47 protein-coding genes and 4 pseudogenes are annotated in these 56,719 nt (G+C 59.0%); 32 read left to right on the top strand and 19 right to left on the bottom strand.

The window, feature by feature from the left end; genetic code table 11:
- The 9 genes from DH10_RS17320 to DH10_RS17280 form a co-directional block, all read left to right on the top strand.
- On the top strand, positions 1–561 hold a 561-nt coding region (locus DH10_RS17320), incomplete at its 5' end, for a DUF1403 family protein (protein ID WP_192385080.1).
- A gap of 5 nt (positions 562–566) precedes the next feature.
- Complete coding sequence (scpB, locus tag DH10_RS17315) at positions 567–1,286, top strand: SMC-Scp complex subunit ScpB (protein WP_192385079.1); 720 nt, start codon at positions 567–569, stop codon at positions 1,284–1,286.
- 402 nt (positions 1,287–1,688) lie between these two features.
- Entirely contained in the window at positions 1,689–2,270 is a 582-nt protein-coding gene (locus DH10_RS17310; protein ID WP_192385078.1) for a hypothetical protein, read from the top strand.
- Between the two features lie 482 nt (positions 2,271–2,752).
- Positions 2,753–3,343, top strand: a complete 591-nt coding sequence (locus DH10_RS17305) for an RNA polymerase sigma factor (RefSeq protein WP_192385077.1) — start codon at positions 2,753–2,755, stop codon at positions 3,341–3,343.
- A 17-nt stretch (positions 3,344–3,360) separates the two neighbouring features.
- Positions 3,361–3,729: a hypothetical protein gene (locus DH10_RS17300; RefSeq protein ID WP_192385076.1), complete on the top strand. Its 369-nt coding sequence runs from the start codon at positions 3,361–3,363 to the stop codon at positions 3,727–3,729.
- Positions 3,729–4,493 carry a hypothetical protein gene (locus DH10_RS17295; protein WP_192385075.1) on the top strand — a complete coding sequence of 255 codons (765 nt, stop codon included), beginning with the start codon at positions 3,729–3,731 and terminating at the stop codon, positions 4,491–4,493. Before DH10_RS17300 ends, DH10_RS17295 begins: the two co-directional genes overlap by 1 nt.
- Before the next feature lie 17 nt (positions 4,494–4,510).
- Positions 4,511–5,689, top strand: a complete 1,179-nt coding sequence (locus DH10_RS17290) for a hypothetical protein (protein WP_192385074.1) — start codon at positions 4,511–4,513, stop codon at positions 5,687–5,689.
- A 27-nt stretch (positions 5,690–5,716) separates the two neighbouring features.
- Entirely contained in the window at positions 5,717–7,585 is a 1,869-nt protein-coding gene (locus DH10_RS17285; protein ID WP_192385073.1) for an ATP-binding protein, read from the top strand.
- 202 nt (positions 7,586–7,787) lie between these two features.
- Positions 7,788–9,629 carry a Z1 domain-containing protein gene (locus tag DH10_RS17280; RefSeq protein ID WP_192385072.1) on the top strand — a complete coding sequence of 614 codons (1,842 nt, stop codon included), beginning with the start codon at positions 7,788–7,790 and terminating at the stop codon, positions 9,627–9,629.
- A 3-nt stretch (positions 9,630–9,632) separates the two neighbouring features.
- Here DH10_RS17280 and DH10_RS17275 read toward each other — a convergent pair whose 3' ends face one another.
- Entirely contained in the window at positions 9,633–10,823 is a 1,191-nt protein-coding gene (locus tag DH10_RS17275; RefSeq protein ID WP_192385071.1) for a hypothetical protein, read from the bottom strand.
- 113 nt (positions 10,824–10,936) lie between these two features.
- On the opposite strand from DH10_RS17275, the gene DH10_RS17270 reads away from it, so the two are divergent.
- Both DH10_RS17270 and DH10_RS17265 read left to right on the top strand, forming a co-directional pair.
- Positions 10,937–11,743, top strand: coding sequence for a DUF6088 family protein (locus DH10_RS17270; RefSeq protein ID WP_192385070.1), 807 nt, complete (start codon positions 10,937–10,939; stop codon positions 11,741–11,743).
- The gene (locus DH10_RS17265; RefSeq protein ID WP_192385069.1) at positions 11,740–11,955 is read left to right on the top strand and encodes a hypothetical protein; all 216 of its coding nucleotides are present in this window, start codon (positions 11,740–11,742) and stop codon (positions 11,953–11,955) included. The genes DH10_RS17270 and DH10_RS17265 overlap by 4 nt, the downstream gene beginning before the upstream one ends.
- 10 nt (positions 11,956–11,965) lie before the next feature.
- Here the strand turns inward: DH10_RS17265 and DH10_RS17260 are convergent, their stop codons facing one another.
- Positions 11,966–12,580 (bottom strand): hypothetical protein, encoded by a 615-nt coding sequence (locus DH10_RS17260; protein ID WP_192385068.1) that lies wholly within the window; start codon positions 12,578–12,580, stop codon positions 11,966–11,968.
- A gap of 686 nt (positions 12,581–13,266) precedes the next feature.
- Entirely contained in the window at positions 13,267–13,704 is a 438-nt protein-coding gene (locus tag DH10_RS17255) for a hypothetical protein (RefSeq protein ID WP_192385067.1), read from the bottom strand.
- 208 nt (positions 13,705–13,912) lie between these two features.
- Here DH10_RS17255 and DH10_RS17250 point away from each other — a divergent pair, with 208 nt between their 5' ends.
- The 3 genes and pseudogenes from DH10_RS17250 to DH10_RS17240 all read left to right on the top strand — a co-directional run bounded on the left by DH10_RS17250 (position 13,913) and on the right by DH10_RS17240 (position 16,399).
- A complete protein-coding gene (locus DH10_RS17250) occupies positions 13,913–14,596 on the top strand; it encodes a hypothetical protein (RefSeq protein ID WP_192385066.1) in 684 nt (227 codons plus the stop codon).
- Between the two features lie 29 nt (positions 14,597–14,625).
- Positions 14,626–15,123: pseudogene (locus DH10_RS17245) on the top strand (IS6 family transposase).
- Between the two features lie 181 nt (positions 15,124–15,304).
- On the top strand, positions 15,305–16,399 hold the full coding sequence (locus DH10_RS17240) for an IS1595 family transposase (RefSeq protein WP_192385065.1): 1,095 nt from the start codon (positions 15,305–15,307) through the stop codon (positions 16,397–16,399).
- Between the two features lie 269 nt (positions 16,400–16,668).
- On the opposite strand, the pseudogene DH10_RS38225 reads toward DH10_RS17240, so the two are convergent.
- From DH10_RS38225 to DH10_RS17225, 4 genes and pseudogenes are all read right to left on the bottom strand, one after another.
- Positions 16,669–17,178 (bottom strand): annotated as a pseudogene (locus DH10_RS38225) (transposase); the annotation flags it as partial.
- 12 nt (positions 17,179–17,190) lie between these two features.
- The gene (locus DH10_RS38220; protein WP_425515341.1) at positions 17,191–17,451 is read right to left on the bottom strand and encodes a hypothetical protein; all 261 of its coding nucleotides are present in this window, start codon (positions 17,449–17,451) and stop codon (positions 17,191–17,193) included.
- 199 nt (positions 17,452–17,650) lie between these two features.
- Entirely contained in the window at positions 17,651–20,260 is a 2,610-nt protein-coding gene (locus tag DH10_RS17230) for an HAD family hydrolase (RefSeq protein WP_192385064.1), read from the bottom strand.
- Positions 20,261–20,893: 633 nt separating this feature from the next.
- Positions 20,894–21,195, bottom strand: a pseudogene (locus tag DH10_RS17225) (DDE-type integrase/transposase/recombinase); the annotation flags it as partial.
- Positions 21,196–22,667: 1,472 nt separating this feature from the next.
- Between DH10_RS17225 and DH10_RS17220 the strand changes: the two are divergent.
- The 7 genes from DH10_RS17220 (at position 22,668) to DH10_RS17190 (ending at position 30,774) form a co-directional block, all read left to right on the top strand.
- Entirely contained in the window at positions 22,668–24,755 is a 2,088-nt protein-coding gene (locus DH10_RS17220; protein WP_192385063.1) for a hydantoinase/oxoprolinase family protein, read from the top strand.
- Positions 24,752–26,482, top strand: coding sequence for a hydantoinase B/oxoprolinase family protein (locus DH10_RS17215; RefSeq protein ID WP_192385062.1), 1,731 nt, complete (start codon positions 24,752–24,754; stop codon positions 26,480–26,482). The genes DH10_RS17220 and DH10_RS17215 overlap by 4 nt, the downstream gene beginning before the upstream one ends.
- Positions 26,479–27,801 (top strand): MmgE/PrpD family protein, encoded by a 1,323-nt coding sequence (locus DH10_RS17210; protein WP_192385061.1) that lies wholly within the window; start codon positions 26,479–26,481, stop codon positions 27,799–27,801. The genes DH10_RS17215 and DH10_RS17210 overlap by 4 nt, the downstream gene beginning before the upstream one ends.
- Before the next feature lie 47 nt (positions 27,802–27,848).
- A complete protein-coding gene (locus tag DH10_RS17205; protein WP_192385060.1) occupies positions 27,849–28,586 on the top strand; it encodes a GntR family transcriptional regulator in 738 nt (245 codons plus the stop codon).
- A 246-nt stretch (positions 28,587–28,832) separates the two neighbouring features.
- Positions 28,833–28,922 carry a hypothetical protein gene (locus tag DH10_RS38215; protein WP_425515345.1) on the top strand — a complete coding sequence of 30 codons (90 nt, stop codon included), beginning with the start codon at positions 28,833–28,835 and terminating at the stop codon, positions 28,920–28,922.
- Positions 28,923–29,377: 455 nt separating this feature from the next.
- Positions 29,378–29,659, top strand: a complete 282-nt coding sequence (locus DH10_RS17195) for a helix-turn-helix domain-containing protein (protein ID WP_210327805.1) — start codon at positions 29,378–29,380, stop codon at positions 29,657–29,659.
- A gap of 197 nt (positions 29,660–29,856) precedes the next feature.
- Positions 29,857–30,774: a GlxA family transcriptional regulator gene (locus tag DH10_RS17190; protein ID WP_281423842.1), complete on the top strand. Its 918-nt coding sequence runs from the start codon at positions 29,857–29,859 to the stop codon at positions 30,772–30,774.
- A 67-nt stretch (positions 30,775–30,841) separates the two neighbouring features.
- Here the strand turns inward: DH10_RS17190 and DH10_RS17185 are convergent, their stop codons facing one another.
- The gene (locus DH10_RS17185; protein ID WP_192385057.1) at positions 30,842–31,816 is read right to left on the bottom strand and encodes a GlxA family transcriptional regulator; all 975 of its coding nucleotides are present in this window, start codon (positions 31,814–31,816) and stop codon (positions 30,842–30,844) included.
- Positions 31,817–31,976: 160 nt separating this feature from the next.
- Between DH10_RS17185 and DH10_RS17180 the strand changes: the two genes are divergently transcribed.
- The 5 genes from DH10_RS17180 to DH10_RS17160 all read left to right on the top strand — a co-directional run bounded on the left by DH10_RS17180 (position 31,977) and on the right by DH10_RS17160 (position 37,376).
- Positions 31,977–33,338, top strand: coding sequence for an MmgE/PrpD family protein (locus DH10_RS17180; RefSeq protein WP_192385056.1), 1,362 nt, complete (start codon positions 31,977–31,979; stop codon positions 33,336–33,338).
- Positions 33,335–33,709 (top strand): CocE/NonD family hydrolase, encoded by a 375-nt coding sequence (locus tag DH10_RS17175; protein ID WP_192385055.1) that lies wholly within the window; start codon positions 33,335–33,337, stop codon positions 33,707–33,709. Before DH10_RS17180 ends, DH10_RS17175 begins: the two co-directional genes overlap by 4 nt.
- A gap of 229 nt (positions 33,710–33,938) precedes the next feature.
- A complete protein-coding gene (locus DH10_RS17170; RefSeq protein WP_192385054.1) occupies positions 33,939–34,895 on the top strand; it encodes an ABC transporter permease in 957 nt (318 codons plus the stop codon).
- Positions 34,892–35,746, top strand: coding sequence for an ABC transporter permease (locus DH10_RS17165; protein WP_192385053.1), 855 nt, complete (start codon positions 34,892–34,894; stop codon positions 35,744–35,746). The genes DH10_RS17170 and DH10_RS17165 overlap by 4 nt, the downstream gene beginning before the upstream one ends.
- Positions 35,739–37,376: an ABC transporter ATP-binding protein gene (locus tag DH10_RS17160; RefSeq protein WP_192385052.1), complete on the top strand. Its 1,638-nt coding sequence runs from the start codon at positions 35,739–35,741 to the stop codon at positions 37,374–37,376. Before DH10_RS17165 ends, DH10_RS17160 begins: the two co-directional genes overlap by 8 nt.
- A 256-nt stretch (positions 37,377–37,632) precedes the next feature.
- Here DH10_RS17160 and purU read toward each other — a convergent pair whose 3' ends face one another.
- From purU to DH10_RS17130, 6 genes are all read right to left on the bottom strand, one after another.
- The gene (gene purU, locus DH10_RS17155; protein ID WP_192385051.1) at positions 37,633–38,517 is read right to left on the bottom strand and encodes a formyltetrahydrofolate deformylase; all 885 of its coding nucleotides are present in this window, start codon (positions 38,515–38,517) and stop codon (positions 37,633–37,635) included.
- Positions 38,518–38,597: 80 nt separating this feature from the next.
- Positions 38,598–39,488, bottom strand: a complete 891-nt coding sequence (folD, locus tag DH10_RS17150; RefSeq protein ID WP_192385050.1) for a bifunctional methylenetetrahydrofolate dehydrogenase/methenyltetrahydrofolate cyclohydrolase FolD — start codon at positions 39,486–39,488, stop codon at positions 38,598–38,600.
- Positions 39,485–40,051, bottom strand: coding sequence for a sarcosine oxidase subunit gamma (locus DH10_RS17145; RefSeq protein ID WP_192385049.1), 567 nt, complete (start codon positions 40,049–40,051; stop codon positions 39,485–39,487). The genes folD and DH10_RS17145 overlap by 4 nt, the downstream gene beginning before the upstream one ends.
- Complete coding sequence (locus tag DH10_RS17140) at positions 40,044–42,974, bottom strand: sarcosine oxidase subunit alpha family protein (protein ID WP_192385048.1); 2,931 nt, start codon at positions 42,972–42,974, stop codon at positions 40,044–40,046. Before DH10_RS17140 ends, DH10_RS17145 begins: the two co-directional genes overlap by 8 nt.
- Positions 42,971–43,276, bottom strand: coding sequence for a sarcosine oxidase subunit delta (locus tag DH10_RS17135; RefSeq protein ID WP_192385047.1), 306 nt, complete (start codon positions 43,274–43,276; stop codon positions 42,971–42,973). Before DH10_RS17135 ends, DH10_RS17140 begins: the two co-directional genes overlap by 4 nt.
- An 8-nt stretch (positions 43,277–43,284) precedes the next feature.
- Positions 43,285–44,538: a sarcosine oxidase subunit beta family protein gene (locus tag DH10_RS17130; RefSeq protein ID WP_192385046.1), complete on the bottom strand. Its 1,254-nt coding sequence runs from the start codon at positions 44,536–44,538 to the stop codon at positions 43,285–43,287.
- A gap of 156 nt (positions 44,539–44,694) precedes the next feature.
- Between DH10_RS17130 and DH10_RS17125 the strand changes: the two genes are divergently transcribed.
- Positions 44,695–45,630 (top strand): GlxA family transcriptional regulator, encoded by a 936-nt coding sequence (locus DH10_RS17125; protein WP_192385045.1) that lies wholly within the window; start codon positions 44,695–44,697, stop codon positions 45,628–45,630.
- Between the two features lie 121 nt (positions 45,631–45,751).
- Here DH10_RS17125 and DH10_RS17120 read toward each other — a convergent pair whose 3' ends face one another.
- The 3 genes from DH10_RS17120 to DH10_RS17110 all read right to left on the bottom strand — a co-directional run bounded on the left by DH10_RS17120 (position 45,752) and on the right by DH10_RS17110 (position 49,903).
- Positions 45,752–47,293, bottom strand: a complete 1,542-nt coding sequence (locus tag DH10_RS17120; RefSeq protein WP_192385044.1) for a trimethylamine methyltransferase family protein — start codon at positions 47,291–47,293, stop codon at positions 45,752–45,754.
- A 167-nt stretch (positions 47,294–47,460) separates the two neighbouring features.
- Complete coding sequence (locus DH10_RS17115; protein ID WP_192385043.1) at positions 47,461–48,492, bottom strand: GlxA family transcriptional regulator; 1,032 nt, start codon at positions 48,490–48,492, stop codon at positions 47,461–47,463.
- Between the two features lie 64 nt (positions 48,493–48,556).
- The gene (locus DH10_RS17110; protein ID WP_192385042.1) at positions 48,557–49,903 is read right to left on the bottom strand and encodes an NAD(P)/FAD-dependent oxidoreductase; all 1,347 of its coding nucleotides are present in this window, start codon (positions 49,901–49,903) and stop codon (positions 48,557–48,559) included.
- On the opposite strand from DH10_RS17110, the gene DH10_RS17105 reads away from it, so the two are divergent.
- Complete coding sequence (locus tag DH10_RS17105; RefSeq protein WP_192385041.1) at positions 49,902–50,042, top strand: hypothetical protein; 141 nt, start codon at positions 49,902–49,904, stop codon at positions 50,040–50,042. The genes DH10_RS17110 and DH10_RS17105 overlap by 2 nt on opposite strands.
- 1,733 nt (positions 50,043–51,775) lie before the next feature.
- The gene (locus DH10_RS17100; protein WP_192385040.1) at positions 51,776–52,381 is read left to right on the top strand and encodes a hypothetical protein; all 606 of its coding nucleotides are present in this window, start codon (positions 51,776–51,778) and stop codon (positions 52,379–52,381) included.
- Between the two features lie 347 nt (positions 52,382–52,728).
- On the opposite strand, the gene DH10_RS17095 is transcribed toward DH10_RS17100, so the two are convergent.
- Positions 52,729–52,920, bottom strand: coding sequence for a hypothetical protein (locus DH10_RS17095; RefSeq protein WP_192385039.1), 192 nt, complete (start codon positions 52,918–52,920; stop codon positions 52,729–52,731).
- 158 nt (positions 52,921–53,078) lie between these two features.
- On the opposite strand from DH10_RS17095, the gene DH10_RS17090 reads away from it, so the two are divergent.
- Genes DH10_RS17090 through DH10_RS17080 form a run of 3 tightly spaced genes read left to right on the top strand, consistent with a single transcriptional unit; the run spans position 53,079 to position 56,182 of the window.
- Positions 53,079–54,335, top strand: a complete 1,257-nt coding sequence (locus DH10_RS17090) for an aromatic ring-hydroxylating oxygenase subunit alpha (protein ID WP_210327803.1) — start codon at positions 53,079–53,081, stop codon at positions 54,333–54,335.
- A gap of 7 nt (positions 54,336–54,342) precedes the next feature.
- Entirely contained in the window at positions 54,343–55,617 is a 1,275-nt protein-coding gene (locus tag DH10_RS17085; protein WP_192385037.1) for a flavin reductase family protein, read from the top strand.
- Positions 55,556–56,182: an autoinducer binding domain-containing protein gene (locus DH10_RS17080; protein ID WP_192385036.1), complete on the top strand. Its 627-nt coding sequence runs from the start codon at positions 55,556–55,558 to the stop codon at positions 56,180–56,182. The genes DH10_RS17085 and DH10_RS17080 overlap by 62 nt, the downstream gene beginning before the upstream one ends.
- Here the strand turns inward: DH10_RS17080 and DH10_RS37015 are convergent.
- Positions 56,122–56,521, bottom strand: a pseudogene (locus DH10_RS37015) (transposase); the annotation flags it as partial. The gene DH10_RS17080 and the pseudogene DH10_RS37015 sit on opposite strands and share 61 nt — an antisense overlap.
- Positions 56,522–56,719 lie beyond the last annotated feature (198 nt).

Genomic DNA, 56,719 nt, shown 5'->3' with positions numbered 1-56,719 from the left:
GAGGTGGTCAGCGATCTGGCGGATGATCTTCGGCAACTCGCGGCCGGCTCTGGTATGGTCGCAACGCTGACCGGCACATTCATGGCCGCTGAACGCCACGGCTTTGGGCGCGCCGTCGGGGCATGGCTCGCCGACGCCCTGCTGGCGCAGCGGCTGGGTTGGGCATACGCCATGCCGCTGCTGGGCGCCGAGGCAGCCTTGGGGACAGGCGCCCGCACGCGTCGATTGGCAGCCAGCTCTGCGGCGACAAGCATTGAGACAGATCCTGAGCGTGCCAAAAGCCTGCTGGCCGCGACGGCGCGCGCCGCGCTGCGCGCCATTGATCTGTCCGTCGAGCTCGAGCGCCGCGCGGATCGGCTGCTTGCCGTTGCGCCGAAACTCAGGGCCAAGGCAGCAGATGCTGTTGTCGAAAAGCTCCTATCCGACGATGCGATCGTTGCCTCGGAAAACATCGTAGGCATGAGTGACCGTGGGCTGCGCCGCCTGTTCGACCGTCTGGTCGAACTCGGCGCCGTGCGTGAACTATCCGGCCGCCCGACCTTCCGCATCTACGGGATCTGAAAGCGATGGCGGAAGCAGCGCGCAGACGAGGGAAGGGGCGGCCAGATGACGGTCGATCAGGCGACCGCCTGTTTGATCGGGAGCTGGATCAGCTGCCGCCGGAGGCGCGCTGGCGGGAATGGATGCATCGCGTTGAGGCGACTATTTTTGCCGCCAGCGAACCGGTCGGCCGCGAGACGCTCGCGCGGATCGTCGGAAAAAACTGCAGCATCGACCTGCTGATCGACGACATCCGCGAAGAACTGCGCGGCCGGCCCTATGACCTCGTCGCCGTCGCTGGTGGCTGGAAGCATCTGACCCGGCCGGCCTATGCCGATGCCATCCGCAGTGCATTTGGCACGGCCGTCGGCGGGAACGGGCGTGCCGCAGACCTGACGCAGTCGGACGTGCTGGTGCTGATGTGCATCGCCTATTTCCAGCCGATTACGCGTGGAGAACTGTCCAGCTTTTTTGGGAAAGAGATTTCTCGCGACCTGATCGGGCATCTGCGCGGCGCGAAGCTGATTGCGTCCGGTCCGCGCAGTCCGACACCCGGCGCGCCCTACACATATGTGACGACGAAAGAATTCCTGCTGGAGTTCGGGCTCGACACGCTGCGCGACCTGCCGGATTTCGAGGCGCTCGAGGATGCCGGACTGCTGTCGAAGGAGAAGTTGCTGGGCGGCGACATCATGCCCGACTTTGCGGCCGGCAATGAGGACTTCGGAGGCGAGACGAGCGAATAGCGGGGCGTTGACGACGCAACTGGCCGACAGTTGGCGCTCGTGTAGGCATTGTCCGAAATTTGTCGGCTTATTTCGGACATGGATCGAAATCAGCCAGCCCTCGTTTGGTCTGGCCTGATCCAGGACAGGCTGAAAGTGAGAAAACGGGAGACGCTCGACCTCGTTGAAACGAGCTTGACTGCGCGAGATGACGGGCAGGGGATGTCTCGCACAAAATTCGACCAACTAAAAATCCCCCTTTGTTGAAAGCTGTCAGAAACGGGCTATTTTTCTGACACAAGCGATGGCATTGGAAAGACTTGACCGGCACCATTTTTGAAGCGATTGGCGGGATGCAGATTTCTGCGAAAAATTGCTTCATCGCGGGTGGTGTGCGGTCTCCACGGTGCCCACGAGCGGAACATGAACGAAATCGATGCAGACGATCACACTGATGATCTCTTTTCAACTCCGTCGGACGTCGAACTTTTCCAACTACTACTGGCCGAGCTGCACGATGACCTAGCAGGCCGACTCGGCCGGTATCACTATTTGATCGATCACGGACGCTCGTTGGGGATTGGCGGAACGCTTCTCTTTGGAGGAACCGTAGCTCATACGGCGTTGATCGAGGCCCGGTCGTCATTCGTCCACGGCAATTTCGCCGCGACCATTTTACTTTGCCAATCGCTTGCGGAAAATACTCTGGCCGGGTTTCTGCATGTAGCAGGAGAGGATCTTCCGCCGAAGGTGGGTTTTCATGAAACCCTTAGGCGAAGCTCAGCCAACGGCTTTCTCTCCTCGGGAGAGGTCACTGATCTCAAACGATTGGCGGACCTCCGCAACCCGCTCTCTCATTTCCGGAACGTAAACGACCCGGACAATTTGGTGAGGCGTTCCGTCACCGGCGGAGAGCTCGCCGAAGATGTTCTTGCCCACGATGCACATTTTGCGATCGCAACCGCCATTCGGCTCATGTCGAAGGCACCGTTTCGAGTCGGATAAACGGCGAAACGCAAAAAGAGCGCAGCGCCAGGAGGACTATCTTCTCCAGCAAACATATCGCGCGACGCCCTTCGATCTCCACTCCCTTGGCAGGCGCAGGTCCTTGGCTCGGGTTTTGGCAGAGGAGCTTTCATGGTGGGCTGATCAAGACGAAAAGGTGCTCGGCTTTGTCTTTCGTGACATCACGGATGACGATTTTGGTTGGCAATTGCTGGGTCGTGATCAAGTCGAGCGCTTCACTCTAGGGCGAAAACGGCCGTCACCTTGCCCTGAATCCAACAGCTTTCGCGGTGCCGCGGTATCGTTCACGCGTCGCTTCCCAAGCCATCGGTTCTTGAGCTGACTTTCGTGCATAATCTGTAACGGCCAAAAATTCCTATTTCGCGCGTCCAGATTCGCCGTTGAGCGGCAGATATATGACGTCGAACAAAGATCGGCACCGAATCAGCCGGTGACGTCGACCGGACGGTGAGAGGACTAGAATGTCGAAACAGAAAGAACTCCTGACGCTACATGGTCAGCTTCTGGCGGGTGATACGCGTGCCGCCTCGAAGATCGTTGAGTTGGTCATTGCGTCGCTGGTTGCCATCGTTAAGCGCGACGTAGCTGGTCTCCATGACCATCAGGATGTCGAAGAGGCCTGCTTCGACGCCTTGTTCAAATATCTGGCTGCCCCGACGAATTACAATCCTCAGCTCGCTGAGCTGACAACGTACCTCGCCGCTATCGCCAAAGGCAAAGCTATGACCCTTCGGCGCTCGCAGGCTCGCCGCACAAAACATGAGGGTACGTATTCGGCGATCGAAAATACTTCTGATGATCCGTTAGCGACAGTCGACGACGAGGATTCAATGATCCAGCAGATCGACTGGGAGCGATTTGGCGACCATTTGGTGAAGGATCCTGGCGACGCAGTCATCGTCAACCTCATAAAGGTGGGTGCGAGTTCGGTGCCCGTAGTCGCTCAAGCTCTCGGCTTGACCGCCGATGAAGCTGGGCTAGAGGAAGCGGGAAGACGGTTGGAGCGTATCCGCGGCAGAGCTCGCCGCTTTGGGGAGGGGACGAAGGCATGATTAATACGGAGATTACAATGGACCGAAATTCAGCAGAGACCGAACGTCTGGGGCGCGCGATGGCCCAGGCGGCGCGTGATCGATCCGATTTCGTCGGTAGTGCTCTGGCGATTTGGGAACGTGCAAATCCAGGGCGCTCGGCCACCGTCGAGCTGCGTTGTGATGAGAACCAGCTGTGGCGGCTCGCGGTAACACCGCGGCCGGAAGGCGCTGCAATACCCGGGGCGGCAATGGAGTTGGCAACCGCGTTGGGCGTGAATCCACTGGCCCTCGTCAATATGCTACGTTTCGCTGAAAGCGCAAAGGCCTTCGCGAATGCCAATGACGACGGCGAAATGCTGATCGCCGCGCTCGACGTGGACGAGGAGAAACAGGATACCGATTGATGGCGTTTGACGCCGCCGCAGTTGCAGCGCGAATTACAGCCGGAACCGACTTTGTCGGCTCCGGCTTTCCGCGTGATCTCGCCGAATGCGCACCGCTGACCTTGCCCGTTTCGATCATTGTCCGCGCTGGCCTTACCACCGCGGACGTCGTCCAGACGCTGGCTGTCGCGACCGGTCGCGCAGCCGCGTCCCTACGAAAACGACGCCTGCGCGGCTGCTTGGTTGCCCACCGAGGCTTCGGTATGATTTTTCTCGACGAAGATGATTCAGCGCTCGTGAGGTTCGCTCTCGCGCATGAACTGGCCCATTTTGCAGGTCATTACTTAACGCGGCGCGAACTCGCGATCGCTCGCCTTGGCCCGGCGATCATTGACGTACTCGATGGCCTTCGAGCGCCGACGGCACCGGAACAACTTGCGGGCATTTTGTCGGGATGCCCGCTCGGCGCGTTTGCGGACGTGATGGAACGGGACGACGGTGTACCACTGACAGCCGCCGCGGAAGTCATGGAATATGAAGCCGATGAGGCTGCGTTCCTTGCCCTCGCCCCTATAGGCATTGTCATTGCCCGCACGCTTGGTCGAAGTGGGCGCATCGATCGGGCAGCGGCCACCGCCTGCTTGATAGAAACCTTTGGGCTGTCACCGGGCGATGCCGATCGTCACGCGCCGCGTATCGTGAACGCTGCGGGCCGCAATCGCCCTTCCTTAGTGGAGCAACTTCGCAAGGCGGCGTCCAAGATAGAGCGCGAGCGGCATATGTAGGATAAAAGGACCGGCGCATGGCTAATTCTGCTGTCGACCAAGATGAAGCTAAATCGGCGCCACGCGAAGCGGGATCGGCAGCTGGGCGGAGCTACGAGGACGCTACCGGCGAGCGCATTGAGGACACGCTCGACATCGACAATTGGGACCCCGCCCACCGGATGGCGGAGCAGTTTGATCGTCTGCAGAGGGAGATTATTGCGGCGCAAGTCCGGGAAATGGAAGCCCGCCGCGACATTCGCGAGCAGGCCTTCCCTTTGATCGCCCGCCGCGTAGGTGCTCCCCGTGATGCTGGAGTTCACGAAGTCGAACTTGGCGAGTTGCGGACAGTTCAGCAGCACTTGCTATTCAGCGGGCATGTCCAAGCCGTTGATGGGGCGTCGGTCGTTCATCAGACGCTTCCGATGACGATCTTTCAGACGGCCATAGCACTTGCGACCTATCTGGGCGACCATGGGACCTGGGGCCACCGAGTGTTTCAGAAGGACGTCAAGGTCTCAGGACGCACCGCGCTTGATCGAACGCTCGCCTTGCTTGCCCAACGCAAAGCAGCCGAGGATGCCGAGGAAGCGGGCGTATCGGACATGCTGCGACGCGGATTGATGGCCAATGCCGAGTTGGCGGTCATGGCGCGCAAGGCAGAAGCGCCATGGCGGATGGGCCATGGCCATCCCCTGCCGAAGGAATTGCTCACGGGGGCTGGGATGCCCGAACTGATCGAGTTGTCCGTTCCGCTTTTTCGTGAGTTGCTGCTCGACCACAAGCGCTTCGTCTATGTTCCGCACGGATCGAACGACCGCCTGCTGCGGACCATCGGCGATGCGTTACTCCCCCTTGAATATGCGATCGTCGACGATCTGAACTCCTACATGCACGGCGTCATCACTCAAGGTCACTATGGAACGGGCCGATTCCAGAAAGCGCTGCGGATGCTTGAGGGCTTTCAGGCGGACGCCAGCGGGAAGCTTGTCGCCGGCGTCTTTCGCGTCTCGCCGCACTCGTCAAGTCAGGTGTTCTATGCCCATGCCGAACACGCCAGCGAAGCCGCTATCGTCGCGATGGCGGATGCCGTGCTTGTTGAAGCGCGAGGCTACCCGATGCTGCTCGATCTCGCCGGCGGTATCTGCCGCGAGATGTTCCCATCAGATGCGATCTTCAAGCCGGCAGCGGCGGTCATGACTCAATATGGCGCGTGAAGCGCCTCGCCCATTCAGGAGAGTGAAATGCCCAAAGCGAACCGAGACCACGAACCGGCTAGCGATGCATCGGAGGTGGCTGACCGTGCGTCAACGAGCCGCGCGGCCGTGAAGAATTTGATCGAGACGTCAGAAAAGGCCGGCGGTCAGAAGAAGCTGCCGGCTGTTTACGATGGATCTTTCGGGCGAACCCTGTACGACACCTCCGGCTCGTCCGATGGATCGGTGACGGTTGTGATGCCGCCGGACAAAATTCTGAACGTAACGTCGCAGGCGCTTCTTCGCATCGAAAGCCATCCCGACGGTCGCCGCTATGTCGGAACTGTGTCGGCCGGACCGTTCTATGATCCGGATGGTATTAGCGCTGATTCGACCGCCATGGTGATCTCGGCGGTCAATGGCGCAATCGGCATGCCCGGGCACCACGGCCGTCTTCAGCTTCAGCTGCTCGGCGAGGAAAGAGGGGGTCGCATCGGGCCTGCCAATCGGCGACCAATTCCGAATTCGCCCGTCTTCCTGGTTGATGATGCAGAGATGTCTTCGATTCTGGGCTTGGAGGGCGATTTCGCCATCGGCCGCGTAATGGGCCACGAAACAGTCGACGTACCGGTGCCGGTTCACAAGAAGTCTGTACTCTATCGGCATACGGGGGTTCTGGGCACAACGGGCGGCGGCAAATCTACGACGATCACCAACTACGCCGCCGGCATCGCGGCAGAGGGGGCGGCGGTCATTCTGCTCGATACCGAAGGCGAGTACACCACCATGCACGAGGTGACCGCGGATGCCGATATGCTGGCGCTTGCCAGGGCGCAGGGTCTCCCCGTTAAAGGCGTACCCAACACACATGTTCTGACGCTCGTCGGCCGTGAGCCCAGCAATCCTGACCACCCGTCACATACCGAGTTCACGCTCGAATTCAGCGTGCTATCACCATGGACCGCGATAGAAATACTCGGGATGAACGATGCACAACAAGGTCGTTTCCTCGCCGCCTATGATATCGGTCGACGCCTGCTGGGCGACATCAACATTTTTCCGGTCAAGAAGGACGTCGAGTCGGAACGCCAGGCCCTGGATTGGGATGAAATGGAGTCAGGCTATCCACACCTGACCCTGGCGCTGCTAATCGACGTCGTTTCTGCATGCATCGCGCACCTCAAGAAAGGTGAAGTCACATTTTGGGCCAGCGACCTGATGCGCAAACGGTCGGACGCGCAGGCCAAGCTCAAAGAAATCATTGATCAGACTGAACTTGAGAAAGTCCCGTCGAGCTGGATGAAGGTTTCCGGCCTCCTCTGGCGCATGCACCGGTTGAAAATCTTCGATCGTGCCGATGCCGCGCACCTAGATGTCCCGGCGATGCTCAAACCAGGTCGGGTCAACATCATCGACCTTTCAGATCTCGACAGCCCGGTGCTGCGAAACTTGGCGATCGCGCAGGTTTTGCGGCAGCTGCAGACGGAGCAGGAGCGTGCGTACGAGTTGGCAAGCGTCAAGGGGCAGACGCCGACGCCAGTTAATCTCATTATCGAGGAGGCACACGAATTTCTGTCGACGGCGCGAATCCGACAGATGCCGACGTTGTATGAGCAGGTTGCCCGCATTGCTAAGCGCGGGCGTAAGCGTTGGCTGGGCCTAACCTTCGTCACGCAGTTGCCGCAGAATTTGCCCGATGAGGTGTTGGCGCTGATCAACAACTGGATCCTGCACAAGATTCAGGACGAAAGCGTCGTCGGCCGGTTGCGGCGGACTATTCCTGCCATTGATCAGAGCATGTGGCGCTCGCTTGCGTCGCTGCAGCCGGGACAGGCCGTCGTTAGCCTTGCTCACATGCGTCGCCCGATCATGACACAGATCCGTCCCTCGACCGCGAAGCTGAGACTGGAAAGCTGACATATATGCTTCGTCTTTCAGACCGATGTCGATTCGCGTGCTCTAGATGTTGGCGTTAGGAGGCATAGTATGGGAAAGGGGTCTGACTGCTGTAAAAGCTGGACATGCATTTTTCCTGACCTGAGCAATTGCGGGAAGAAGTATAGTAAATCGATTCGCTATTCTATCTATAAACTCAGCCGACCAATTGGGGTGATTTTCAGTGACAACAGTAATCGATCTCGCGAAATTCAAGGCAAAAGCAAAACTCAATGATCGGTATGCCAAACAACTAAAGCGATTGCAGACTGCCGACATTCCTACGACGAGCATCGAGGTGGCTGTCAACGGCGCGGTCTCCAACCTGGCAAAGGCCAGCACATCGGCGCTCGTGATCTATGGTGAGCCTCAGAGCGGCAAGACCGAGATGATGATCTGTCTAACGGCGAAGCTCCTCGATCAGGGGCACAAGATCATCGTTCATCTCATGAACGACAGTGTCGATTTGCTCACGCAGAATTTGCGTCGCTTCAAGACCTCCGGCCTAGCGCCAGCTCCTCGTAACTCCTCCGAGTTGCTTCAGACGTCGAACGGCCAGAAGCCCGCCGAGCTGGTTGTTTTCTGCAAAAAGAACGCGCGAGATCTCGAGAAGCTGATCGATCGACTCAAGGGCGTAGGAAAGATCGTCGTGATCGATGACGAAGCAGATTATGCCACGCCAAACTCCAAGGTGAACAAGGGTACGAAGACGACCATTAACGACCTCGTTGGGCAGCTGATTGGCAGCGATGGCTTCTATATTGGCGTCACCGCGACACCCGCACGGCTCGATCTCAACAACACCTTTAAGAATGACACTGAAAAGTGGGTGAGCTTCCCACCACACGCCAAATATACAGGCCAGGATGTGTTCTTTCCTCTCGACAAGAAAGTGTCTTATCGCCTGACCTATCTTCAGCAGGGCGGCAATCCGCAGGAAGCGCGGGACGCGCTCGTTCGGTTTCTTGTTACGGTCGCCTACCTCAACAAGGTTGTGAACGACGAAGAGAAAAACTACACGATGCTGGTGCACACGAGCGGCAAGAAGCTCGACCATGAGGCCGACCGCATCACGATCGAAGAGGCCGTGCATGCATTGACGGAGGCCGACAGCACGGAGTTCGATACGCTTGTCACCAGCGTCTATGCGACGGCGCAGCAGCTATATCTAGCGGCTGATCCCGATGCACTCACCAGCTATGTCGTGGAAAACGCTTCGCGCACGAGCCTCGTGGTGCTGAACAGCGAACGAGACCGAATAGCAGCAGGGGATAGCGCCACCGAGCCCTCCTCTCCGTTCACCATTATCATCGGCGGGAATATAGTTTCACGCGGCGTCACCTTCCCAAACCTTCTGTCGATGTTTTTCACGCGTAACGTGCAGCACAAGTTGCAGCAGGATACTTACATCCAGCGGGCACGCATGTTCGGCGCGCGCGGCGCATATCTTGAACATTTCGAACTGACAATCCCAACCCAACTCTATGCCGATTGGCATCGTTGCTTCGTGTTTCATCGGCTGGCGCTCGCGACAGTTCGGAGCGAGCTGGGGTCGCCGGTCTGGATTGGAGATAGTCGCGTGTCTGTGGCGTCGGACCCCAGTATTGATAAGGCAACAGTCGCGCTCGACAAGGGCGAGATGTCGTTCGGCATGTTCGATTACACGGTAGAGCTCGATCAGATCGTGCTTGGTGACCCATCGAGCATCGTCACGCTAGATGCGCTTCGCGCCAAACTCGGCAACGACGCGCTGCCGCAATTTCTGATCGACTACATCAAGGCAGTGATGGCCGGAGGTGGCGGCACGCTCGCCATTCACGCAGCCTCGACGATCGCTAATTACGGCAGTACCGCCAATCAGGCAGCGATCTCACGCGACAAGGGATTCATGGGCAAAAGTCAGCTTGAGCCCAAGAAATTTCCGACAGCCGTCCATCATGTGAAGATTTTCTACAATGCGAACGGACGAGCAAAGCTGTTCTACAAGTACAAGGGTAGCTTGCAGTTCATCCAGAATCTCGCATGACAGTCAGGTGCGAGCGAATGTGAGGATCGTCTCGGTGCGCATGCGCTTGCCGAGCGGTTCGCTCGTCATTGGCAGATAGCGGCTGTGCAATGGTAAAGGTCGCTCGGTTTCGCTAACCAATGTCAGCCCAGCGAGGCGGGCAGCGGTAGCGACCGCTTCAGAATTCCTGATGAACACGTCGCGCAGACAGGAATTGCCTACGACGAATGTCGCGCGTGCTCCAGCCTTTAGCACGCGCGCGATTTCGCTGACCATAAGACGGATGTCCTGGACATAGCGGGCGATCATCGACGCGAATTTCGTGGGAAGCTGATCGATCTCGCCCATGGCAGCTTGCATCGTTGCCAGCTCGATGGCCTCATCAATCTTATCGGGCGCCCGCTCAGCACCGATGCTGTTGGAGCGGATCGCACGAAGGTCTCTAAGACGATGGCCAAGCCAAATAAGAGACAGACGATGTCCGCGCATGTAGTCAATAGCATTGAGATAGGGTGGCGACGTCAGAACCATGTCGACGCTGGCGTCCGCGACGGACGTCAGGGTTCGCGCATCGCCGAGCGTAATGGCGGCGGCGCCGGCAGGTGGGGCTTCGCTCAGGCGCTTCCTTACAGCGTTAATTGAGCGATCGAACATTGGTCTGACCTCGAAGTCGTTGGCATCCGCGACCTTATGCGGTCGACTGTGCGAGACGTCGCGGGCCAGCGAAGCTCCTTTGTCCTTGGTGATGATGAGGCGGCTGAGCGCGATCTTCAACAGGTCGATCGCCAAGTGCTCATCCGGGCTGGAGAGTTCCCCGCTAAGCTGATCCAACGCACAAGCGATTCGGCGCAACTCGGCTTTCTGCGGATCAGCGAACCAGAAGTCGGCAAACGCCGCTGTCTCGGGATCATTGTCCATCCAAGGCAGGATGGCTTCTTCAACAGATATCGCATCGATTCGTTTATTTACGCGCTCAGCGAGATCGAGGACCAACGCATCGTTGACTGCGGCCGTCAACACGCGGGTCATGAGAACTGCGAGAGGGTCCATATCGAAGCCAATCGCCTGGTGACCGAGATCGGTCGCCTGACGAAGAACGGTTCCAGAACCTGCCATCGGGTCGAGCACTAGGCCTGCGGAGGATAGCTCGTTTAGTTTTTCGAGAGCTAGTTCCGGTGCCATGCGTGCCGGGAAGGGATGAATGGAGCGGATCACGTTCGACCTCCCGGTACGTCTTTGTCCGAAATTTACCGCATCCTTCGGACAACGTAAAGCTCGGAGTTGCTTTTGTCCGAAAAATACCGCATTTTTCGGACAAAGAGGTGAGCATGCGCGGCCCTTCGCTCGATCTAAAGCCACAGATCCTCGACCGCATTGCAGCGGCTCCGAGTGCTGTCTGGACACCTGTGGACTTTCTCGACATTGGACCTCGCGCTGCGATAGACAAGGCACTCCAACGCCTCGTGAAAACCCAAAAGCTGCAGCGTCTTGATAGGGGTCTGTATTACATGCCGCGCAAAGACAGCCTGACGGGCCGTTCGGGCGCCCCGGAGACACGCGCCGTAATTGACGCTGTAAGTCGACGCGACCAAGCCCGTCTTGTCGTCGACGGTCTAACTGCGGCGAATGATCTAGGTCTCACCACCGCCATTCCCTCACAAGTAGTTGTACTCAGTGATGCGCGTCTGCGTCCAATAAAACTGGGCAACCAAACTATCAAATTTAAGCAGGCTGCGCCAAGCCGGCTTTTCTGGGCCGGACGACCTGCGATGCGGGTCGTCCAAGCCTTATACTGGCTTCAAGACATTATAACGTCAGGGAACGAAGCGGACAGCACGGCACGACTTCGGAACTTGCTCAGTGATCCGGCAAGAGGACAAGTGATCCGCGACGATCTCCGCGACGGCCTACCAACCTTGCCAATATGGATGCAATCTTATCTCCGGGAGGTGTTGCAGGATGCCGATCCATCTCCTGAATTGCCTCTTGGAAGGGCGACCAGACACACCGTCTCGTCCAAGTCTCCTCAGGTCAAGCGCGAAAGGTTGCGGTCGATCGAAAAGACCGCAGGGTCCGACAATTTGGCAGAAGCCCGGGGAAAACCGAATAACAGAGCATCGACGAAGACCTCATGATGAACCCCGCATTCGCACGTGTATTATCGGCCCCAGATCTGGACGCAGCGGTAGCAGGGGACTTCTCATTGACGCCCGCAGCCGGAATGATGGACGCGCTCAAGCGAGACTACGACAGTATGGGCGGAATGATCTTCGGCTCGCTCCCTTCATTCGAGGACATCATCGCCGCTATAAGGGCGATCGACGACACGCTAAAACCACTTCGGTGACGAATCCCGACTATTCGTCATCGTCGAAATAATGTACCGGGTGCTCATTCGCGATTTCTGCAATACCGCCTCGGAGTGCCGCGTTGAGCGTGAGCATTGCGCGCTGAAGGTGGGGGACACTTACGTACACAGCCTCAGGTACCGGCGGCACTGCCTGCTTCGAGGCAACGTCAAATTTTTCCCCATAGCGAAACGCAGTGGAAGTGGGGTCTATTGCTGCAATCTCTTTAAGCCGCTTGATGATCCAAGTCGGAGCCGAAAATCCCGACGAGGCAATGACCGTTGCCTCAAGTTCGCCGGCGAGTTCCGAGAGATCGTGCGTCCTACGCGACGATCGTGTGATATCCTTCACCAACAATTCGAGTGAATGCCGATAGAGGTAAAGGGCCGGATTGACCAGTTTGTAGTCCTCCCAATCGCCACGCTTTATCGTTTCCAAAAGCATGTGTGCGGCGTCAAAGTACTGTTGCGCCATCTCAATGCGCGTCGGGATGAACTCATCCCCCACCATGAATCCTTGCGGACCGGAGAATGGATCTTCGCGAAGGATGTGCTCACCTGGTTCTTCGAACAACGGTCGATTCATTGCCTCATGGGTGAATATACGCTCCGTTTGCCTCCTCATTTAAGCTTCTCCGAGTTCGATGCCCATTTCGATGTCAACACGGCCTGCGCACGAAGGGCGTCAAGGGTTGCTCGCAGCCATCAGGACCTAGAACGTCCGAAGGCGGAATCATATCGATATTTTATCCTGAACCGGCAATTCGAAGTTGGGTGAAACCCTCGTGAACAGGCTGCGACGCAGCATCATTGTCCGCGCCATGGCGGCCGCTCCTTGAAGAGATTTTCTGGCGCTCTACGCCATGACGGATGAGCCTCACGCGAGGGGATACCACTTCGAGCGGCTGGTTACCGCGTTGTTCAATGCCAGGAATATGGACGCAAGGGGAGGGTTTCGGCTGGCAGGTGAGCAAATCGATGGCTCGTTCCAGCATGGTGCAATCACATATCTGCTCGAGGCGAAATGGCATCGCGCAAGGATTGAAGCTGACGAGCTACATGCAGGGGAATGCTGAGCGAACGGCTGGAAGGGACGAGGGGGCTGTTCGTCAGCTTCGAAAGTTTCGCTGACGGTGCCCTCGAGGCGTTAACCGCGAGGCGCATCATTCTTGGGGACGGCATGGAATCTTTGAGGCGTTGACGCGGCGGATATCGTTTCCCGAAATCATCGCTGCCAAAGCGCGCCACGCTTGAGAAGATCGCAATCCGTTCGCGCGTGTCCGGACACACCGGTCAGCCGGACGACTTCAGCTAAGATGGGCCCTCGATCTCTGATATTTCGCGGCGAACAGCTGAAACGAAATTCCGTTTGATGTCGTAAAAGGCATCCTTGGGTTCAGCATCGGCAGCTGCGTGCGAAGCCAAAGCGCTTCCGCAGACACCTCTTGCCGCTTCAACGACGGAGTCTGAACCGATCAACTCTATTTCGGATAGACGAGCGGTGAGAGTATGGAAAGCGGAGGCCTGGGCTGTTTTGGCTTCAAGGCCTTGAAGGACAAGGCGATCGGCTTCTGCAAGGAATTCGGTATAGAGGCGATGTCGGAGTGAGACCTTCTCTCTTACGATGCCGAGGCGCCATTCGTGGGTTTTCATTCCTCGCCCAACCCCATAGCTGATCGCGGCAGCCAGGATCGCGACGATGATGGTCCCCCCTGTTGAGATCAGTGACGCGAGAATTTCATTCGGCATGTCCAGCAAGCCTCCCCAAGGCTGCACCCTGACAGATTCGGTTGCCTTGCTGTAAGCGCCGAGCTATTTTCGAGTCGGGTTAGGCACCTGTGACCTGTCGCCGGGTCAAACGTCGCTATTGAGATCTCCGTATTTTAGCTTCGGACCGCATCCCAACTAGGGCTGCTGCGTAATCGGCGAACAGCATTGCCCTCCAGGAGATGCTCCGATGTTCAACCTGAAAATCTCATTCAACCAATCCGCTCTTGCTTCCATCAAGGCTGACTTCACGCGAAGCTTGCCCGACGTCAAATCCTCTCATCGCTGCGAGGCGATCGGTCGGGCTCTTGGGTTCAGCACTTATGCCGCGGCTTTGGCGGCCGCGGAGACGGAGACCCATGTTGCCGCGACAGTTAACGGCGCTTCCTTCATCGGCTATCTCGGGCGGCATGACTTTGGAACCACGGCAAAGCCACTGTATCGAGCTGCCGCGAAGACGGTTCTGTCCGACCTCGCAGTGAAACATCCAAAACTGACGATGTGGGGCATCGGTGTTGGCCGACCGCAGCAAAAACCAGACGGCAAGTTTGAGAACGCACGGGAACAGTACACGCGCTTCTTGGAGGCCAGGCAGGAACTGGTGAGCGACGGGGCGGCTGAAGCGTTCTTATTGTCGCTCGCCTTCCTGACGAGGATCACTCCAACGAAAGCGGTACGCAAGGGAACCGGAAGCTATTGGGTGAAACACATCGCAGAGAACTTCGCGTGCAGCTATCCGGAAGGCGAGAAGCTGGGGCCGCGGTATGTTTCGAACGGAGCGCTAATCGCAGCCGCGATTCATGCCGGGTTCCGGACAAGGGCCTACATCGATGGTTCCGTTGCAAACTTTTCGCTTACGGCCGGCGTGTCATAGGTGACCGGCATTTTGCCGGAGAGTTGTTCATGTTCAAGGGCCGCCATTTCGACCAGTCCGTAATCCTGCTGTGCGTGCGCTGGTATCTGGCCTATGGCCTGAGCCTGCGCGAACCTGAAGGAAATGATGGCGGAGCGCGGCATCGGCGTCGACCATTCGACGATCCACCGCTGGGTCGTTCACTTCTCGCCTCGGCTGCTGGAGCGTTTCAATCGACGCAAGCGCGCGGTGACCAGAAAATGGCATGTCGACGAGACCTATATCAAGGTTCGCGGAAAGTGGATGTATCTCTATCGCGCGACAGCGCCGGCGACACCGTCGAGTTCTGGTTCAGTGAACACCGGGACCTGCTGGCGGCCAAACGGTTTTTCCGAAAAGCGCTTGAACGCCATGGGCGGCCCGCGCGGGTGGTCATCGACGGCAGGCGAGGTACGCCTACAATCCAAATCCGTCGATTGCTGAACAGTTTGAAATCATCGCCGCAGCGTGAAGCTCTTGCCGCCCCCTCAGTTTCTGTGCCGGTATGAAAATTTGCAACGGAACCACATTATGGTGAGGCAACGAAAGATCGTTCGGGAGCATTCCAGGGTGGGGTCGGAACAAGAACCGTTCCCGCAGACACGCAGCCTTTATCAACCAAAGACAGCAATATCGTTGTGATCTATGGCTTTTCATGCGATTCTTCGGGCGGATATGAAGGAGGTGAGGATGCCTGAAATGCTTGCAGCGCTTTCCAGCATTCGGACTGTTGAAGAAATGATCGCGGCCTTCCGGGATGAGCAGCATTGCCGTCGGTTGCTGGAAAGCATGGTGTGGCCGGATGGCCGGATCTGCCCCGCCTGCGGATTCAAACGCTCGATTGCGCTTGCCGATCGCGATACCGGCAAGCGGCGCGCCCGACCGAGTCTTTATCAATGTTCCAGCAGCGTTTGCCGGTTCCAGTTCACGGTGACGACACACACGCCTCTGCACTCCACGAAGCTTCCCTTGCGTATTTGGCTGAAGGCAATGTGGCTGTTACTGCAATCCGACAAGGGCTTGTCCTCGGTGCGCCTGGCCGAGGCGCTCGGGGTGAGCCAGCCAACGGCCTGGCGGATGGGACATGCACTGCGTCTCATGGTGGCGCGGGAGAACATGCTCGCCGGCACGGTGGAGATCGACCATTTCCATCTCGGTGGAAGGCCCAGAAAGAATCCCGACGACCCGCCTCCGGGCCGCGGCCGGAAAGGCCAGACGAATACGGACAAAACGCCGGTCATGGCAATGGTGCAGCGACCGACCGATGTAATGCCTGGCACTCTGGCTGGTGACGCGCGTGCCGCGGTCGTGACCGGTCTCTCGGCGCGAGCAAGCGAACGCGTCATTGAAGCGCAGATCGAATCGGGAGCTCATTTGATGAGCGACGAGTGGAAGGCATTCATGGCCATTGGTGAGAGCTTTGCCAAGCATGAGACAGTGAAGCATTCCAGCGGTGAGTATGTTCGCGACGCCGTCCACGTCAATTCGGTGGAGGGCTTCAACTCCCGCGTCCGCCGTACCATCGCCGGTGTCTTTCATCATATCAGCCCGCAGCATGCCGACCTGTATTTCCACGAGATCGGCTTCCGATGGTCGCAGCGCGTCGTCACAGGAAACGTCATTCGCAAAACCCGGCATGGCCGGGAGAGCGTGCGAGCCCTGTGGTCGCGCGTGCCGCCGGCGCTGCAACTGCCGAACGTTTTCCGCGCCGCGACCGGTCGTCAGATGCGTCGAAGCCAGGATGGCGGCATTGTCATTAAATCAGCCGTAGCTGTCTTTGGTTGATAAAGGCGAGACACGCTAAGGTCGAACGAAGCGCGAACACGCGCATAGATCTGTAGATGAAGCCACCGGGCTGGTTGAAAGCTTCCGGCCGATGGCCAACCACTTCCCTTGGAATCTAGTGTGCCGAGGGAGAAGGCGAGTGGGTAGAAGACGGCTTGTCAGTTCAAAGGAAGCGGCGATACTGCTGGGCATAGCGACGGACGAGGATAGTCTGATCCGTCACTTTACGCTGGACCCGGCAGATAGATTGGAATGCGAACTCCGCCGGCGATCTCGCCCGATTGGTACTTCTTCGGCGTCAATCCGAAATGCGGCCCGACCGCTCGGGATGATTGGAAGCGCTCGGGAGCGTCGACGGCCGACACGAATGTCAGCGCCAACAGGACGCCGACCCCGGGCGTCGTCATCAACCGAAGTGCGTTGTCGTCCTGACGGGCCAAGGCACGTAGCTTTCGTTCAAACCCTGAAAATTCGTCCGCAAGCGCGTCCCGCACCTTCAACAGCCACGCGGCAATCGCCTCCAAGGTCGGATGTCCTTCAATCAACTCGCGGATGCGTGCCGCATAGGTGCGCCGCGTCGTCGGCCCTACCTTGAGGCCGAAGCCGCGCAGTATGCCCCGCATGCTCATCTCGAAGTCGTGAAGCTTTCCCTGGATGAGCTTGCGGGCGGTCAGCAGGGCGCGCACCTCCTGGGCCGGAAGAGATTTGCAATGGACCGGCCTGAACCAGCCAAGCCGCATCAACTGCGCGATGCCCCGCGCGTCCTTCTTGTCGGTCTTCACCGGCATCGTCTAGAAGGGTGCACGCACGTGGCGCGTCTCGATCAGCTCGACCGCCAGACCCGCCTTCGTCATCCCGGCATGGAGCCACTGCGACAAGGTTCCGGCCTCCAGACCGATGCGTTCCATGGCCGCGCCGAGCTCGCCAAACCAGGCGATCAGCGCATCGGGCTCGCTGAGCACCTTTGCTTCCCGTACGATGTGGCCATCCGCATCTACCGTGCACACACTCGAGTATTCCAATGATACGTCAATGCCTGCATACTGTTTCATGGTCGTCTCTCCCTGATGCTATGGAGCAGGCCACTCCTGACTCCGCGACACCATCATTGTGAGGGACGACCACCAGCCTTTCAAACCTAACTGGCTGGGCTCCGCCCGTTACTCCATCTAGCTATCTTTCCGAATCCCTCGAGCCCGTGAACCACCGCTGCGCAGGCGGCATGACTTTTCCTCCTTTATTGCGAGGCACCTACCTCCGCGGCGGATTAGATGCCCTCGAAACCAATGGGCGAAAGATCATATGATAGTAACAAGGCGTTCTGAACTGTTGCAAATCAACGGGACGGATTGTCGCGACACTTGCTTGTGACAGGCACCGGTAAATCCCTCCCTCCTCGTTTATTTCTTCCAGATCGAGAGAGCTCGAAATGTTCTTACACACACTTCTTTTTTTGTTTAATACTCGTATATCTGCGATTTGCAACCATTCGTAGTGCTCCCCTAGCAGCAATTTAACGCTGGTGCCGTTTACATATGGCAGCATAATAGAGAAATAACCGTCATGCAGATGCCGTGCTCTGAGCAAGAAGACCTTGGACTCGTGTGTGCCCCCAATCGCGACTTTCAGAGGTGAGAAACGCACGTTCATATCTTCTGGGTTTAGATCAATTTGAAATCTTCTTTGCACCAGACCGCTGAATGTGAAGTCAAGCCCCAAGCTGCGCGTTTCATATGCACCCAGCCGATAAGGTGAGGGCAGGCACCTCACATTCTTCCAAGCACTTTCCACATGATAGATCGTCTTCTTGCGATCTGGCCCCATTAGATCGTCGTACTCGAAGTCCTTGAAAAATTCCAACTCCGCTTCAATAGGCATGTGGGCATGACGGAATAGAGCTGCATGGGCCGCCGGCTCCAAAATAGAATACTCGTGCGTCACGCCAGCCTTGGTAAAAAACGTCCTCGCATCATTGATGAAGCGCACACATTCAACTTGCACATTGGAAACCTTCTCGTACTGCTTGTCACTAAGTATAATCTCCCCAAGAACCGGCTCGCCGTCCACATCATAGTCCACAACCGCGCCTTCCTTGATAGCGCAGCATTGCTCAAATAAATCGTAACTCCACCAGGGGGACGTAATGAGCGCTTTGCTGCTCGCCGTGCTCGCCACATGGTAAGGTTCGTCGGAGGCGACCACATAGCGGCCCAATATGTCGACTTTCATTTCTTCTTTGAAGGTGCGAACCAAATATTGCTGCGTATTGCCGTGATATCCTGTGTCTGCCAAGATGATCGTATCGCCTTCCTCCACCTCCAATTCCTTTGACATATAGCGCATCATGCGGCCACGCAAAGCAAAGGAGTTCTTGAATATCAACTCCAACACAGCGTCGTCGTGAAGCAACTGATGGAACGCCTTTGTTGGATCGTCAGATTGATGTGCGATTCGTACTAACAATTCCGTCACTTCAGGCGGGAGCAAAAGCTGTTTTGCAGTGGAATGAAGATCGTCAAATTCGGGCCTGATCCCGCTGATGTAATAATCGACATCGGCGCGGGTTTTGAAAGAGGCCGCAACAGCAACGAACCTGCGGATTCGTACCAGCTTCCCCACGGGCTTGCCCGCATATGCTTCACAAGCGGCTGAAAGAAGATAAGCGTCACGCAACAGAAAGAAGACTCTTACTCGCTTGCCCTGCTGCTGCAGTGCCTCCACCTCGTCCACAAGAAAACGGGCATAGGCGTATAGCACCGGGCCAAACGACATGTAGCCGATCACTGTCTCAGGCGCACACGGCCGCAGGTTTGCTACAGAAAAAAGTGGCCGAAATGGACTGTAACAGGGAAGAACAACCGCTTTCGGTGCTGGTTGTTCGAGTACAATCAACGATGATGCCGCGTGCTGTAGGCGCAAGAAGTCTGCGACCTCACGATCAAACGGCAGGAAATGCAGCGCATGTACGCCCAATTTCCGCGGCGCTTTCGCATCGGCTACGTCATTATCCCCGATGTGAAGTATTTGCGACGCAGGAACGCCACACTCTTTGATTACAATCTGAAAGAGGGCATGGCTCTTCGACGTCCCATAATCGACAGAGCAGTAGATCTTGCTGATTGCCTGCATAGCGTCCGCAGGCAAATGCCGAGCCAAGAGGCGCCTTAACTCGCCTTCGCGCAAATACATATCGCTCACGACGATAACTTTGATACCACGGGCGCGCGCCAGCCTGATCAGTTCTACGTATGGCGGGAATGCGAAGCAAACATCCATTTCGGTCCGGATTTCCGCCTCGGCCAATAACTGCCGTTCCTCACCAGAAAGCGATATAAAAGACCGATAAATGTCGCCGATATCGATCTCCCTGGATCCGGTCTCTAAAGGCTTCGCCCGATAGGCGCGCGCAGCAGCGCTAATGCGTTGGTGAGAAGTTATCCCTAACCTTCGCGCGACGGGATTGTCGGCCAGCACGGCGAAAACGTCTCTTGGTGTCGCTGTCTTGCGCCATAGCAACGTGTCGAAACAGTCAAGTGAGAGTACCTTTACGGAATCCTCAAAGTCGTCCAGAACAGTGGGGATATCGTGGACCTTTATTTGCGTCTTATGATAAGTATCACGTATGTCTCTCCAGAGCAGGCGGTCCTCCGGCTTTTGCACTTCTTGGATCTTTTCTGTTGAGACGCCATCGTCTGGAAACATTGCATCAGGGTGACCGACGAACTGATAGACATCTTCTCCAGGAATATGCGGCACGAAGTCATGATCAAGCATATCCTCAATACGTAAGCTTCCGGAAGACCGCTGATCAATATCGGCTTGCTTTATCTTGGCGGCCAAGCGCTTCAGTATGAGCTGCATAGTTTTTCTCCTTCGCGCAAGCGTAATCTTTCCAGCTGAGAACTTCTCACTTGTCGTCCACTCTTGGGTCTAGGCTCTCCGCATCGCCAAATTGTCGAGTTCAGCGGCAACCGCTTTCGCTACGGAGTTCCAAGGAGCCTGCAGTTAAAATAGAGATGTCCTGAACTGGTTGATGGACTCGCGTTGGAACCAGGCCCTGCTGTGCAAAACTCCGCTGTCCTACCGCCAGACGATCCCTATCTCATCGTTTACCCCTGCTCTTGCAGAAACGAAGCCGGCTAACGTCAAAATACATCTGACCATCGGTTGACTCTCTGCGTCTTACCAAAACCTTGGCCGAAGACTATCAGTTAAAGGTTTGCCGTCAACGTAGCGGCGGGGATGCGACAGTATATGCCAAGTACTTGATTATGTTGAGAACAACTGCGTGTGTACGCACATGAGCTTTGTGATTTCTTGATAAAGAAGTGTGAAGGTTGATGCAGGGTAGGATTACCAGAAGCTCCATCTGACGCGGCATGAGGCAATTGGCGAGAGATTCACCGCTGGCGCCATCGTGCGGCAGGGCAACCAGCACTCGAGGCGCTGTCACTTTGTCTCTGCGTATGAACGCGCTGCGCGTGTGCTCTGCTGTCAGCAGAGCGCAGTCACGGCCTTCCACTCCGCCATCACGGTCAGACGGGTAAAGATGGATTGCACACGCGGAGTGTCTTGAGCGAGGTGGACAAAAAGGTTGCGCAGGGCGGAGAAGATCGAGACGAAGCGCTGAAGGGTTTCCGGTGATCGGAAGCCGCGCATCGTCCATTCGCAACGGCACATGGAAATTCTCAGCGCGGTTGTTCAATCCGTTGCGACGAGTGCTCTACTTTCCGGCATCACCTGCCGCCTTGCCGCCCCATAGGAGCGCCCTTCTGGGTGATCATGCGCCTCGGCGTACTGTCCGGCAGGCTGCGGTTGCATCCTGGCCCTGCATCCTTGCGCCCCTTGACCATGTTCAGGGGACAGAGTTTTGCGCAGGTCCTCGAAACCGCCGAGGCGTTTCATCGGCAGGCGCAGAATCTCGTCCAGCAGGAGGTTTCAGTTCGCTTTCGAGATCAACTCTCTGTCAATCGATGCGTCCAGGACTGCGCATATATAGGCGTTACGCGCAAGAGCAGGAGTCCGGATGCCAAAGGCATATTCTGGAAGAGGAATTGCGGACGATCGAAGAGACCGTTCGCCGCCACGAAGGCGAGGCCTCCAGCACAGCAGATTGTCGATTGGCTGCCTGCTACACCGCCTCAAATACCTCGTCGATCACCGCCGCCTCGTCATGGGGAGGCGAAGGCCGCTGGGCGCGCTATCGTCTGCCGCAAGCGCGGGACACCGTGGTACGGCCGCCGGACGCTCCGAGGCACGGGCGGAAGCCGAAGCCGTCCCGCCGCTCTCCGAGGCCGGCGTCGAGATTAGGCTTATGTCCGCAAGCCGGTCGGCTACAATTGGGGGTGCATAATGTAATGAATCAGTCTTCGTGAACCTCACGCAGATGCGCCTTAACGAATAAAAACAATCACGTTTTGCTCGCGACGGGTCTCAGATCGATCAGAAATGCAAGTAGCTTATGAGATTAGCCCCACTGCATACGCGCGAGATTGGGCTGGAGCTTTTCGAGCAGCTGGTTGAAATCCAGGCTTACACGGCCAGCGGCTCAGACATTGCTTATAATGCATCCGAGAGGCGGCCGACCATTTTGAGCATGCGCGTTGTGACGCGAATTTCCAACGCGGCGGGCACAGTAGGAACTTTGAGATAGCCGGTCGGCGGGGCATTCCTCGCGATAGGGCGAAAGGAAGCCCCCGAGCCTGACCGTGGTTCATACGACTCGTAAAAAACTAAGGTCAACGCGGATTTGCATTCTGCTTTTCGTACGTTCGCAAATAGAAGAGGCCAATCGCCCTACGGCCCCCATTCCAACTTTGCGCCTCGTCACGGCCATCTAACCGGCCAGCCATATCTCTAAGAAACCAATCGTTTTGTTCAGGCGACTGCTCTGACGAAGATCGAGAAAAAGTGAGGGGGCCGAAAAGGCAGTGTGAGCGGTTCAGAGTCGATCTCTTCCCCCAAATTTGGGCCGACTCCACGTCGTAGAGATCAACCTCCAGCGGCCACTTGGTGGTTCTCGTATCTGCCCACGTCTGCGCCTTCGCAATGATCTTCTGGTTCCAATCGGCTAACCGCTTACAAGCAAAGTGGGAGCGCATCGTTTGGGTCCCTTTGATCTCTCGAGTGACGAGCGGGCCTGTCGGGACGCTCCCTCGCGCCTGCTTTCTATGCACCGCTATCCGATGCCCACCTTTATCACAAAACGGGTTGTATATCGTCGATATCCAGTACATATACCAACGATATATCACATGGGAGGTGCACAGTGCTGGTTGGGAGTGATATCGGCGGAACGTTTACGGACGTGATCGGTCTTGCCAATGATGGTTGCGTATCAATCGATAAGGTGCCGTCGACACCGGGGGATTTTTCGGAAGCACTGCTTGAGGGGACGATACAGGTCGCTCGCAACCTCGACTGCGAACCTGGTGCCATTGCCCACATGCGCCATGCATGCACGGTCGCTACCAATGCGATCCTAGAGGGGCGGGGCGCGAAAGTTGCGCTCATCACGACCAAGGGCTTTCGTGACGTTCTCGATCTGAGGCGTATTCGCATGCCGCGTCTTTACGATCCCCTGTATCACAAGCCGGCACCCTTGGTGCCGCGCCGCCGCCGTTTCGAAATAGACGAGCGGGTCGCCCACAATGGGGAGGTGCTGCAGCCGCTTCGCGATGCGGAGATCGACCGAGTTATCGATCTCATTGGCGAGGCCGGTGTGGAGGCGATTGCCGTCTGCTTGCTGCATTCCTACGCCAACGAGGCGCATGAGCGTCGTCTAGGAACTGCGATTGCGAGGCGATTTCCGGAAGTCTACTGCTCGCTTTCCGTCGACGTACTACCGGAAATGCGCGAATACGAGCGCACCAGCACGACCGTCGTGAATTCGTATGTCGGCCCCGTGGTCGCCGACTATCTCGAAAGTACCGTTCGCAGATTCGCATCGGTCGGCGTAGCTGCAGGCTTCGAGCTGATGCAGTCCAGCGGCGGCACGGCCCCGCTTTCCGAAGTCAGGCGACTGCCCGCGCAGATCATTGAATGCGGCCCGGCTGCAGGCGTGGTGGGGGTCCAGAAGCTCGGCGATGCAATCGGCGAGAAGAACATCATCGTCTTCGACATGGGCGGCACAACGGCGAAAGCCTCACTGATCGAGGATGGCCGCTTTTTCGTATCCGAGACTTTCGAGGTCGGCAGCGAACTTTCCGCAACCAGCGCCATGGGAGGAGGCGCCGGGTATTCGGTCAAGCTTCCTGTCATCGATATTGCGGAAGTGGGCGCAGGCGGCGGTAGCCTGGTCTCGATCGATGCGGCCGGAGGCGTCGTTGTCGGACCGCGCAGCGCGGGCGCGGATCCCGGGCCGGCTTGCTATGGGCGCGGCAACGAACAGGCGACGGTCACGGATGCCAATGTCGCGCTCGGCTATATCGATCCGTCCAACTTCGCCGGCGGCAGCATTGCGATTTATCCCGAGCTCGCAGTCCGCGCGATCCGCGACACGCTTGCCATCCGCATGGGATCGACGATGGAGGAGGCGGCTTTCGGGATACGCAGCATTGCGAACGCCCATATGGCCCGGGCGATTAAGGCTGTAAGTACCTACAAGGGCCGCGATCCGCGTGACTTCATCATGGTCGCTTGCGGCGGCAATGGCGGAATACACGGTCCCGACCTCGCCGTTTCTCTCGGGGTCGGCACGGTGCTTGTGCCACCGGCGGCCGGGGTCTTCAGCGCGCTCGGCCTTTTGTGCGCCAATGTCGAGGTGATGGCGGCAGTCCCCCTGAATATCATGCTGGACACTGCCGACTGGCTGGATGTGGCAGGCCGCCTCAATGATGCGAGAGGCCTGCATGGGGCTCGATTGGGCTCCACGAGCGTCAACAATGCCGAGCTCTCGTTTCTCATGCGCTATTCGGGCCAAGCTTTCGAGCTGGAGGTGCCGATCGAGCCTGCGATGCTTATCGCCAACGATGTCTCGGCGCTGGTTCGTCGGGTCTTCGAGGCGGTATATCGGCAAACCTATGGCTACTGCGCAGCCGAAACGCAGCATGTCGAGCTCGTTTCCGCTCGCCTACGGCTGAGCGCTCTTGCGTCACGCTCGATGAGCGAACTCCTGAAAGCACTGCCACGCGGCGAAGAGCACAGATCCAGTCGCAAATGCTATTTCGGTGCCCGCCACGGTTTCCGGGACACGCTCGTCCTCAGCCGTGCTGCGGTGCCCATAGACGAGGCGATCACAGGGCCGGCAATCATTGCCGAAGCCGAAGGCACCACCGTCGTGCCACCGGGCGCAACTGTCCAACGCGACCGTCACAACATCCTTCGCGTCCGGCTTCCCTTGCGAGAGCACCCATGAAGCGCTTCGACCCCTATCTTCAGGAGGTTCTTCGATCGGCATATGACGCGATCGCGGAAAACCTCGCCATCATTGTCATGCGTGCGGCCTATTCGGAGATCGTGCGGGAATCGCTCGACTATTCGACTGCGCTTTGCGACCGGAACGGCCTGACACTGGCGCAGGGCGTAACGACGCCCATGCATCTCGGCAGCTTCCACGACGCCATCAAGAACCTCATCGCAACGGTTGGCGAATCCGCTGCGGACGGCGACGTCTTCATCTTCAACGACCCGTTCCTGGCGGCCGGGCAGCACCTGCCGGACATCTACGTCGTCAAGCCGCTCTTCCACCAGGGACAGATTGAAGGCTGGGCGACCACATTGGCCCATCACTCCGATGTCGGGGGCATAGTTCCAGGCAGCAACGCGCTCGGAGCACGGGAGGTGTTTCAGGAGGGGCTGCGCCTTCCAGTTCTGCCATTGATGCGTCGTGGCGAGAGAGTTTCAGAGGTGTGGGCGATCATCGAAGCCAATGTGCGTACCCCGGATCTGGTGCGCGGCGACCTCGAAGCCCAGCTTGCCGCCTGCAACAATTGCGAGCGCGAATTTGCAGAGCTCGTCGAACGCTACGGCATCGAGACAATACGCGCGAGTTCGGACGAGCTTCACAACCATGCCGATCGTCTGACCAGGGCCGAGTTCGCCGCCCTTCCAGATGGCGTCTACACCTTCGAAGACCATCTCGACGGCCTGGGCGACGAGCCAAGCCCGATCCTGCTCACGGTCAAGCTGACCGTGGCGGGCGATGAGGTCACCGTTGACTGGACGGGTTCGTCCTCTCAAGTCGAAGGAGGCGTCAATACGACCTTGCCGTTCACCAAAGCCTGTTCCTATGCGGCGCTGCGCTCGATCCTGACGGTCGATGTGCCGAACTGCCAGGGCTTCACGCGTCCGATTAGGGTGATCGCACCGGCGGGAAGCGTCCTGAATGCGAACTTTCCCGCCCCGACCGGAGCGCGCGGAGTCACGGGCTACCGAATGATCGATTGCATCTTCGGCGCCTTGGCACAGGTCGTGCCTGATCGGGTCGCGGCGGATAGCAGCGGCGGGTCTTCGCTTCCAACCTTCTCGGGTTTCTACGACGGTTCGCATTTCGTGTTCTGCGAAACCTTGATGGGTACTTCCGGCGCTACGCTGGCGCATGACGGACAGGAAGGCGTCGCCCATATCGGCTCTAACCAGGCTAACGTGCCGATCGAGCTCGTCGAGGCGCGCTATCCGCTGAGAATAGAGGAATATTCGCTCGTGGCCGACAGCGGCGGTTCAGGCAAGACCCGCGGCGGTCTCGCACTGCGTCGAAGCTATCGGGTGCTGAAGCAGGGCATGTCCCTCAACATCCGTTCCGACAAGCGCACCTTTCCTCCGCACGGCCTTTTCGGCGGATCTGAAGGCGGCGCCTCCCACACAGTCATCCGTTCAGGTGAGCGGGAGATCGTCGTGCCGCAAATGCCGCTGTCGCCATTGCCGCTGGCTGAGGGCGATCTGGTCGTCCACACGATGGCCGGCGGCGGCGGCTGGGGGAACCCGTTCGAACGCGCGCCCGAGGAGGTACTCGAGGATGTTATCGACGCTCGCGTTAGCGTCGATGCCGCCAGACACGAATATGGGGTCGTCGTCGATTCCGATGTGCTCGACACTGCTGCCACTGAGGATCTGCGAAGGGCGCAGAAGAAGGGCAGCGCATGACACACGCCGCCTGGCTCGCAGACTTCGCAGTCAGTTTTTCCGGCGGCACGCTTCCGGAACAGCTTGCTTCGGCGGTAAACCGCTACGTACTCGACATTGCGAGGGCCGCGGCGGCCGGATCGACGACACGCACCGCGCGGCGGGCACGACTGGCCGCACCTACACTGTTCGGTCGGGGCGAGACGCCGATGTGGTTCGACGGGGCGTCGGTAACCGCGAAGTCGGCGGTGTTCGCCAACGCAACCGCTGCCTCGATACTCGATCTCGAGGACGGCCACCGCGCCGCGCTCGGTCATCCGGGGGCGGGGATCCTCCCGGCGGTTCTTGCCGAGGCGCCTGCCAACACAAGATGGAACGATGTGGTCAGTGCCATCGCGATTGGCTACGAGGTTGCGCTGCGAGTCGGGTCCGGCCGGCCGGCCATCCCGTTGACGGCCGTTTCGACCGGCCGGTGGGTCGGTGTCGGCGTCGCCGCCGCTGTGGCGCATCTACGCGGCCTCAGTGCGACTCAGACCGCACATGCCATCGCCATTGCCGCCACCACGGCGCCGGACCTCGTCGCCTTCGGCTACGTCCGCGAGACCGGCAATGCCGTGAAGGAAGATATCGGCTGGGCTTCCGCGACCGGCCTAGCCGCGGCGGACTTGGCGGAAGTGGATCACACCGGTCCGCGCGACATCTTCGACTACGCCTCATACTATGTAGGCGAACGAATGATCGCCGGCCTCGGCGACGATTGGATGGCCGAACGCGCTTGTCCGAAACGATATTCCTGCCGCTGGATTCGCTCACTGATTGACGGCGAACTCCGCGCTCAGCATGCGCGTCCGGTCGAGAATATCGCAGCAATCGAGGTCGAGAGCTTCCGGCATGCGTTGGGCCTCGCGAATGAGGTGGAACCGACAACCATCGAAGGCGCTCAGTACAGCATTCCCTACTGCACAGCGCTTGCATGCGCGTCGCAGCCAGAGGTCTTCCTGTCGCTGACCGAAGCGCACCTTCACGCCAAGCTCGTGACGATGACCGTCGCGGCCGACCTGCAGGAACTGTTTCCTGTCAGGGCTCCGGGTCGTATTCGCATCATCACCGGATCCACCACGTTTGAACGAACTGTTTTGCACCCCCTCAGCGATCCGGCAAACCCGCTGAGTGACGAGGCCGTCTTGGAAAAGTGCCGTCAGCTTTGTGCCTCTGCAGGACGTACGCAACTCGCTGACACGATAAGCTGGAATCCTGCTGGAGCCCGTCGAGGATGCTCTGGCTCGAATCAACGCAGCCCTCGCGGAGATCCCCGCCATCCGGTGAAGGAGCACGTTTGATGGTCCACGTGGAAGATCACAAAGGATCGCGTATCGCCGGCGAAAGCATGGCCGACCTGGCAACGCGCCTGATACGCGACCGGATACTGGATCTTACCCTGAAGCCTGGCGCGCGAATCCAGGAACAGGAACTCATCGCGATGTTGGGCCTCGGCCGCACGCCGATCCGCGAGGCCATAAATCGGATATCCGCCGAAGGGCTTATCGATACCGAACTCAACCAGACCCCATCAGTCAGGCAGATGGACCTTGAGGAGGCGCTGAACCTTTTCGAAGCATATCGCGCGATCAGCCAGCTGACGGCGGCCTATATCGACTTTTCGGATGCCGGGTTGGCGCAGGACATCGTCGAAATGCAGAAGAAGCATCGGGAGGCTATCGGCGCCAAGTTGCCGCTGGACGTCAGCCACTGGAACTATTCCATCCATCTTCGCCTCATACGCTCTTCGCGCAATCAACATCTCATCACAGCCTGCCAGCGGATCCACAATCAGGCACGCCGACTCAACACCCTCGTCTACACGCTCGAGGTCCAGCAGACGGAACGCCCCTCCTATTCGCTCTCGATCGCCGAGCGCCAGCATGTGAGCTTCCTGTCCGCCCTGGAGAGCAAGAGCCGGTCTCAGGTGTCTGCGGTGCTCGACGACCAGGCGCTCACCTTTCGCGCGCGTTTTGTCCACGCTATCGAGCGCGGCAGGGATGAGAGCGCGGACAGCCTGCGCCGCGCACTTGCCGGCCTGGCTCGATCCACATTGGTGGGCGGCGGTCAAAGCTACTCGACATAAGTCGGCGGGATAGATAGTGCAGAGCGTTTTTGGCTTGGCGTCGCCGTATCGACATTGAGGAGTGGACCCAGGTTGATAGAGCGTAATCGCCCGATTGTCACCGCCTGCCGGCTATCGTCGTGATGGCGTAAGACACGTGTTTAACGACGTCGTTTGCGGCGTGTCTTACGCGAGGTTTGCGATGCGTGTGGAAATTCTTGGCAGGAACGGCGGCGTCGATGGGGTGAGGAACAGAAACTCGACATTGTGATGTCGGTTGGGTCTGGAGCTACGGTAACGGAGGTGGCTCATCGGCACGTGACGCGGCGCAGATTTACACCTGACGCAGTCAGCTGAAGAAGAAGGGACTTGTTGTCGCTGTCTGCGAATGCGGTGTTTGTTCTCGTGGACATGAATGCCGTGCAGACCGAGCGCTGTGGAGACCGTCAGGACCCGTCTGGGATGGATCGAGTTGAGATTGACCTGCGGTCGCAGCCTGTTCTTCGACGGCGGCGTGAATGCCGCCACCCTGAGGCGGCTAATCCGGGCGGTGGAGTCGGCATGATCGGACCGGGAACTGGCGTTCGAGTATACCTTGCCTGCGGGACAACGGCCACGCGAAATAATGTGGAGCGCTGGACTATGCGGTGTCCGCAGCATGCAGGCCGATTTACTCCATCTATTCTAGTCGGTTATAGTACTTAATCGGCTTTCTCGCTCCGCACATATTGCCTTCGGCGTCTTCGACCGCCTCGGCTCCTGGTTTGGTTGCGGCGCGGCAATCAGCCTGGGAACAGCGTCAGGAGATTGCTGTGTACGCCTTCGCCGTGCGCCTGGACGAGGCCCATCGGCTGCTCGAAGAAAGCATCGAGTCCATTGCCTCGATCGCGCTGCGCTGTGGCCTCGTCTCCGCCTCGCATCTTGGTAGCGCGTATCGCAAAGCCTTCGACCGTAGACCTGGTGAAGAACGGCGAAATCCAAGCTCCGTTAGTACAACAAACAGGATAGCCCGTGAAATCGGTGATGTAGCTACGGACCCTGTTGCGTTCGCTTCCGTCGCATGGGGGCGCTGTGCATTGTCTGGAGGCGGATGACTCGCGCGCGGCAGACAAAAAGGAATCCCGATCCGGACTCTTATGTCAGGCAGAAACCACTGGGGTGCTAGAGTGCGAATGCTGCATTGCTTCGCCTAAGCAGGGAGCGAGATGTGACGATAGCACGAGATTCCGTGTTTGATATTGAGGAGAGACCCCAAGTCTTTGTCTTCCTTCTATTGCCCGGTCTATCTCTAATGAGCCTGGCCTCGGCAATTGAGCCGCTGCGCAGCCTTAACCGATTGATACAACGGCCCGCTTTCCTATGGAGATTCGCTAGCCCAACTGGCGCCGATATAGAAGGTTCTATGGGCATTCCGCTGCCGACGCTGGAGTACAACGCGGCGCTCCGCGGTGCAGACTACCTCTTCGTCTGCGCTGGTTTGGGTACTGAATTGAACGATGAAAGACGCTATCTCCAATTCTTAAGGAGGCGGGGCGTCGTAGACTCACGATTGGAATCGATATCAACAGGCACGCGACTGCTGGCTCGGGCTGGTCTGCTGTCAGAGAATCGCTGCACGATACACTGGGAGAGCCGTTCTGCTTTTCAAGAAGAGTTCCCCAATCTTGACTGTACGAACCGGCTTTACGAAATCGACCGCGACCGCTTGACCTGTTCGGGTGGGACTGCGGCGATGGACATGATGTTGCATCTGATTTCGCTACAGTTCGGCAGAGATCGTGCTCGGAGCGTTGCCGATCAATTCCACCATGAGCATATCCGAAATGAGAACGAGGATCAATTCGGTGGACGCCTTCAACATCTAGCGCATCTGCCAGAAAACATGCGATCCGCGATCGATCTAATGCAGCGTCATTTTGAGGAGCCGATACCAGTCCCACATATCGCCCAACGGGCAGGGCTGTCTGTGCGTCAGCTCGAGCGCCGATTCAAAATGCACGCCGGCGTAACGCCTCAGCGGTACTACATGCAACTCCGTGTACAGCGTGGGCGCGAGCTTCTCATCTACTCTAGCCTATCTGTCATCAACGTAGCTCTATCTTGCGGTTTCGATTCAGCTTCCCATTTTTCCGCATGGCACAAACGAATCTTCGGAAAGAGCCCATCTGAATCGCGGAGACAAGAACGGACGAAAAGCGGTCGGCTCTGAACGCTTGACACGAATTTGTTGCAGCAAGCCGAGCGGCCCGTTCGCTTGAAGCCGCGTAGCGGTCGAACTATTTTGGAGAGCCTTTCCAGGTGCGGTCTGCGCCGGGCAGGGAGCCGAAACGCTGGCGATAAGCGCGCGAAAAGTGGGATGTCGAGTTAAACCCGCAACGAATAGCGATTCCGAGGACCGACATCGAGGTATTGCGCAGCAGCCGTCGTCCTTCATCGAGGCGTATCCGAACATAATGCTGCGCCGGCGAGCATCGCAGGTGGCGCGCGAAAAGCCGCTCCAGCTGCCTGCAGGAAACGCCGGTACGGCTGGCGATTTTCGGAAGTCGAAGCGGCGTTTCTATGAATTGTTCCATCAACGCCACTGCGCCGATTACGGTCGGGTGGGCGACGTCCAGCCGGTGACGTAGCGCCATGCGTTGGTGATCTTCCGGCCGCCTGGTCGATCCGTAGATGAAATTCTCCGCAACCATGCTGGAAAAAGCGTTGCCTTGCCGGTACCGGATGATGTCCAGCATGGCATCCATCGCTGCCAGGCCTCCCGCGCAGGTGAAGATGCGTCCATCGACCACGTAAAGCTCATCGCTCACTTCAGCCCTAGAGCATGAGGCCCGCAGGGCATCGATATAGCCCCAATGCGTAGTGCAGTGCCTGCCGTCGAGAAGCCCTGCATCGGCCAGCACAAAACTGCCCGTACTGACGCTGCCAAGGCGAATTTTTCGTCGATCCATGCGACGCAGATATTCCCTCAGTTTTCTATTGCCATACGTCTCGTCGGAATGGCCGCCGCACACGACCACTATGTCGAATTCACCGCCGCCATCCAAGGGAATGGTGGGGACCGCGAGCCCGGTGCTCGATTGGATGGAACCGCCATCGACGCTGACATTCGTCCAGCGGTAACACTGCTCGCCGGCCATCCTGTTGGCGCCGCGCAGGGGCTCCGTGAGAGAGGAGAACGACATCAGCGAGAAGTCCGGTATCAGGATGACGCCGACGTGCAGCGGTTTTATCCCGTTAACAGATGCGACCATCCGAGCCTCCTCTCTTTGGTCTCCGCATTGTCCCCTGAAAGACGTGCAGAATGCAATCAATAGTGTCGTGTTGTTACGTAATCTCGTCGAAAAATGTGACCCCACGCCTAACGACCTAACTCATACTGGCCTTCCTTGGCGTCAGGAGAGGCAAGCGGGCATGGCACCTTCATCTGCATACCAGTTCATTGCTGGCACCATTTACCAGGAGCTTCCTGCCGCTGTGCAGGACATGGCGAAACGGTGCCTTCTCGACCTGGTAGGCACGGCAATCGCTGGCACGCAGACCCCTCTGTCGCGAATAATCCGGAACCATGCAATTCGTGCCTTCGGGGCAGGTGCCAGCGCTCCTTCGGCACGATTGATGTTCGATGGCCGCAGGGCCAGCCCAGTTGGGGCGGCATTGGCCGGCGGCATGACGATTGACAGTTTCGATGCGCATGACGGTCATGTGCTTACCAAAGGCCACGCCGGCTGTGCCATCCTGCCGGCGTTGCTGGCCGTCGCCGAAACGAGGGACATGTGCGGTGCGGAGTTTCTCGCTTCGCTTGCCGCCGGCTACGAGATCGCCATCCGTGCTGGCATCTCCCAGCATGCTACCGCGCCGGATTATCACACCTCCGGGTCGTGGAATGCGCTGGGCGCGGCGGCCATAGCGGCGCACCTTTGGGGGCACGACGAGACCCGGTTCCGGCATGCGATCGGCATTGCGGAGTTCCATGGCCCCCGCAGCCAGATGATGCGCTGCATCGACTTTCCTACGATGCTCAAGGACGGTTCGGGTTGGGGCGCCATGGCGGGCATCAGCGCGGCTTACCTGGCCGAAGACGGCTTTACAGGGGCGCCTGCGATTGTCGTGGAAGGCGATAATGTCAAATCCTTCTGGAACGATCTCGGCAAGGAATGGCGGTTTTTGGGAATGTATTTCAAGCCGTATCCTATCTGCCGCTGGGCGCAGCCATCCGTCGAGGCCGCACTTATACTTAGACGTAAGCACAATATCCTGCCTGAAACGATCGATCACGTTGAGATCGACACATTCGACGCAGGGGTCAGGCTCAATCAACGCAGGCCGGAAACCACCGAGGAAGCCCAGTATAGCCTGCCGTTCCCTGTTGCCGCGGCACTCGTGCGTGGGCAATTGCTTCCAACTGATATTGCCGGCGCATCGCTCGTCGACGCCGAGATATTGTCAATGAACGACCGCATCAAGCCGATCACCGTACCCGAAATCGACAAGCTGTTTCCTGCCGAAAGAATGGCGCGGGCGCGGATCTACCTCAAAGATGGTACCGTCTTCGAAAGCGAATTGACGACTGCGCGCGGCGACGCCGAAAGGCCGTTGTCGGATGCCGAAATTGCAGCGAAATATCACTCGGTCGCCGACGATATTATCGGGAGCGAAGGTGCGGCCGTGCTTCGCTCCTCGATCGAAACGCTGGATAGCGCACGTTCCGTGCGCGGACTGCTGGACCTCGTGCTTGCCCCGGCCGATGCACAGCGCAAAGCGGTGGCAGCTTGAGTGACGAATACACGCCCCAGGAATGGGCCGACGCGGTCGAAGTCTGGCTGTCCTCGCAGTATTGGTGCGACGGAAATGTCGGCATGATGGGCATCTCGCGGAAGGGCTTCAACTCGCTGCAGCTCGCCTCGCTCGCTCTCCGGGCCCTGAAGGCGATCATTACGTTTCCTGCAGAACGGTTTGCCCGCGCCATTCTGCGCATGCGATATGGTCGCGAATTCGAGCCCGCCGATCTTCCAGCTGTTGGTGATCCGTATAACCCTTTGTCTGATCAGGACATCAGCGAAAAGTTCACGGTCAATGCTGTGAAGCGGGGCACGGCGAGGCGAAAAACTTCGCACGTTGCTGGTTCGAGGCCTGACAGCGAATAGTGAGCTCGCCGTGCGCTCGAAAGGATTCGAGCGCGCGGCGAGGCTCTGCACATCCAACTATTGAATAAACAGGAGACATCATGGTTTATACTTCGAACGGTGAACGGGAAACAGCTCAAGCGGCCCGACAGGTGCTTGCCGACTCGTTCATTTGGGATATGCATCCGATGATGAACGGCCTCACGTTCATCAAATGCTGACTGACTGTCTGATGCGAGCCCGCCCGGCGATGTCGCCCATCGTGAGATTGATCGTCCAGCGTATTGCGTTGGGCGTTCTGCTCCTTTTCCTTGTCTCGATCCTAATCTTCGCCGGCACGCAAATCCTGCCTGGTGACGTGGCGCAAGCGATTCTCGGCCAGCAAGCGACTCCAGAAGCGCTCGCCAATCTGCGCGCCGAGCTTGGCCTCAACGATCCGGCCTATTTCCGCTACTTCCGCTGGCTTGGCGGCGTTCTGACCGGCGATCTCGGGACCTCGCTTACCACGGGGCAGGAAGTCACCGCGACGCTGCTGCCCCGGCTGTGGAACACGCTGTTCCTCAGCTTCTGGGCGGCGATCGTGGCGGTGCCGCTCGCCATTGTCCTCGGCCTGATTTCGGCGCGCTACCGCAACGGTTGGGTCGACAAGCTCATATCCGGCCTCGCACTCACCTCGACTTCGCTTCCCGAATTCTTCGTCGGCTATCTCCTTATCTATTTGTGCGCCGTTAAGTTGCAGTGGTTTTCGAGCATCTCAACAGTCTATGACGGCATGCCGTTTCTCGACAGGATGAAGGCGATTGCCCTGCCAGCAACGGTGCTGACGCTAGTCGTGCTCGCGCATATGATGCGCATGACCCGCGCCGCGATCCTTAACGTGATGCAGTCGGCCTATATCGAAACGGCCGAGCTCAAGGGGCTGCGGCCGATCGAGATCATCCGCCGTCACGCCTTCCCGAACGCAATCGCGCCGGTCATAAATGTCGTGATGCTAAACCTCGCCTACCTGATAGTCGGGGTCGTTGTGATCGAAGTGATCTTTGTCTATCCGGGCATGGGCCAGTACTTGGTCGACCACGTTTCCAAGCGCGATGTGCCCGTGGTGCAGGCAGTGGGGCTGATCTTCGCTGCCGTTTATATCGGCCTGAACATCGTCGCCGACATCGCGGCAATAGTCGCCAATCCGCGCCTGAGGCATCCGAAATGAGTGTTTCGGCAGCCCCTCTCGTCAAAGCGCGGCGTCGCATACCGATCGGCGCCGCGATTGGTCTATTCTTCACCGGATTGTTCCTCTCCACGGCGATCTTCGCGCCGCTGATCGCGCCACACCCACTCGGCGAGATTGTCGGCGACGTCTGGATGCCGATGTCGGCGAAATTCCCGCTCGGCACCGACAATCTCGGCCGCGACCTTCTTTCGCGCATGATTTACGGCACCCGCACCACGATCTTCATCGCGGCGGTCGCGACTGCGCTTTCCTTCACGCTGGGGTCGATCCTTGGCTTCACCGCGGCCGTCGTCGGTGGCTGGTTCGACATGACGATGTCGCGTTGCGTGGACCTCTTGATGTCAATCCCGACGCTGATCTTCGCCCTAGTCGTGCTTTCGGTGCTGCCGTCCAACTTGGTGACGCTAATCCTGCTGATGGGGACGCTGGACTCCACCCGCGTCTACCGGTTGTCACGCGCGGTCGCCGCGGACATCAACGCGATGGACTTCGTGGAGGCGGCCAAGCTGCGCGGCGAGGGCCGCGCTTGGATCATCTTCCGCGAGATATTGCCGAATGCTCTATCGCCGCTGGTCTCCGAACTCGGCCTTCGCTTCATCTTTGCCGTGCTCTTCCTGTCTGCCCTGTCGTTCCTTGGCCTTGGTGTGCAGCCGCCACAGGCCGACTGGGGCGGCATGGTGAAAGACAACAAGGACGGCATTGTCTTCGGCATTTCCGCTGCCCTAATGCCGGCAGCCGTGATCGGGGCGCTGGCGATCTCCGTCAATCTGGTCGCCGATTGGATCCTCAACCGGACCACCGACCTCAAGGGAGGGCGCGGCAATGGCTGATACCTTGCTCGATATCCGCAACCTCCGGATCGAGGCGACCGTCTATCCGCCCGGTGAGCCACCCCGCACGGCAACAATCGTCGATGATGTTTCGCTGACATTGGAAAAGGGCAGGGTGCTTGGTCTGATCGGCGAATCCGGCGCCGGCAAGTCTACGATCGGCCTGTCGCCGATGGGCTATGGCCGCGGCGGTGTGCGTATCACCGGCGGCGAGGTCATCCTAAACGGCCGCAACATTCTCCAGCAGAGCAAGAACGGCATCCGCAAGCTACGGGGCCGCGAGGTCTGCTATGTCGCGCAATCGGCCGCAGCCGCATTCAATCCAGCGCAGCGGCTGATGGACCAGGTGGTGGAATCTTCCCTCAAGCACGGCGTTGCCAACCGCGCCGAGGCTGAGAAGCGGGCCATCGCTCTCTTCAAGAAACTAAGCCTGCCCAATCCCGAGAATATCGGCCGCCGCTATCCACACCAGGTCTCGGGCGGCCAGCTTCAGCGTGTCATGACCGTCATGGCGCTTTGCCCGGAACCCGACCTGATCATCTTCGACGAGCCGACGACGGCACTCGACGTGACAACCCAGATCGATGTCCTGGCGGCGATCAAGGACGCCATCCGGGACACCGGCGTCGCGGCCCTCTACATCACTCATGATCTCGCCGTCGTAACGCAGGTCGCCGACGACATCATGGTGCTGCGCCACGGCAAGATGGTCGAAAAAGGCACGACGTTCGAGATCATCAAGCAGCCGAAGCAGCCCTATACCCAAGCGCTGGTCTCGGTACACCATATCGAGCATGAAGAGAAGCAGCCGACACCGAAGCCGATCCTCTCGGTGAAGAAAGTCACCGCCGCCTATGGCAATGGTATCATCAAGGTGCTTAAAGACGTCACCGTCGATATCCATCCGAGTCAGACGCTCGCCGTTGTCGGCGAATCCGGTTCCGGCAAATCGACGCTCGCCCGCGCCATCACCGGCCTTCTTCCGCCGCAGCAGGGCGAGATCATTTTCGAAGGCCGCAAGCTCTCCAGCCGGCTGGCCGACCGCAGCAAGGACGATCTGCGCCAGCTTCAGATGATATACCAGATGGCCGATGTGGCGATGAACCCGCGCCATACCGTCGGCACGATCATCGGCCGGCCGCTCACCTTCTATTTTGGCCTGAGAGGTGCCGAACGGGACAAGCGGGTCAAGGAGCTTCTCGAGGAAATCGAGATGGGTGCGGGCTTCATTCACCGTTATCCGGCAGAGCTTTCCGGCGGGCAGAAGCAGCGCGTCTGCATCGCCCGCGCGCTGGCCGCCAAGCCGAAGCTCATCATCTGCGATGAGGTCACCTCGGCGCTCGATCCGCTGGTGGCGAACGGCATCTTGAAGCTGCTCCTCAATCTGCAGAAGATGGAGCAGGTCGCCTATCTCTTCATCACCCACGACCTCGCGACCGTAAAATCGATCGCTGACTCCATTGCCGTCATGTATCGCGGCGAGTTGGTGCGCTATGGCTCGAAGAGCCAAGTGCTGACGCCGCCCTTCGACGATTATACCGATCTGCTGCTGTCTTCCGTGCCCGAGATGGAAATCGGCTGGCTGGAGACAGCCATCGCAGGCAGGAAGATGGCGAGTGCGGGGAATTGATATTCATACCAAGCTCAAGAAGAGCTATCGCACCATGTCGGTAATTTCCAAGAAATGTTTAGGTCTAGTCTAACGACCAAAAACGGCATACCTTCACCTCTTGGACTGCATACCGGAACTACCTGCGGTCGGGTCTTGAAGGCCGCCAGCCGCCACCACAACTACCCACACAAATCTGGTAGTTCTGACTCACGGCCGCGAGCTGGTCCGCGCTCACTCTCTTCAGCACCTCGCACGCGGCGACGACTTAAGCCCTTCACCCCATCCGCTCGGAAGCGTGTGCGCCGGGCGATGGGGGGAAAACCACGGTCCGGTGGCCGTTCAGGAAGGTGCGGTGCTGGATATGCGCATGGATGCTGCGGGCCAGTACCTGCGCTTCCACGTCACGTCCGATAGAGACATAGTCGGCTGAGTTCTGCGCATGGGTAATGCGCGCCACATCCTGCTCGATGATCGGACCTTCATCCAAGTCAGCCGTCACATAGTGGGCGGTGGCGCCGATCAGCTTTATCCCTCGCTCGAAGGCCTGCTTATAGGGGTTGGCCCCTTTGAACGAGGGCAAAAATGAGTGATGGATGTTGATGATGCGACCCGACATCTTCTGGCACATCGCATCCGATAAGACCTGCATGTAGCGCGCGAGCACGATGAGCTCGGCGCGAGTCTCCTCTACGATCTCCATGATTCGGGCTTCGGCCTGCGGCTTGTTGGCTTTTGTGACGGGCACATGGTGGAAAGGCAGGTCGTGGTTGATGATCACCTTCTGGTAGTCGAGGTGGTTGGAGATGACGGCAACGATGTCGATGGGCAGGGCGCCGATGCGCCAGCGGTAGAGCAGGTCATTCAGGCAGTGACCGAAGCGCGACACCATTATGACGACCTTCATCTTCGCTTGGGCGTTGTGAATGTCGAAGCTCATGGCGAAGTCATTTGCCACCTCGGCAAGGCCTTCTCGCAGTTCTTGCAGGCCACGCCCCTCCTCGCTGATGAAGCTCATCCGCATGAAGAAGCGATCGGTTTCGGGATCGTCGTATTGTGCGCTGTCATTGATGTTGCAGCCGTTCTTGGCGAGAAAGCCCGCCAAGGCGGCGACGATGCCGCGCCGGCTGGTGCATGTCACGGTCAGAATATACTTGCTCATGGGTCCATCCAGAAAGAAATGTCCGGCCATCACGGACAAGAGAAATGCGAGAGCAATCATGAAAGGACACGCCGTTGCGATCAGGCAGTGAGTCCTTCGGGGTCTTCCAGCCCGCTGATGCGGCAGCAGGCGGTCAGGGTGTTCGCAAGAAGACAAGCGATCGTCATCGGTCCGACGCCACCCGGCACGGGTGTGAGAGCGCCGGCGATCCCGGCCGCGCTTTCGCGCTGCACATCGCCTACAAGTCGCACCCGCTCTTCTCGTTCGATCTGGTTGATGCCGACATCGATCACCACCGCACCAGGCTTGATGAAATCGCCGGTGATCATCTCTGCCCGCCCCACTGCGGCCACGAGAATGTCGGCCTGACGGCAGATGGCGGAAAGGTTTTCGGTCCGGCTATGGGCGATCGTCACAGTGCAGCTTTCGCGCAGCAGAAGCTGGGCCATCGGCTTGCCGACGACATTGGAGCGCCCGACAACCACGGCGTTGCGGCCGGCCAGATTGCCGAAATGCCGGCGCAGAAGTATCAAGCAGCCGAGCGGCGTGCAAGGGATCATCGAGCGCTGGCCGGTTGCCAGAAGGCCGACATTCGTGACGTGGAAGCCGTCGACATCCTTGGCGGGATTGATCGCATTGATGACCGCATTGGCATCAATATGCGGGGGCAGCGGCAGCTGCACCAGAACGCCGTGAACCGCCGGGGCGGCATTCAGCTGCCCAATCAGCGCCAGCAGCTCCACTTCGGCCGTTTCGGCGGGCAGCTTGTGCTCGTAACTCGTCATGCCGGTTGCAACGGTCTGAACGCCCTTGTTGCGGACATAAACCGCGCTGGCAGGATCGTTTCCCACCAGCACAACTGCCAGTCCTGGCACGATGCCCTGTTCCGCCTTCAGTATGGCAACGGAAGCGGTAACCTTCTCGCGCAGGCGGGCGGCAACGGCCTTTCCGTCGATCAGATGGGTGCTCATGGTTTTCTGTCTTCAATGCGCAGGATGTGCTTTTCAAGCGCATGCCAGATTGAGCCGGCCGCCGAGCGCATGCCCAGGATCGCGATGTGATGGGCCGCGCGCCGGATCACGAACACGCTCATATGTTCCAGGCCAGTGCGAGTCGCCGAGCCGGATGGGAAACGGATCGGGTCGATGTTCACGAGCTTCGCCATCAACTGGAGAATCGGCGTTTCGCCAGCGGATGAGCGGATTTCGAAGGCTGCGAAGCCATCGGTCTGTTGGGTGACGGAGCAGCCTGGACACAGAGCGGCAACCTCGGACGCAAAGTCGCTATCCGCTCGGTTTTGCCCCTCGACCATCCACTGATCCGGGCCCGTCCAGAACGCGGCGATCTCGTCGGATAGGGCCCACGCGCCGGGCCCGGGCAAGTCTATGCCGCAGAGCGTGGGTTGCGTTGCGCCGCGGCGCAGGGCCAGCGAGGCGAGCGCCAGTTCGGTGTTCTCTTCGAGTTCGAGAGCGCCATGGTGGAGGCGGCGCGCCGTGTCGCCGCCAAGCGCGGTGATGGGCTTGAGGTCAGGCACGCAGACGCTCTCCTTCTGGATCGACGAAGTGGGCGGAAACGACGCGCAGGCGAACGTTCTGATCCTGAATCGGATTGGCCGCGACGATCACCTCGCCCTGGCGCGCCGCGCCATCCGCGAGGAAGCCCAGGCCGATGCTCGAGCCGACATGCGGGGAGAAGCAGGCCGAAGTGATCCAGCCCTGATCGGTTGCAGTTTCCTGCGTCGCCCCTTCCGCGAAGAGGTGCGAGCCGGCCACGACGGGCTCGGAAGCGTCCACCGGCTGGAGTCCTACCAACACGCGCGTGTTGGCAAGCAGGCCTTCGCGCCGCGACATCACCGCGCCGACGGAATCCTTCTTGGCCGAGACCATGCGGCCCATGCCCAGCATCTGCGCCGTGGTCTGGCCGTTCAGCTCATTGCCGGCGGCGTGGCCCTTTTCGATGCGTAGCACGCCGAGCGCCTCCGTGCCGTAAGGGGTAGCGCCCAGATCCTGTCCCAGTTCCACGAGGCGGGCCATCAAGGCGTTTCCGTAGCGCGCGGGCACCGCGATCTCGTAAGCCAGTTCGCCGGAGAACGAGATGCGGAAAACCCGCGCGCGCAAGCCCCCGCAAACCGACAGGTTCGCGCAGGCCATGAAACGGAAGGCCTCGTTCGAGAGATCGAACCCATCCACAATGCGTTCGAGCAGCTTGCGCGCATTCGGTCCGGCCACCGAAAACTGCGCCCAAGCATCGGTGGTGGAGATCAACTGCACGTCGAGCTCCGGCCATAGGCATTGCCGTGCAAACTCCATGTGGCGGTAGACCGTGCCGGCATTGGCAGTGGTGGTCGTCACCACATAATGGGTTTCGCCTAGGCGCGCGCAGGTGCCATCGTCCCAGGCCTGCCCGTCCTCGCGAAGCATGAGGCCATAGCGGACCATGCCGGTCTTCAGGCTCTTCATGGCGTTGCAGTAGAGACGGTCGAGGAATTCGGCCGCGTCCGCGCCCTGCACATCGACCTTGCCGAGCGTGGTCACGTCGCAGATGCCGACGCCCTTGCGCGTCGCCACCACCTCGCGGTCGACCGACTGCCGCCAGTGGGTCTCGCCGGGCCGCACGAAATATTGCGCGCGCATCCACTGGCCAACCTCGACGAAGACGGCGCCTTGGGACGTTGCCCATTGGTGGCTGGGTGTCAGCCGGCGCGGGCGGAAATGCGTGCCCGTATTGCCGCCGCCGAGAACCGAAATCGAGACCGGCGTGTAAGGCGGGCGGAAAATGGTGGTGCCGGTTTCGGCGATCCCCTTGCCGGTCATTTCGGCCATCACGGCGAGGGCGGTGACATTGGCCGTCTTGCCTTGGTCGGTCGCCATGCCGAGCGTGGTCCAACGCTTGAGATGCTCGACCGAGCGCATATTCTCCTGGTGCGAAAGCTTGACGTCCTTGACCGTCACATCGTTCTGGAAGTCGATCCAGGCCCGGTGCTTGCCCGGTACATGCCAGAGCGGGCTTAGGTTTGCAGGCGCGTCTTCGGCAGCGGGCAGTTCGGGCAGCGTGGCGGCGATGCCAATTTCGTTCAGGACACGGACAGCAGCTTCCGCGCCTGACACCAGTGCCGCATGAGTCGTGCCCCGGCCCGCTGCCGCACCGGCAACGATCATGCCTGCGGGCAGCTCGGCAGGCGGCACGAAGGTCTGCTGCGAGTCGTTCCAGACCGGACGGCCGCGATGATGCGAGGCGAGATGCACGTTCGGGTTCCAGCCGCCCGACACGCCGAGCGCGCCGCACGCGATCCATTCCGTGCTGCCGCCGCGCGTGACTTCGATCGAGCGCAGGCCCAGCCGCCCCTTGGAGCCGCTGACAATGGCATCGCTGATGACGCGATACTGTCCCTTTGCTTCGACTCCGGCCCGTGAGTCCACGACTGCCGCGATCTCGACGCCGCGTGCGAGTAGGTCGAGCGCCGTGCGGTGGCCGTCATCATTGTTGGTGAAGATCGCAACGCGCTTGGCGGGGCTGACCGCCCAGCGATTGGCATAGGCGCGCAAGGCACCGCCCAGCATGATGCCAGGCCGGTCATTGTCCATGAACGGGATGTGCCGCTCGGTGGCGCCTGCCGCCAACATGGTGCGCTTGGCCGTGATGCGCCAAAGCGTCTGGCGCGGGCAGATGCCGGGGTTGGCACGGTAATCTGAAACGCGCTCGACCGCACCATAGACGCCATGGTCGAACGCGCCGAACACCGTGGTGCGAGGAAGAATGCGCAAATTAGGCAGGCACGCGAACTCTGCTACGACCGCTGCGATCCATTCGGTGGCGGGCCGGTCGTCCAGCGAATGGCTCTCGGCAAGCAGCCGCCCGCCCAGGTGATAGTCCTCATCGGCAAGGATGACTTGGGCCCCGCCCCGCGCGGCGGTCAGCGCTGCGGCAAGGCCTGCCGCACCCGCGCCGACCACGAGCAGGTCACAATGCAGGAACCCTTTGTCGTAAGCGTCGGGATCGGCTTCCATTGAGAGCCTACCCAAACCCGCCGCGCGGCGGATCGCCGGCTCGTAGAGCTTTTCCCAGAAGGCGCGCGGCCACATGAAGGTTTTGTAGTAGAAGCCTGCCGTGAGGAAGTTTGCGAAAAGCTCATTGACCGCCATCGCGTCGAAGCGGAGCGAAGGCCAGCGGTTCTGGCTCTGCGCTTCGAGCGCGTCGAAGAGCTCCGCCATCGTGGCGCGCGTATTGGGCTCGCGGCGCGCGCCGCTGCGCAATTCCACCAGCGCGTTCGGCTCCTCGGAGCCCGCCGCGATTAGCCCGCGCGGACGGTGATATTTGAACGACCGGCCCATCAGCAGCACATCGTTGGCCAGCAATGCCGAAGCGAGCGTGTCGCCGGGATGGCCGGCATAGCTCTTGCCATCGAAGATGAAGCGAAGCGTGCGGCTGCGGTCGATCAGGCCGCCGGATAGTCTCATGCTGGGTCTCCCCTTTCGCGCGGGCTCCGGCTGCGAAGCGCGACGTCGCGGGCGAGTTCCGCGCCCAAGATCTCGTGCGTCACCGTGTTGCGCGTCACAACAAGCCAGGATCGGTCGCCCTGTTCATGGAACCACAATTCGCGGTGCACGCCCGCCGGGTTCTCACGCAGATAGACGTAAGAGAAGAACGCGTCCCCCGCTTTCTCCGCCAGGCCGTCGGGGCGGTCGAGGAGCGAGGCATCGCCGAGATAGGAAAACTCCTGCGCATCGCGCAGGCCGAGAAGGGGGTGGGGTATCAGCATGGCTGGCCTCAATGCAGGTTCGGCTGGGCACCTGCGCCCTTTTCGTCGATCACATAACCCCGCGCGAAGCGATCCAGCCGATAGGCGGCAGCCGTTTCGTGGGGGCGGTCGGTGGCGAGCAGTTGGGCGAAGGCGTAGCCGGAAGCGGGCGTCGCCTTGAAGCCGCCATAGCACCAGCCGGCATTGAGATAGAGCCCCTCGATCGGCGTGCGGTCGATGATGGGCGAACCATCCATCGACATGTCCATGATGCCGCCCCATAGGCGTAAGAGTCGCGCGCGCCCGATCATTGGCATCAGCGCCATGCCGCCTTCGGCGACATCTTCGATAACGGGCAGATTGCCACGCTGAGCATAGGAATTGTAGCCGTCGATGTCGCCACCGAAAACCAGGCCGCCTTTGTCGGACTGGCTGACATAAAAGTGACCTGCGCCGAAAGTAATGACGTTTGGAATGGTGGGCTTGAGCCCTTCGGACACAAAGGCTTGGAGGACATGGCTCTCGATCGGCAGCTGCCCCATTCCCGCCTGCGCCATCACGCGGCTGGTGGAGCCCGCCACGGCCACGCCGACCTTGTTTGCGCCAATATATCCGCGCGAGGTCTCGACGCCCTTCAGGTGTCCGTTCTCGATACGGAACCCCGTCACTTCGCAGTTCTGGATGAGATCGACGCCGGCCCGGTCGGCGCCCCGAGCGTAGCCCCAAGCGACGCCGTCATGGCGCGCGGTGCCGCCACGGCGTTGCAGAAGGCCGCCCTTCACGGGAAAGCGCGCATTGTCGAAATTTAGGAACGGCACCATCCCGCGCAACGCGTCACGTTCCAGAAGCTCGGCATCTGCACCTGCCAGGATCGCTGCATTGCCGCGCCGGCGATAAGCATCGCGTTGGCCGTCCGTGTGGAACAGGTTGACGATGCCGCGCTGGCTGACCATCGCATTGAAGTTGAACTCCTGCTCCAGATTCTCCCAAAGCTTCATCGAGAATTCGTAGAAAGGCTCGTTGCCGGGCAGCAGATAGTTCGAGCGAATGATGGTGGTGTTGCGCCCGATATTGCCTGAACCGAGCCAGCCTTTCTCGAGCACGGCGATGCGCGACTGCTTGAACGTGTTCGCAAGGTAATAGGCCGTCGCCAGACCGTGCCCGCCACCGCCGACGATCAAATAATCATAGAAGGCTTGCGGCTCGGGATTGCGCCAGAGCGGACGCCAGCCCTTATGGCCGGTGAGGGTTTCCCTGATAACACGAAGCGCTGAGAAACGCATAAGAACACTTTCGGCAACATCATTGCGTTCGCCTTAATCGCATGGACGCTCAAATCGCGCGTATCTAAATTAGACACATAGTGTACTATTCAGGACATGAGATCGTCCCACCACCCCCGTCGCTTCGGTTTCTTTCTGTGCGACGGCTATGCATTGATGTCGGCCGCCGCCGCCGTCGAACCCTTGCGCGCGGCCAACCTACTGGCCGGGCGAACGCTATACGAATTGCTTCTGTTTTCCGATCTAGGCGGCAAGGCTCGGTCTTCGGTCGGCAGCTGGTTCGATACCGCGCCGATAAGTGAATCCGCGTCGGAGCTCGACATCCTGTTCGTGGTCGCGGGCGGCGATCCGCTCAATGTCGATACCGAACGACTGTCAGGCTTTCTGCGAAGGCTCTCCGTGCAGGGCGTGGCACTCGGCGGAATTTCGGGTGGGGCCGCGATCCTGCATAAAGCAGGGCTCTTAGAGAGGCGTCGTTTTACCATCCACTGGAAGCATTATGATGCGCTTCGCATCAGCGCGCCCGATGCCTTGATGGAACGGCGGCTGTTCGTGATCGACCGCGACCGTTTCACCTGCGCAGGCGGCTCTGCACCTTTAGACATGATGCACGCTTTGATTGCCGCCCATCACGGCGCGAGCCTGGCGCGCGAAGTGAGCGACTGGTTCATTCATACCAGTCTGCGCCCGGCTGAAGATCCCCAGCGCCTGGATGCAATATCGAAATATGGCGTACACCATCCAGCACTTATTGCCATGATCGCCTTGATGGAAGATCACATCGCCGATCCCATGAGTCTGCCGCAACTCGCCACACTGTCGGGTATCGGCGAACGCCAGCTGGAACGGCTGTGCAAGACGCAGCTCGATCAGTCCGTCATGCAATTCTACCGGGTATTGCGACTGTCCAAAGCGGTCGATCTTCTGCGCCAGACCACCCTTACAGTCACCGAGGTGGCGTTGGCGACCGGCTTTTCCAACAATGCCCATTTCGCTCGCGCTTACCGGCAGCATTATGGGACTTCGCCAACGCAGGAGAGGCGCCCGACTGTGAAACGCGAGCCGACGATACCGTTAGCCAGCATGTCATAGAACAGGTCGCCGATCTGCGACGAACGAGTGCGCCCCTTTTGCTATTCCAGAAATAAGCCCGAACGATCGCCCCCTGACCCCTGCAGCCGCCACCAACGGAACTGGCTCACCCAACTAACCGCTACGGGTCGCCGACGCCGATCTCTTCGCACCGTTTCGCAACGTAGGCGTCGAGTTCTTCGGCAATAGCGGGATCAAGTTTCGGTTCTTCGTATTCGGCAAGTGCCCGCTGCCACAGCGCCGTTGCGCGGTCGAGCGCATCATGCGCTCCCGCTTCGAGCCACGCGCCATGATTGCTCCAGTCGGAAAGCATGGGGTGGTAGAAGGCGCTCTCATAACGCGCCATCGTGTGCTCCGCCCCGAAAAAATGCCCGCCCGATGGCACGCTCGCCATCGCCGCAAGTCCCAATGCCTCTTCCGAGCAATCGAGCGGCTGCAGGATCTCCATCATGTTCTGCAGTATCTCGACGTCGAGAATGAGCTTCTCATAGGACGCCGTCAGCCCGCCTTCGAGCCAGCCTGCGGCATGATAGATCAGATTCGCACCCCCCAGGATGGCGCCCCATGTGGCGTTGACCGTCTCGTAGGCCGCCTGGAGGTCCACTGCGTTTGAGGCATTGCTGTTGGAGCTCCGGTACGGCAGCCCATAGCGCCGCGCTAGTTGCCCAGAGATCAGATTGGCCCGCGTGTTTTCCGGCGTCCCGAAGGCGGGAGCGCCCGAGCGCATGTCGACGTTCGAGGTGAAGGCCCCGTACATCACCGGCGCGCCGGGATTGACGAGTTGCGTGAGAACGACGCCGAACAGCGCCTCTGCATTCTGTTGCGCGAGAGCGGCGGCGAGCGTCACCGGCGTCATCGCTCCCATCAGGGTAAACGGAGTAATGGTGACAGGCTGCCCCAGCTCGCACATGGCAATCAGCCCGTCGCCCATAGCTTGATCGAAGAGCCGTGGCGAATTCACCGAGATGATGGTAGTCACACCTGGCTCGCGCTTCATCTCGTCAAGCGACACCCCGCGCGCGATGGCCATCATCTTTACGCCGTCAAGTGCACGACCCCGTCCAATGGCTGTGCAGTGATAGCTTCGATCGCTGTAAGTGAGGTTGGCGCGGTAGCAATCGAGATGCCGGGAATTGGCAGGAAGCTCCTGCGGTGAGGCCACCTGGTTGCCTATCATGTGAATGGCGTTGAAGTGGTGCGCCAGCCGGATGAAATTCTCGTAGTCGCGCAAGTTTCCAGAGCGCCGACCATTCACCCGATCATGCACATTGGGCGGCCCCGCCACGAGACCGAACACCACATTGCTATCGCCGAACAACAGTTTCCGCGCCGGGTTACGGGAGGTGAGCGTGAAGCGGCGAGGCGTCGTCTTCAACGCCGCGCTGACTATGCTCTCGTCAATTCGGATGATCTTTTCAGACCGGTCCACCTTCGCCCCAGCCCTTTCAAACAGTGTCATGATATTCTCTGCCATGACACGGATGCCAAGCTCCGACAGCACTCGCATCGAACAAATATGGATCGCCTCGATTTGCTCAGGCGTCGCAGCATTCACTGGATCGAAAGGATTCTCGACGACCCGCCAAGGAAGCTGCGAAATTTTTCCTCCGCTGCGTTCTGACTTGCCCCGTCTGCCGCCCGTCCTCCGTTCACTTGACTTCATCGCAGATCCCTTCCTTCCGGAGGCGAAAATCTTTCATAACAGAACGAAATATAACTCAATAGCAATTACCGCGACCCGGAAGGTAGATTTTCTCACAAAGCTTAGACAAGAACGCGGTAATACTCGGCATTTCGTGTTTAGGCGCATGTAAGCGCGCTGGGCTTCGTTCATCGTATGCTTTGTACCCCCTTTACGAGGCGGCGGCGGCCGTCCTTCTCGAAGCGAGCGCCATCGCGCTGACGTTCAACCGAGGGGGAATGCCCGAACTGTTCTCTATAGCAGGCGCAGAAGTAGGAGCTGGTACAGAAGCCCGTCGCGATCGCGATATCCACATTGGCCAGGCCGGTATGGAGAAGCAGATCCCTCGCTTGTTCTAGCCGCAGGGTCTTGTAGTACCGTGCGGGAGTCTGACCCGTATGGCGCTGAAACATTCTTTCGAGATTGCGTACGCTCAAGCCAACCTTTCGCGCGATCTCGGTGTTGCTTAGCGGGTTCTCGAAGTTCTGCCTCATCAGACCCGCGGCTTGACCGAGTTGCGGCGGTAGTGTGTCCAGGCGCACCGAGCTACCCGAGCGCTGTTCAACGCTTCCGGTTCGGATCCGATCAACTTGAAACTGATTGGCGATGGAGCGGGCGAGGACATCGCCGTGGTCCTCGGCGATGATGTGAAGCATCAAATCGAGCCCCGCCGTTCCGCCCGCGCAGGTGTAACGGTTCTTGTCGATGACGTAGAGCTCGTTACTGAGCTGAATGTAGGGAAACTCCTCGCGGAAAGCCGGCTGCCCCTCCCAGTGAAGCGTGCACCGCGCATCGTTTAGCAAATTGGCTCGCGCAAGAAAGACGGTCCCCATGGACAGTGCCCCCATCCGGCATCCTTCGCGAGAGCGCCGGTTCAGAATGACGTTGAGGCGTGTCTGATCTTTTGCGACAAGCGTCATGCCGGCGCAGACAAAAAGATAGGCGGGCGGCTTCGACAGGCCAAAGCGCTCATCGACATTAACAGAAATGCCATTCGAAGCATTGGCCGCCGCGCCGTCTTCCGACGAGAAACTCCAGCGATAGGCCTCAAAGCTGAGCAACCGGTTAGCCGCCCGTAACGGCTCGATGGCGCTGCTCACGGACATCATGGAGAAGCCGTCGAGCAACATGAACTCGACGTGCTGAGGACAATCTTGCGTGCCCTTGCCGGTGATCAGCATCACCTCCCGATCAAAGAGAAAGCTGGGCACAAGTCCTGGCTTTCGCATCTTCGGCTTAGACTGGTCAGCTCCAAGGATATGGGCTGTTCGAGACGGGGTGCAGTTCGCCCGCCGCGTAGCGGCCCAGACGAAACGGCTCGAGCAGCGAGGATTTGTTTCCGATCACCTCTTCCGCGACCAGCGCGCCGACACCGATCATCTTGTAGCCGTGATTCGAGTCTGCGATCATGTAGACGTTCTCGCGAAACGCTTCGAAGACCGGGAAGCTGTCAGGCGTGAAGCAACCGATGCCTCCTGAAGGCTCCTTGTGATATTGAGGCATTGTGCCTTCAAAACGCTTGTGGCAGTGCGCCAGCGCCGACACCCACATATGGGCGAATTCAGGGCTTGAAACAAATTCTGGCGAGGCGGGGCCATAAGGATCAATCTGGACCTGATCGACTGGAGTGTCGACCTTGTAGGGCATCGCACCGCCCTGGATCCCGCCGAAATTGAAATCGGGCTTGTAGTAGATACCCCACATGCTCTCAGTGATGATGCTGCCATCAACGGTGGAATAGAGTGGGGCGTCAGTATCGACATGCATCACCGGCGGCATCCTGCCGTCGTTGGTTTTGAACGCGTCCGGTTCGACACCGAGCACGCCTTCCTCAAGCTGCCAGAAGCGCCACATCGGAATGCCGTCATGCAGCTCACCATCCTTGCTCTTGATTGTCACAGTATCAGGCAATTCGGCCATCTTCCAGAAATCGCGAACCCAGGGGCCAGCGCCGACCACGAGATAGTCGCAGGCGATATGTCCGCGATCGGTATCGACGCCGTTCACGGCCGAACTCGCTCCATTGGCGAAGGTCATGCCTTTGACGGTGACGCCGGTGAGGATTCGCACTCCTTCGTTCTCGGCCTTCTTCGCCAGCGCATAGATGGCGGCAGCATTGTGAGCGTAGCCACCCTTCTTCTCGTGCAGCACCGAGGTGATATTCTTCGCCTGCCAGTCGGAAAACAAGCTCTTCATATAGGCATCGGACTCTTTGGCGCCTTCCACGAAGATCGATTCATAGCCGATCGCCTTCTGCTGCTCGTAGATTGAACGCACGTCATCGCGCATCGATTCCGAGCTGATCTGCATGTAGCCGACGGCGTTATACTGGTAAACCTTCGCATCGCTTTCCCAGACGCTAACCGAATGGGCCATCAGCTCGCGCATTGCGGGCTGGAAATAGTTGTTGCGAACGACACCGCAGGCAATACCCGATGCGCCGGCGGCGATTCCACTCTTGTCGATGACAACGATGTCGCTTCCGCTTCCCTTCCGGGTCCGCTTGAGCGCCTGTGCAAGGTGGTAGGCCGTCGAAAGGCCGTGAATGCCGGCGCCGATAATGAGATACGGGGCTGCCGTAGGGAACGCCATGGTCGATCATCTCCAGTTTGTCAGCCGGCCACTTTTCGCCTGGCTGTCCATGTTCGACATAATCATCCAGCTTTTCACACAGGATATCGGAAAAACGGCAGCCCGCACCAAAAAACCGGCGGCTGGGACGGTGAATTGAAAATTCTCGAACCGCGGCGTTCCTGGGCTTCGCCGTGGGCGTCGTTCGTCCTGTGTGAAGTTGCGATCGGCTGGCGTTTTTCGGCTTCATCTCGAAATCTCTGAGTGGAACCCCTCGCGAGGTAGTCGATGTGCAATTCGAAAGTAGCCTGCTTTAACAGAAGGCGAGGGGAGCCCCACACCTTGTACTTCGGCTATTTTTGCAAAACATTTCGATCTGCCGTCGTTCATCGCCCTGTATCCTTGCCCGCCGTGTTACTTCCATGATCTGGCCATCGAGCTTTCGCTTGGTCGTGCGATTGCGGGTAGTGGCGTGCGTCTCCGCCGAGTCGATAGGCAGGAACGCAGCGTCGGCTGGCGTCGGACAGCGAACGGGCGCGCATTCCCGCAAGCCAATCCCGACATGATATACACATGGTTGCGAACTTAATCGTGTCAGACGCCGTTCGAATTCGCGTGTGGTAGCGTCATATAGGGCAGTCCTGAAATAAGGCCTAAGTCTCCGCCTCCTGGGTGGCCACGCCGCAAGGTGACCCATGATCTTCCTGCCAATGTCGATCGATAAGCCTGGGGTCACCGCCACGCAGAAGCTCCTCGCTCCTATTGACGCGGAAGGTCCGAAGTCGTTCTTCTGCTGACCAATGGCGCTGACAAACCGGTATTCGCGCTGAACACCGGAGACATTTGGCGCTGACCGAAGGGCAAGCCGGAGTCGCGAGTCTGGTCGTACCGTGCTCCATCAGGAATTGCCGTCCGACATGCGCGTCGTCAATAATCATCCAGCATGGCCCCCGGGATCTAATGAGCAGCCTACCTTGCGAGAACGCATCGTGGTAACCTTTCGCGAAAGCCCGGCCGCCCGCTGCAATAAAAAAGATCGACTTTGTGGGTGAACAAGCTCAGCCCATCTTTCGAAGCACGCGATTTCATAAAGTACGCGCATGCCGTATCTTCCACGCGCCGCGTAGGGATAAACCCCGTTGTACATACAGGCGATTGTGGCGCCCCCTAAAGATCGTGCTTTTGGGGAACGCTCGTGTTCGGTGGTCCGCTGTGCCACCGTCAGCCGCGTGATCACCGCGGGCGAGAGGGTCCGCACCTCCTTCTGAGCAGGGTGCCAGAGCGTGCTGAACCCGGCCGTCCAAACGTCGCGAAGGTAAATAACGGGGAGCGGTGCATCCAGGCTTCGCGCCCGGTGCCCCCAAATGGATCGACGAGGAAAAACGGATGCGTTGCGCTTCACCGTTCGCGCCGCGGTCCAAGACCTTCACCCTGCTGACCGCCCCGCCCCGATCCCTGTCTGCATGCTGAGCGACGGTGCTGACCAATCCCACGATCGACATGCTGCCTCTGACCTACCGGAGTCCATCTGTAGCGGTGCACTTTCACCAAATCTGCCTATTCAAAATACCAAGGGGCAAGCTTACTCAAAGCAAATGGCTACTCAGTCCAACGAGCAATCCACATGGCGCCGGCCATGAAAGATCGCCGGCGCGCTATAATGATGATGGCTGTTTTTTACCCCAGGAGTTCTGCAGCGATCCCGAGATCTACCAGGCTGATGTTGGCTCTCAGTCGTGCCGGGTGCGAGCTCCCCTATCCAAGAGATCTCATCACCATGTAGATCGACACCGCCCTTCATGCCGACAGCAATTCGCAGCGCGACAGGAAGAAAATAAGACATGCACGTAATCAGCCTCCTGAATTCCAGCATGTTCGACGTAAGCGCATTTGGTGCAGATCGCGATCACCTGCTTTTACGACGTAAAGCCAACTCGTCGGGCTGAGCATAAGATCTATCCGGAGATATACGCTCTGCATTCGGGCAAGGGACATGGTGCCCATGCGGCATTCGACTTTTGGCCTCAACGGCGCGAAAAGATCCTAACGGGCGATCCACGCACCGTGCTGGATGCCATCAACGACTGCGGCATCACTCGGCTCGCTGTGCCCGAAGGCGGACCACGGGAGATAGAACACCGGCCGAAGGAAGAGGACGCGGCCCTAGACCGTATCGTCACGGCAGTTGCCTATTCGCCAAGTGGCCGCGTCGGGCGCCCCGATTTTTCCATTTTTGGCCTCGACAGGCGCACTGAGTACAACCCGAGCCGCGTATTGCGCTCGGGAATCGTTCCTCAGCCGGCCTCCAACCAAGGAGCGGTACCGATCAAGGAAGCCGACCCCAGCTTCCGAAACTGGCTGTTGGCTAGGGAGAGCGACATCAGCGAAGAGGAGCGCTTAGCCGCCGAACGACGGCGAGACTCCATTCGAAATGAACAGGGTCTTGTGGCCGAAAGCTACCGTTTCATCTCTGTGATCGATGCGTTGAAGCGTCTTTAATGGGCTTAACGGTCTTATATATTCCCCTGGTCTCAATGGGCGGCTCGATTTCCGCTGACCCAGAAACTGAGTGTCGGGGGCCGGTCCGTCAACTTAACGCAGACTTGACTTGCCGGAGCGTCGCCGACTAGCGACAGCACGCACCGGTCAAATGCCTCTGGATTAAACCGGATGCTGCAAACGAGAACATCAAGCGGGCGGTTATAGTTGCCTTGAGCCACCCACACGCAACAGACATATTTCGGCTGGACTGTTCGCGACATCGCCCTCCAGGTAACCGGCGTAGTGCAGCTTGAAGCAGTCTTTCGCTGGCCGCTCAACCAGGCATCGGCGGTCGTGGAGCAACGTCAGCGGCGGTGCAGCAGCAAGATTTTCCCGGCGATTGAAACAATCATCGGCAACCAGATATCGCGCGTTTCGCCGCCACCGTATATCCCGGCCACGATGCCTCGCTCACCCGCACGTTCAAGGTCTTTGCCAACGGTCAGAATCGCCGTGTCCCTCGTCATCAAGCGCCAGATGCGCCGGCGTTTCTCCATCGAGCCTGTGATCGGCTAGGGCAAGACCGAGCACCGAATAGGCGCAACGACCTTATTGGCCAGCCACGCGAAGTTGCGATCGGCTGACGTTTTTCCAACACCGCTTCATTTCGAAATCGGCAATTTGGATGGATATCCTTCCACTGCGAGGTAGCCCGATGAGCAATCCACGAGTCGCCGGCCATGAACAGAAGATCCGCGAAGCGCTGGCGCTTTGTGCTGATGGCTATTCGTTACCTCAGGAGTTCTATAGCGATCCCGATATTTACCGGGCAGATGTCGAGGCAGTTTTCTTCAAGGAGTGGCTGTTCGTCGCGCCCGAATGCGAGCTACCCGATCCGGGAGATTTCGTCACCGTGCAGATCGACACCACATCCGTCGTCGTCCTCAGGGATCAAGAGGGCGAGTTGCGTGCCTTCCACAATTCCTGCCGTCATCGCGGCTCACGCCTGTGCAGCGAGCATCGCGGCAACAAGGCACGTCTGGTTTGCCCCTATCACCAGTGGACTTACGATCTGGACGGCCAGCTGCTTGCGACACGCTATATGAGCAAGGATTTCGATCCGTCCAAATTTCCCCTCAAGTCGGTCCACGTCCAGACACTGGAAGGGCTGGTCTATATCTGTTTGGCCGACGAGGCGCCGGACTTCGAGTCCTTCAGGAAAGCCGCCTCGCCGTACATCGCGCCGCATGAGCCGCGCCGCACCAAAGTCGCCTACGAGTCGGTGATCGTAGAGGAAGCGAACTGGAAGCTCGTGATCGAAAATAACCGCGAATGCTATCATTGCGGCGGTGCGCATCCCGAACTGCTGGTTTCCCTAGTCGAAATGGCATTGCCGGACGACGCGCGCTTCGGCGAAGAGTTCGAGATCATGCAGCAGAAGGCGCGCGACTGGGATGCGCTCGGCCTGCCTCATGCGCCGGTCGATGGCGGTCTCGAGTTTCGCTGCATCCGCCTGCCCTTTCGGAAGGGGGCCATTTCTATGACTTTGGATGGTAAACTTGCCTGCCGCAAGCTGCTAGGCGAACTGACAGTTCCCGATCTTGGATCAGTGCGGATGTTCCACGTTCCCAACAACTGGAACCATTTCCTGTCCGATCATATCATTGTTTTCCGCGTTCTACCGCTCGGGCCCGATCGCACCGAGGTGCGGACGCTATGGCTGGTGCATGAAGATGCGGTAGAAGGGTGGGACTACGAGCCGGAGGAGCTTTCAGAAGTATGGCGGGTCACCAACGACCAGGATCGCCTGCTCGCCGAAGAGAACCATAGGGGCATCAAGGCTGCTGGCTACGAGCCCGGTCGCTATTCCGAAGTGGCCGAGTTCATGGTGCTGAACTTCATCAAATGGTACCGCCAACAGTTATCTAACCAGTTCGACGGGTCGCAGGACTGTCTGATGGCGGCGGAGTAAACAATCTATGGAGCATCACGCGAGCCTTGCGCCGCGGGCCTTCCCGAAGCCCGGCGTGCCCGTTTTCGAACCGGACGATCTGCGTCTTGTGCTTGTTGCTCGGCGCGCGGAAACGGCTAACGTCACAACTTACTTTTTTGAAGCTATCCGCCAAGATGGGCAGACCTTCCGCCATCATCCGGGCCAGTCCCTGTCACTTACTCTGCCTTCAGGAAGCAATCTATTCCAGCGCAGCTTCACAATCGCGTCGGGCGGCATGGGCGGCAACTGCATCGAACTGACCATCAAGACCGGTGCGCAGGCGCAAGCGACGCTCTGGATGCACAGATATCTGCACATCGGCGATACGCTCGCTGCCCGTGGCCCATTTGGACGTTTCAGTCTAGTGCATGCGCCAAAGGCGCCGCTGTTGCTGGTGGGCGCGGGCAGCGGAATGACGCCGATAATGTCGATGCTTCGCTGGCTTCGGGTGCGTGCAGACACGCTCGATACTACATTGGTGCAGCTGGCGCGCTCATGCGCTGATGAGCTTTTCGGCGACGAGATCGGTGCCATGGCAGACGCCATGCCCAACCTCTCTGTTCATCTCTGTTTGTCTCGGCCGGATAAAACATGGACGGGTTTGTCGGGCCGGATCACCCGCCCCATGCTGCGCGGAATCGTGCCCGACATGGCGCGGCGCGTTGCTTTCTGTTGCGGCCCCGAACCTGTGATGAAGGCGACGCGGGCGATCTATCTTGCAGAGGGCGGCGTCGAAAACGCGTTCGTCACAGAGACCTTTGGCGGTGCGGAGCACGACGCTGCCTCGCGTCGACGACAGGTTGCCATGCATCCCGCTGTTCGTCCAGTGGAAACACTCTCCCGAATGAATCTGTCTGTTCCCACACCTATCGACAAAGGGGCATGGTGCCCGGCCCCGCGCATGCACGAGAGGGCAAAACCTGCATCAGCGCCGGGTCCTTCCAGCGAAGATTTGATGATCGGTTTTAGGGACAAGAATTTTCCCGCCAAGCCAGGCCAGTCGGTCGTTGCCGCCGCAGCCGCGAGTGGGCTACGTATTCCGACCGGCTGTGGCCAAGGTTCTTGCGGCACCTGCCGCGTCCGTCTCATGAGCGGCCAAGTCGACATGCACGACCAAGGCGGTATTAGCCGGCGTGACAAAGCGGTTGGCTATATCCTCGCTTGTTGCTCCTATCCATTAAGCGACCTTGAACTGGGGAATGACCTCGCGGGTTCAAATCAGGCCGGTGTGGTATCTCCGCCGTCAGCGTCCTCAAAATAGTCGGGGATCGACAGAGAAGGTTCCTGTCGACGATTACGGGCTCAGCGATGCCGTCCGAGCGCTCGGCTTCGACTGTTATGCCTATCTGAACATCCAACCGGTATGTGCCTACTCGGTGTCTAACTACGCGAATGAGTGGCCGCAGCGCTATTTCGAATGCAACTACAAGGATATCGATCCAGTCGTCAGAACTGCACGGGCAAAAATGGAGGCGTTCGCGTGGGCACCCGAGCGCCCGAAGAAGCTATCCTTCCGAGTTCGCGCCCTTTATGCTGAGGAAGGTAACTTCGGCATCCGGTTGGGGATTGCGATCCCAATACGCACGGCCTTTGGTCACATGTCTATGTTGACGGTCGCATCGCACAAGACGTCATTGTCGCTGGGGCGTGACATCGATCAGCTTGCGGCGGTAACGGCCTCCAGGAGCCAAGTGCGCTGTCGCCGAAGATCGGTCGCGATCTTTAAGGCCACGCCACTTGACGACGACCAGCAGCTCTACACGCTCTCTGGTGTGGCGCCGATCAGCATCAGCATGCATTCGGCATGGTCCCCCGCCTGGAGATAAACCCGGTCCCCCTACACATAGACATAATGGCGCGCCGAAAGATCGCGCTTTTGCCAACGCTCGCGTTCGGTGGTCCACTCTGCCGTCAGCCGCGTGATCACCGAGGGCGAGAGGGTCGGCACCTCCTTCCCGAGCAGGGCTGCCAGAGCGTGCTGAAACCCGGCCGTCCAAACGTCGCGCAGGTAAAGAATGGGGAGCAGCGCGTCCAGACTTCGTGTCCGGCGCCCCCAGGGATCGACGAGGAAAAACGGATGCGTTGCGCTTCACCGTTCCCGCCGCGGTCCCGGACCTTCACCCTGCTGACGGCACGGCGCCGATCCCCGTCTGGATGCTCCGCTCAACAATCCTGACCAATCGCACGATCGACATGCTGCGCGACCTCGATCTGACCCCTTACAAATGACCGGTGTCCATCTGTAGTGGTTCACTTTCACCAAATCTGTCTATTCATTATCAATGGAGTGAGCTTACCAATATGACTATTCGGATGGGTTCCGTCTCGCTTTCGCATAGGGAGGGAAAATGGCTAAGCATGTG

Source organism: Mesorhizobium silamurunense (genome assembly GCF_014843825.1).
GTDB classification, from domain to species: Bacteria; Pseudomonadota; Alphaproteobacteria; order Rhizobiales; family Rhizobiaceae; genus Mesorhizobium; species Mesorhizobium silamurunense.
This window is presented reverse-complemented; position numbering and strand designations above follow the sequence as displayed.

Bases quoted from the DNA above. Each gene is read 5' to 3' on its own strand.
- DH10_RS17205 (WP_192385060.1), top strand. From the start codon at position 27,849: ATGGCCGACCTGGCAACGCGCCTGATACGCGACCGGATACTGGATCTT.
- DH10_RS17270 (WP_192385070.1), top strand. From the start codon at position 10,937: ATGCGCGGCCCTTCGCTCGATCTAAAGCCACAGATCCTCGACCGCATT.
- DH10_RS17265 (WP_192385069.1), top strand. From the start codon at position 11,740: ATGATGAACCCCGCATTCGCACGTGTATTATCGGCCCCAGATCTGGAC.
- DH10_RS17135 (WP_192385047.1), bottom strand. From the start codon at position 43,276: ATGCTGATACCCCACCCCCTTCTCGGCCTGCGCGATGCGCAGGAGTTT.
- DH10_RS17170 (WP_192385054.1), top strand. From the start codon at position 33,939: ATGTCGCCCATCGTGAGATTGATCGTCCAGCGTATTGCGTTGGGCGTT.
- DH10_RS17290 (WP_192385074.1), top strand. From the start codon at position 4,511: ATGGCTAATTCTGCTGTCGACCAAGATGAAGCTAAATCGGCGCCACGC.
- DH10_RS17295 (WP_192385075.1), top strand. From the start codon at position 3,729: ATGGCGTTTGACGCCGCCGCAGTTGCAGCGCGAATTACAGCCGGAACC.
- DH10_RS17300 (WP_192385076.1), top strand. From the start codon at position 3,361: ATGGACCGAAATTCAGCAGAGACCGAACGTCTGGGGCGCGCGATGGCC.
- DH10_RS17210 (WP_192385061.1), top strand. From the start codon at position 26,479: ATGACACACGCCGCCTGGCTCGCAGACTTCGCAGTCAGTTTTTCCGGC.
- DH10_RS17185 (WP_192385057.1), bottom strand. From the start codon at position 31,816: ATGGTCGCATCTGTTAACGGGATAAAACCGCTGCACGTCGGCGTCATC.
- DH10_RS17255 (WP_192385067.1), bottom strand. From the start codon at position 13,704: ATGCCGAATGAAATTCTCGCGTCACTGATCTCAACAGGGGGGACCATC.
- DH10_RS17285 (WP_192385073.1), top strand. From the start codon at position 5,717: ATGCCCAAAGCGAACCGAGACCACGAACCGGCTAGCGATGCATCGGAG.
- DH10_RS17165 (WP_192385053.1), top strand. From the start codon at position 34,892: ATGAGTGTTTCGGCAGCCCCTCTCGTCAAAGCGCGGCGTCGCATACCG.
- DH10_RS17125 (WP_192385045.1), top strand. From the start codon at position 44,695: ATGTCGGCCGCCGCCGCCGTCGAACCCTTGCGCGCGGCCAACCTACTG.
- folD (WP_192385050.1), bottom strand. From the start codon at position 39,488: ATGAGCACCCATCTGATCGACGGAAAGGCCGTTGCCGCCCGCCTGCGC.
- DH10_RS17095 (WP_192385039.1), bottom strand. From the start codon at position 52,920: ATGGAGAAACGCCGGCGCATCTGGCGCTTGATGACGAGGGACACGGCG.
- DH10_RS17090 (WP_210327803.1), top strand. From the start codon at position 53,079: ATGAGCAATCCACGAGTCGCCGGCCATGAACAGAAGATCCGCGAAGCG.
- DH10_RS17160 (WP_192385052.1), top strand. From the start codon at position 35,739: ATGGCTGATACCTTGCTCGATATCCGCAACCTCCGGATCGAGGCGACC.
- DH10_RS17260 (WP_192385068.1), bottom strand. From the start codon at position 12,580: ATGAGGAGGCAAACGGAGCGTATATTCACCCATGAGGCAATGAATCGA.
- DH10_RS17085 (WP_192385037.1), top strand. From the start codon at position 54,343: ATGGAGCATCACGCGAGCCTTGCGCCGCGGGCCTTCCCGAAGCCCGGC.
- DH10_RS17120 (WP_192385044.1), bottom strand. From the start codon at position 47,293: ATGAAGTCAAGTGAACGGAGGACGGGCGGCAGACGGGGCAAGTCAGAA.
- DH10_RS17310 (WP_192385078.1), top strand. From the start codon at position 1,689: ATGAACGAAATCGATGCAGACGATCACACTGATGATCTCTTTTCAACT.
- DH10_RS17240 (WP_192385065.1), top strand. From the start codon at position 15,305: ATGCCTGAAATGCTTGCAGCGCTTTCCAGCATTCGGACTGTTGAAGAA.
- DH10_RS17130 (WP_192385046.1), bottom strand. From the start codon at position 44,538: ATGCGTTTCTCAGCGCTTCGTGTTATCAGGGAAACCCTCACCGGCCAT.
- DH10_RS17305 (WP_192385077.1), top strand. From the start codon at position 2,753: ATGTCGAAACAGAAAGAACTCCTGACGCTACATGGTCAGCTTCTGGCG.
- DH10_RS17250 (WP_192385066.1), top strand. From the start codon at position 13,913: ATGTTCAACCTGAAAATCTCATTCAACCAATCCGCTCTTGCTTCCATC.
- DH10_RS17105 (WP_192385041.1), top strand. From the start codon at position 49,902: ATGGTCGATCATCTCCAGTTTGTCAGCCGGCCACTTTTCGCCTGGCTG.
- scpB (WP_192385079.1), top strand. From the start codon at position 567: ATGGCGGAAGCAGCGCGCAGACGAGGGAAGGGGCGGCCAGATGACGGT.
- DH10_RS17080 (WP_192385036.1), top strand. From the start codon at position 55,556: ATGACCTCGCGGGTTCAAATCAGGCCGGTGTGGTATCTCCGCCGTCAG.
- purU (WP_192385051.1), bottom strand. From the start codon at position 38,517: ATGAGCAAGTATATTCTGACCGTGACATGCACCAGCCGGCGCGGCATC.
- DH10_RS17180 (WP_192385056.1), top strand. From the start codon at position 31,977: ATGGCACCTTCATCTGCATACCAGTTCATTGCTGGCACCATTTACCAG.
- DH10_RS17230 (WP_192385064.1), bottom strand. From the start codon at position 20,260: ATGCAGCTCATACTGAAGCGCTTGGCCGCCAAGATAAAGCAAGCCGAT.
- DH10_RS17110 (WP_192385042.1), bottom strand. From the start codon at position 49,903: ATGGCGTTCCCTACGGCAGCCCCGTATCTCATTATCGGCGCCGGCATT.
- DH10_RS17140 (WP_192385048.1), bottom strand. From the start codon at position 42,974: ATGAGACTATCCGGCGGCCTGATCGACCGCAGCCGCACGCTTCGCTTC.
- DH10_RS17190 (WP_281423842.1), top strand. From the start codon at position 29,857: ATGAGCCTGGCCTCGGCAATTGAGCCGCTGCGCAGCCTTAACCGATTG.
- DH10_RS17115 (WP_192385043.1), bottom strand. From the start codon at position 48,492: ATGCTGATCACCGGCAAGGGCACGCAAGATTGTCCTCAGCACGTCGAG.
- DH10_RS38220 (WP_425515341.1), bottom strand. From the start codon at position 17,451: ATGAAACAGTATGCAGGCATTGACGTATCATTGGAATACTCGAGTGTG.
- DH10_RS17215 (WP_192385062.1), top strand. From the start codon at position 24,752: ATGAAGCGCTTCGACCCCTATCTTCAGGAGGTTCTTCGATCGGCATAT.